We start from the raw sequence: 55,813 nt of genomic DNA on the forward strand, positions 1-55,813 counted from the left end.
CCCGGTATTCGGCGCTTGCCCGCATGTCGGTCAGCGGGGTGAAATCGCCGGCGTACGCGGCCATCGCCGCCTCGACCGTCGCTTCCGTCCAGGGCCTGCCCAGCAATGCCTTTTCGACGCCAAAGGCGCGCTTCGGCGTTGCCGCCATGCCGCCATAGGCGATGCGCACATCCGCCACCGTGCCATCCTCGGCGAGCTTCAGGAAAAACGCGCCCAGCGCTGCTGTGATGTCTTCGTCGCGGCGCTTGGTGATCTTGTAGACTGCAAATTTCGTCTCGCCGGCCGGCACCGGGACATGCACGGCCTCGACGAATTCGCCGGGCTGCCGGTCCTGTCGGCCATAAGCGATGAAGAAATCCTCCAGCGGGATCGTCCGCCGCTTGTCGCCGCGGCGCAGCGTCAGGCGGGCACCGAGTGCGATCAGCGGCGGCGGCGTGTCGCCGATCGGCGAACCGTTGGCGATATTGCCGCCGATGGTGCCCATGTTGCGCACCTGATCGCCGCCGATGCGATCGAACAGCGGGCCCAGCGCCGGGATGCGTTTCGCCAGCGTCGAGAAGGCCTCGCTATAGGTGACACCGGCGCCGATCGAGATGACGCCCTTGTCCTCGGAAATCCCGCACAGACCATCGAGATTGCCGATGAAAATCGCCGGCGCAATATCGCGCATGTGCTTGGTCACCCAAAGGCCGACATCGGTCGAACCCGCGACGATGGTGGCGCCCGGCTCCTTGATCAGCACGCTGGCCAGATCGTCGGCATCGGCCGGCACGATCAGCCGCTTGTTGCCGGAGCCGATCTCGATGCGCGAACCGTCCTTCATCGCTTCGAGCTTGGCCGTGACTGCCTTGCGCTCCACCGCCAACGGATCCTTTGCCGCCGTGCCGTAGCTGGAGATGGCACGTGCGGCGCGCATGATCGCCTCGTAGCCGGTGCAGCGGCAGAGATTGCCTTGCAGCGCCTTTTCTATTGGCGCGTCCGACGGCTCCGGCGACCGCATCCACAGCGCATAAAGCGACATGATGAAACCCGGCGTGCAGAAGCCGCATTGCGAGCCGTGAAAATCGACCATCGCCTGCTGCACGGGGTGCAGCTTTCCTGCGCCGCCGCGCAGATGCTCGACGGTCACGACATGCGTGCCGTCCAGCGAGCCAAGGAAGCGGATGCAGGCATTGACGCTTTCATAGACCAGTCTGCCGGCCGAGAGCCTGCCGACCAGCACCGTGCAGGCGCCGCAGTCGCCCTCGGCGCAGCCTTCCTTGGTGCCGCGCAGCGAGCGGTCGAGCCGCAGCCAGTCGAGCAGGGTCTGGTCGGGTGCAACCGTGCCGAGCGCGACGTCCTCGCCATTGAGGATGAAGCGGATTTCGTTGCGTGTCTTGATCCCGGCCATCTCAGCTTCCCCGGTAGGTCGAATAGCCGTACGGCGACAGAAGCAGCGGCACATGATAGTGCATCGGCTCGGCCATACCGAAGCGGATCGGCACATGGTCGAGGAAGGCCGGTTCCGCCAGTTTTGTCCCTTGCCCGCGCAGATAATCGCCGGCCGCAAAGACCAGCTCGTATTGGCCGGTGCGGAATTCCGCGCCGGCAAGCAGTGGAGCATCGCAGCGGCCGTCATCATTGGTGACAACCGTTTTCAGATGCGTCCGGGCCTGCCCGTCAAGATGATAGAGCTCGATCGACAGACCGGCCGCCGGTTTGCCGGCCGCTGTGTCGAGGACATGGGTCGTCAAGCGCCCGCCTTCGGCTTTCGACGTTTCCGCCACTGGCTGCTCCATTCCCTGAACGGTCGAACACTATTCATGAATTGTGCGCCAATTAAAGGCGATGCATAAGTCCCGGTCGAGCGGAGCGCGACAAAAACACTTTCAAAAATTTCGGGGGAATGCGCAGGCACTCCTTTCGACTATCCTGATCACAATTTCCGGCAGGAGCGAGAATGCGTTACGAACGAGACATGCGCGGCTACGGAGCCAATCCGCCGGATCCGAAATGGCCCGGCGGGGCGCATGTCGCGGTGCAGTTCGTCGTCAATTACGAAGAGGGCGGCGAGAATTGCGTCCTGCACGGCGACAAGGCTTCGGAGGCTTTCCTGTCGGAGATCGTCGGCGCCGCGCCCTGGCCCGGCCAGCGCCACTGGAATATGGAATCGATCTACGAATACGGCGCCCGAGCCGGCTTCTGGCGATTGCTGCGCCTGTTCAGCGAGGCACAGGTGCCGATCACCTGCTATGGCGTGGCCACGGCCCTGGCGCGTTCGCCCGACCAGGTTGCGGCGATGCAGGAGGCCGGGTGGGAGATCGCTTCGCACGGGCTGAAATGGATCGACTACCGCGACCATACCCCGGAAGACGAGCGTCGCGACATGGAGGCGGCGATCCGGCTGCATTATGAGGTCACAGGGGCGCGGCCGACCGGCTGGTACACCGGCCGCACCTCGATCAACACGGTGCGGCTGGCGGCGGAAGAGGGCGGCTTCGACTATGTGTCGGACACATATGACGACGAACTGCCCTACTGGTTCGAGCATGTGACACCGGACGGGTCGGCGAAGCCGCAGCTGATCATCCCCTACACGCTCGACGCCAACGACATGCGCTTTGCCACGCCGCAGGGCTTCAATTCGGGCGACCAGTTCTTTGCCTATCTCAGGGATAGTTTCGATACGCTCTATGCCGAGGGCAAGGCAGGGCGGCGGCGCATGATGAATATCGGCCTGCACTGCCGCCTGGTTGGGCGGCCGGGCCGGGTCGCGGCACTGAAGCGCTTCATCGACTACGTCAAATCGCACGACAAGGTCTGGCTGGCACGGCGCATCGACATTGCAAAACATTGGCAGGAGACGCATCCGTTCCGGTTGCCGGCGCTGCGCCCGTCGAAAATGGAATTCGAGGCCTTCGTCCACACATTCGGCGGCGTGTTCGAGCATTCGCCGTGGGTTGCCGAGCGCGCTTATGGGCTGGAGCTCGGCCCGGCCCATGACAGTGCCGGCGGCCTGCACAATGCGCTCTGCCGCGTGTTTCGCGCAGCAAGCGAGGCCGAGCGGCTTTCCGTGCTCAATGCCCACCCCGATCTTGCCGGAAAACTGGCGCAGGCCAGAAGGTTGACGGACGAATCGGCCAAGGAGCAAGCTTCGGCAGGGCTCGACGCGCTGACCGAGAAGGAGCGCGAGCTGTTCGCAAAACTCAATGCCGCCTACGTCACCAGTTTCGGTTTCCCCTTCATCATCGCGGTGAAAGGCAGGACCAAGGCGGAGATCCTGGCCGAGTTCGAAGCGCGTATCGGCAACAGCCACGACGTCGAATTCGAAACCGCCTGCAGACAGGTCGAGCGCATCGCGCTGCTTCGTCTCAAGGACATGCTTCCGCAATAGGCCTTGGCTGCCGCGATAGGCCCTGGCTTCCGCAACAGGCTTGAATTTATGGATATGATGAAAATGGCCGAGCGAACCTATTATGCGCCGCAAGGCGGACATCCCGGCCAGAGTGAATTGCTGACCGGCCGCGCTGTGTTCACACAGGCCTATGCCGTGATCCCCAAAGGCGTGATGCAGGACATCGTCACCAGCGCTTTGCCGTTCTGGGATGGGACACGGATCTGGGTGCTGTCTCGGCCGCTGTCGGGTTTTGCCGAGACGTTTTCGCAATACATCGTCGAGCTCGCGCCCGGCGGCGGCAGCGACCGCCCTGAGCTTGACGCCGCCGCCGAAGGTGCGCTGTTCGTGGTCGAAGGCGAGCTATGCGTTTCGCTTGCCGGCAAGAAACATAGCTTAAGGCCGGGCGGCTTTGCCTTCCTGCCGCCGGCGAGCGGATGGACGGTGCGCAATGAAAGCGGTGCCGCCGTCCGCTTCCACTGGATCCGCAAGACTTATGACGCAGTCGACGGCATCGACCAGCCGCAAGCGTTCTTCGCCAACGAACAGGACATCGCGCCGACGCCGATGCCGGGTACCGAAGGCCGATGGGCGACGACGCGCTTCGTCGATCCGGCCGACATGCGCCACGACATGCATGTCACCATCGTCACGCTCGAGCCTGGTGCGGTCATTCCCTTCGCCGAGACTCATGTGATGGAGCACGGGCTCTACGTGCTGGAAGGCAAGGCGGTCTACCGCCTCAACCAGGACTGGGTCGAGGTCGAGGCCGGCGACTATATGTGGCTGCGCGCCTTCTGCCCGCAGGCCTGCTATGCCGGCGGCCCCGGAAAATTCCGCTACCTGCTTTACAAGGACGTCAACCGGCATGCCAAGCTTGGCGGCGCCGGCGTCGCGAGGCGCGCGCCATGACCCGAATCGTCGCCCGGCCGCTGACCCGCGAGACCTTCGCCGAATTCGGCGACGTCATCGATATGGGCAGCGACAACCATTATCCGATCAATGGCGGCAAGGCCGAGCGCTACCACGACCTCGCCACCGCGGAAGCACGAGGGCCGAATGCGCGCGTGCTGATCTCCATGGTGCGTGGCACGCCCTATGAACTGCCGTTGAAGCTGACAATGGTGGAGCGCCATCCGTTCGGCAGCCAGGCCTTCATCCCGCTGTCACCACGGCCGTTCCTGGTCGTCGTCTGCCATGATGGCGAGGAAGGACCTGGCGAGCCGCACGCCTTCATCACCGCGCCCGGGCAAGGCGTCAACTACCCGCGCAATCTGTGGCACGGCGTGCTGACGCCGATCGGCGACGTCCAGGATTTTGTGGTCGTCGACCGCGGCGGCGACGGCTCCAATCTCGAAGAGTGTCATTTCTCGCATCCTTACGAAATCCATCTTCCCGACGGGAGCCGGTGATGACCGACAGTTCGCTGATCGATCGCCTGCTCGATGTCATCGAGCACGACATCGTGCCGAAGACCGTCGAAGGCGTCGCGCACGGCAACAAACTGTTCGGCGCGGCGATCCTGCGCAAGGACGACCGTTCGCTGGTGCTTGCCGAAACCAACAACGAGATCGAAAATCCGCTCTGGCACGGCGAGATGCACTGCCTGAAGCGCTTCTACGAAATGCCTAAGGCCGAACGCGTCGATACCAAGAACGCGATCTTTCTTGCCACGCACGAACCCTGCTCGCTCTGCCTGTCGGCGATCACCTGGACCGGCTTCGACAATTTCTACTATCTTTTCAGCCATGAGGATTCGCGCGACAGCTTCGACATCCCGCACGATCTGAAGATCCTGAAGGAGGTCTTCACCCTCGATCCCGGCGGCTACAATGCCGAGAATGCCTACTGGAGGAGCTTTTCGATCCGCAAATTGGTGCGATCGCTGCCTGAGACCGAACGCCTGCGACTGGAGACGCGGATCGGCAAAATCTCCGCACGCTACGACGAACTGTCCGGCGCCTACCAGGCTAGCAAGGCCGACAACGACATTCCGCTGAGTTGACGCGGATTGACCAGCCGAATTCGTTGGCTGGCCCACGACGCATCGGCAGCGGCTCCATCATGTGGCCGCATGAAAACCGTCACTGAATTCCCGCGCAAGGTCGTTGAATTTCCCGACATGGGGATCATCATGCCGGACGGCTGCCGGCTGTCGGCGCGGGTGTGGATGCCGGCCGATGCCGCCGACGATCCGGTGCCGGCAATCCTCGAACACCTGCCCTATCGCAAGCGCGACGGCACGATCTATCGTGATCAGCTGACGCATCCCTATTTTGCCGGCCATGGCTACGCCTCGATCCGCGTCGACATGCGCGGCAATGGCGATTCCGAAGGGCTGATGGACGACGAATATTCCGAGCAGGAATTGCAGGACGCTTGCGACGTCATCGCCTGGGCGGCGGACCAGCCCTGGTGCAACGGCAATGTCGGCATGATGGGCATTTCGTGGGGCGGCTTCAACTGCCTGCAGGTGGCGTCTAAGCAGCCGCCAGCGCTGAAGGCGGTCATCAGTCTCTGTTCGACGGTCGACCGCTATGCCGACGACATCCACTACAAGGGCGGCTGCCTGCTGATCGAGAATTTCGGCTGGGCCTCGACCATGCTGTCCTATTCGTCAAGGCCGCCGGATCCGTTGCTGGCCGGCGACAACAGATGGCGCGACCTGTGGCTGACCAGGCTGGAGAACCAGCCCTTTCTGGCACCGCTGTGGCTGAAGCACCAATATCGCGATGCCTATTGGAAGCGCGGCTCGATCTGCGAGGACTATTCCGCCATCCATGCCGCGGTGCTGTCGATCGGCGGCTGGCATGACGGCTATCGCAATACGATTTCCCATCTCGCCGCCAATATCGAGGCACCGGTCAAGGGCATCGTCGGCCCGTGGATCCACAAATACCCGCATTACGCCGCGCCCGAACCGCGCATCGGCTTCCTGCAGGAGGCCTTGCGCTGGTGGGACCGCTGGCTCAAGGACATCGACACCGGCGTCGAGGCCGACCCCGCCTACCGCGCCTATCTCATGGACAGCGTGCGTCCGGCGCGCTGGCATCCCGCGCGGCCGGGCCGCTGGGTCGCTGAATCGGAATGGCCGTCACCCAACATCCGGACGCAAGAGGTTGAGCTTATCGCTGAAGGCAATCACGCTATCGTCGCGTCGCCGCAAAACTGCGGCCTTGCCGGCGGCGAATATTTCCCCTTCACCTTCGGCCCGGAACTGCCGGGTGACCAGCGCTCCGACGACGCGCTGTCGGTGTGTTTCGACCAGCCGGTGCTGACCGAAGCGATCGACATTGTCGGTGCTCCCGAAGTTTTGGTCAGAGTCTCGTCGGACCGGCGCCAGGCGAACATCGCGGTTCGGCTGTGCGACGTCCACCCGGACGGAGCGTCGGAGCTGATCTCGTACGGCGTGCTTAACCTTACGCATCGCAACTCGCACGAATTTCCCGAAGCGCTGGTGCCCGGCGAAACCGTCAGCGCCCGGGTGGTGCTCGACCAATGCGCCTATCGGGCGCCGGCCGGCCACCGCTTGCGCGTTGCCATCTCCAACAGCTATTGGCCGATGATCTGGCCGTCGCCGGAGCCGGTCCGGCTCGAATTGTCGGCCGCGACATTGATGCTGCCGCTGCGCCCGCCGGCGACGGGCGATGAGGTCACCTTCCCCGCCCCCGAAGGCGCGACGCCCTGGGCAACGGAGACACTTCGGCCCGCCAATTCCGAACGTCATGTCGATCGCGACGAAAAGACCGGACTGATCACGCTTTCCATCGTCGACGATTTCGGCGAAGTGCGCGACCTGGAGCATGGCCTCACCCACGGGAGCATCGCCAGAGAGACATGGGCGATCCATCCCGACAATCCGCTGTCAGCGTCGGGCAAGACGCATTGGACCCAGACGCTGTCGCGAAATGAATGGTCGATGCGCACCGAAACGTTCGCCGAAATGCGCTCCGACGCGCAAAGCTTCATGGTTAGCGCCAGAATTGAAGCCTATGAAGGCGAGAAACTGGTCTTCGAGCGCAACTTCAAGGAGAAAATCCCGCGCGTACTGCTTTGAGCGCTTATAGCGATTGGTCCAATTGCGACGCACGATTTACGCCACGGCATGTCGCATTCGGTCTTGCTTACCGCTTTCCCTTACGGTCATTATTCTCCCGATCGAAATGAGAAAAAACGACCATAAGGTCGGACCAACAGAGTGAGGAACTTAACATGTCGAACGAACTGGAATATCTGAGCCGGCGCGTTGCGTCCGGCAAGCTGAGCCGTCGCGATTTTCTCGGCCGGGCAGCTGCGCTTGGCGTCACCGCAACCTTCGCCAATTCGCTGCTATCCAGCGCTTCCCGCGCGGCGGGTCCGGTCAAGGGCGGCACGCTGAAGGCCGGCCTGGTCGGTGGCGAGTCCACCAACAGTCTCGATCCGGCGCTGTTCATGACGCAGGTGCCGTTCGCCTTCGGCAAGATGTGGGGCGAACTGATCGTCGAACTGTCTCCTGAAGGCAAGCTCGAGAACCGCATTGCCGAGGAGATCGGCTCGTCGGACGACGCCAAGACCTGGACGCTGAAGATCCGCGATGGCGTCGAGTTCCACAACGGCAAGAAGGTGACCGCAGAGGACGTGGCCGCCACCCTCGAACGCCATTCGGACGAGAAGTCGAAGTCCGGCGCGCTCGGTTATATGAAAGGCATCGAGAGCATAAAGGCCAGCGGCAAGGAAGTGGTGCTGACGCTGAAGGAGCCGAATGCCGATCTTCCCTATCTGCTTAGCGACTATCACCTGATCATCCAGCCGAACGGCGGCAAGGATAAGGCCGATGCCGGTATCTCGGCGGGTCCTTACAAGGTCACCACCAACGAGCCCGGCGTGCGCCATGGCGGCGAGCGCTTCGCCAATTACTGGCAGGGCGACAAGATGGGCCATGCCGACCAGATCGAGATCATCGTCATCAACGACGCCACGGCGCGTACGGCGGCGCTGCAGGGCGGCCAGGTCCACATGATCAACCGCGTCGAGCCGAAGATCGTCGATCTGATCAAGCGTGTGCCCGGCGTCACCATCCGCAACCATTCGGGACCGGGCCACTACGTTTTCATCATGCACTGCGACACCGCGCCGTTCGACAACAACGACTTGCGCATGGCGTTGAAGCTGGCGATCGACCGCGAGGAAATGCTGAACAAGGTGCTGCGTGGCTATGGCTCGCTCGGCAACGACTTCCCGATCAATGCATCGTACCCGCTATTCACCGAGATCGAGCAGCGCAAATACGATCCCGACAAGGCCAAGTTCCACTACAAGAAGTCGGGCCATGACGGTGCCGTCCTGCTCCGGACGTCGGATGTCGCCTTCCCCGGTGCCGTCGATGCCGCACAGCTGTTCCAGCAAAGCGCGGCCAAGGCCGGCATCAAGCTGGAGATCAAGCGCGAACCGGGCGACGGCTACTGGTCGGAAGTCTGGAACAAGCAGCCGTTCTGCGCCTCCTACTGGGGTGGCCGGTCGACGCAGGACCAGATGTACTCTACCGCCTATCTGTCGACGGCCGACTGGAACGACACACGGTTCAAGCGTCCGGATTTCGACAAGATGGTGCTGGCGGCTCGCGCCGAGCTTGACGAGGCCAAGCGCAAGGCAATGTACCACGACATGGCTGTGATGGTGCGCGACGAGGGCGGCCTGATTCTGCCGATGTTCAATCAGTTCATCGACGCGACGGGCGCCAAGGTTGCCGGCTGGGTGGATGATCCGCATCAGGAGTTGATGAACGGATATGCTCTGGCGAAGTGCTGGCTCGAAGCCTGAGCCCGGCCTTGCGGATATGTCCTCACCCATCGTGAAACTGGTGGCCCAGCGCATTGCGCTGGGCATCATCCTTCTATTGGCCGTTTCGGTCCTGATCTTCGCCGGCACCCAGATCCTGCCCGGCGACGTCGCGCAAGCCATTCTCGGGCAGTCGGCAACACCGGAGTCGCTCGCCAATCTGCGCGAGCAGCTCGGCCTCAATGATCCCGCCTACATCCGTTATTTTCGCTGGCTCGGCGGCATCCTGACCGGTGATCTCGGCACGGCTATGTCGAGCGGTCAGGATATCGCAACCTCGATCAAGGGAAGGCTGTGGAACACGCTGTTCCTCGCCTTCTGGGCGGCGATCGTCGCGGTGCCGCTGGCGATCATCCTCGGGCTGATCGCGGTGCGTTACCGCAATGGCTGGGTCGACAAGCTGATCTCGGGACTGGCGCTGGCCTCGACGTCCTTCCCGGAATTCTTCGTCGGCTATGTGCTCGTCTTTTTCTTCGCAGTGCAACATCAATGGTTTCCCGCCATTTCCACCGTCTATGAGGGGATGCCGTTCGGCGAACGCATCCAGGCCATAGCACTGCCGGCGGCGGCGCTGACCCTGGTGGTGCTCGCCCATATGATGCGCATGACGCGCGCTGCGATCCTCAACGTCATGCAGTCGGCCTATGTCGAGACGGCGGAGCTCAAGGGGCTTTCGGCCTTCGCGGTTATCCGCAGGCATGCCTTCCCCAATGCGATTGCGCCGATCATCAACGTCGTCATGCTCAACCTTGCCTATCTGATCGTCGGCGTCGTCGTCGTCGAAGTGATCTTCGTCTATCCGGGTATGGGGCAATACTTGGTCGACCACGTCACCAAGCGTGACGTGCCTGTGGTGCAGGCGGTCGGGCTGATCTTCGCCGCCGTCTACATCAGCCTGAACATCATCGCGGACATTGCGGCAATCGTCGCCAATCCGCGCCTCAGACATCCGAAATGAGGGGGTCGGGTATGCTCGTCATCAAACGCATTCCCATCCCGGCGCTGGTCGGACTGGTGTTGACGGCGCTGTTTGTGTTGGCGGCGATCTTTGCGCCGTGGATCGCGCCGCACGGCAATGCCGAGATCGTCAGCGACGTCCCTTGGGAGCCAATGTCGGCGGCGCATTGGCTGGGCACCGACAATCTCGGCCGCGATCTGTTGTCGCGCATGATCTATGGCGCCCGCATCACTCTGTTCATCGCGGTGCTGGCGACGGCGCTGTCGTTCTCGCTCGGCGCCATCCTCGGCTTCTCGGCAGCGGTTTTCGGTGGCTGGTTCGACACGCTGCTGTCGCGTCTCGTCGATCTCCTAATGTCGATCCCGACGCTGATCATGGCCCTTGTCGTGCTGTCGGTGCTGCCATCCAATCTGGTGACGCTGATCCTGGTCATGGGCGTTCTCGACTCGACCCGCGTCTACCGCCTGTCGAGGGCGGTCGCCGTTGACATCAACGTCATGGATTACGTCGAGGCGGCCAAATTGCGCGGCGAAGGCAGCGGCTGGATCATCTTTCGCGAAATCCTGCCCAACGCGCTGTCGCCGCTGGTTTCGGAACTCGGCCTGCGCTTCATCTATGCCGTGCTGTTCCTGTCGACGCTGTCCTTCCTCGGTCTTGGCGTGCAGCCGCCGGACGCCGATTGGGGCGGCATGGTCAAGGAAAACAAGGATGGCATCGTCTTCGGCATAGGCGCCGCCCTCATTCCGGCGGCGGCGATCGCAGCGCTGGCAATTTCCGTCAATCTCGTCGCCGACTGGGTGCTCAACCGCACGACAAGCCTGAAGGGAGGACGCGGGTAATGGCCGACAAGCAACCGAAGCCCGGGCAACCGAAGCCCGGGCAACCGAAGTCCGGCGTGCTGCTCGACATCCGCAATCTGCGCATCGAGGCCACGGTATATCCGCCGGGCGAGGCGCCGAAGAACATCGTGCTGGTGCACGATGTCTCGCTGACGCTCGAAAAGGGCAAGGTGCTCGGATTGATCGGCGAGTCCGGCGCCGGCAAATCGACCATCGGCCTGTCGTCGATGGGTTACGGCCGCGGCGGCGTGCGCATCACCGGCGGCGAGGTCATCCTCAATGGCCGCGACATCCTGAAGGGCGGCAACGAAGGGTTCCGCAAATTGCGCGGCCGCGAGGTCTGCTATGTCGCGCAATCGGCGGCAGCGGCCTTCAATCCGGCGCACAGGCTGATGGACCAGGTGGTCGAGGCAGCACTCCTGCACGGTACGGCGACGCGGGCCGAAGCCGAAAAGCGCGCCGTGGCGCTGTTCAAGAAGCTCAGCCTGCCGAACCCCGAAAGCATCGGCGAGCGCTTCCCCCACCAGGTGTCGGGCGGTCAGCTGCAGCGCGTGATGACGGCAATGGCGCTGTGCTCGGAACCCGACCTGATCGTCTTCGACGAGCCGACCACGGCGCTCGACGTGACGACGCAGATCGACGTGTTAGCGGCGATCAAGGATGCCATCCGCGACACGCATGTGGCGGCACTCTACATCACCCATGACCTTGCCGTCGTCGCCCAGGTCTCGGACGAGATCATGGTGCTGCGCCACGGCCGGCTGGTCGAATGGGGCGGCACGCGCCAGATCATCAAGGAGCCGCGCCAGGAATACACCAACGCGCTGGTTTCGGTGCATGAGATCGAACATCAGGAGCAGAAGCCCGGCCCGAGCCCGTTCCTGTCGGTCAAGAACATCACCGCCACCTATGGCCGCAGCCACATCAAGGTGCTGAAGAACGTCTCGGTCGACATTTTCCCGGGCCAGACGCTGGCGGTGGTCGGCGAGTCCGGCTCCGGCAAATCGACGCTGGCGCGCGCCATCACCGGCCTCCTGCCGCCCGAACAAGGCACCGTCACCTTCGACGGACGGCCACTCGCCAACCGGCTTGCCGACCGGCCGAAGGAGGATCTGCGCCAGCTGCAGATGATCTACCAGATGGCCGATGTAGCGATGAATCCGCGCCAGACGGTCGGCACCATCATCGGCCGGCCGCTGGAATTCTATTTTGGGATGCGCGGGCGCGAGCGCGACAAACGGGTCGCCGAACTGCTCGACAAGATCGAAATGGGTAAAGGCTATGTCGACCGCTATCCGGCCGAGCTTTCGGGCGGCCAGAAGCAGCGCGTCTGCATCGCTCGTTCGCTCGCCGCCAAGCCGAAGCTCATCATCTGCGACGAGGTGACATCGGCGCTCGACCCGTTGGTCGCCCACGGCATACTGGAGCTGTTGCTCGAGCTGCAGAAAGAGGAAAACGTCGCTTATCTGTTCATCACTCATGATCTCGCAACAGTGAAGTCGATCGCCGATTCGATCGCGGTGATGTATCGCGGCGAGGTGGTGCGCTACGGCCCCAAGAGCAAGGTTCTGACGCCGCCGTTCGACGCCTACACAGACCTTTTGCTGTCGTCGGTGCCCGAAATGGAGATTGGCTGGTTAGAGAAAGCGATCAAGGGACGGCGCATGGCCAGCGCGGGGAACTAGCCGGCTGCCCCTTGTGCCCGACGATCCTGTCCGGGCGTGGATTGAACGGCAGGCCCGCCCTGACTTTTCCGATCAAGCCGCATGGAGGCGCCCTTGGCGCTCAACACAAAACTTCTGCTCATCATCCTAGACGGCGTGCCTTACCGGAACTGGCGACGGCTGATGGGCAATCTCGAAGGCTGGGTGCAATCCGGCGACGCGCGCGTGTGGAAGATGCGCTCCGTGCTGCCGTCGACCTCGGCATCCTGCTATGCCTCGATCCACACCGGCGTGCCGCCTCAAGTGCACGGCATCCTGTCCAACGAGAACCGGTTTCGCGTCGAACAGCCGGACATTTTTTCCGAAGTCAGTAGGGCCGGCGGCAAGACGGGTGCGGTCACCCATTCCTACTGGTCCGAGTTCTTCCGAGCCTATCCGTTCGACCTGGTTGAGGACATAGAGTTCGACCAGCCGGGCAGGCCGATCAGCCATGGCCGGTTCCACACCATGACCGGCTACAACGCCAGCAACCAGATGACGCCGAGCGACGTCGACCTGTTCGCGACGTTGACCCTGCTGACCAGGCGCTACGGCATCGACTACGGCATCCTGCACAGCTGCACGCTGGACTCGATCGGCCACCGGTTCGGCCATGACTGCCGCGAGATGGATCATGCCGTCTATGCAATAGACGCCATGCTCGCCGGCTTCCTGCCGCGCTGGCGGGAGGCCGGCTACGAGGTGATCGTCACAGCCGATCATGGCCAGACCGATCGCGGCCATCACGGTGGCCACGACGAAGAGATGCAGGATTTCGCACTTTATTACTTCGGATCCGGCGAAGGCCCGGAGGCCAATACGCTGCTCGATCAGCTGCAACTCGCGCCGACAGTGCTTGCGCGCCTCGGCGTGCCGGCGCCGGCGACGATGAAGGCAAAGCCGTTCCTGAGTTGAGCGCGCGCCCTCTTCTCCCTCTGGCGACGCTCCCGCTCTTCAGTTAGCCTCCGCAAATATACGGGCGGCTGCGGTGAACCTTTTTGGGCCGATCAGCGACAGAGCAGGCAGGAGCCAGGCGGCTCGACCGGCGATGACTGCCGCGGAGACCGATCGCGCGCTCGTCGAGCGGGTCGCGAAGGGCGACCGTGCCGCCGTGCGGCTCCTGTTCATGCGCCACCACGCGCGGGTCTACCGCTTCGCGGCACGCCAGACGGGATCGGAACTGATGGCCGACGATATTGCGAACGAGGTATTCCTTGAACTCTGGCGGCAGGCGCCGGCCTTCGAGGGCCGCTCGGAGGTCTCGACATGGCTGCTCGGCATAGCCCGCTTCAAGGCGCTGTCCCTGCTGCGCAAGAAGAAGGAAGACTGGATCGACGACGATGACGCGGCCCAGGTCGCCGACGGCGCCGACACGCCGGAAGTCGTGACGATGAAAGAAGACAAGGCCGCTGCCTCGCGACGCTTCATCGATGCCATACCGGAAGAGCACCGTACGGTGATCGACCTTGCCTATTATCACGGGCAATCGGTGAGCGAGATCGGCGAGGTACTCGGCATCCCGGTCGCCAGGTCAAGACCAGGATGTTCTTCGCCCGCAAGGAACTCGGCGAAGCCCTCAAGGCCGCCGGTTACGACAGGGGGTGGCCATGAGCGCCGCTGAAAAGATGTCGCGCCGCGACGAAATGGAAATGCTGCTGCCGTTTTATCTGAACGGCTCGCTGGAGGGCACCGAGCTCGAAGCCATCGAGGAATGGCTGGCAAGCGATCCGGCGGCGATGGCCGCACTAGGCGAGGCCGAGGCCGAATTCTCCGGCACCGCTGCCGCAAACGAGGCAATCCGCCCGCCTGCCGATGCGCTCAGCCGCTTTGCCAAGGCGCTCGATGCCGAGGCCGGCCCCGCCCGCGGGCCGGCGGCATCGTCCTGGCTGGCGCAGGCCTGGAGCCGCTTCATGGCGGTGCCCGCCGGCATCGCCTGGGCCGCGGCCGCGGTGCTGCTGGCCCTGGTCGTCACGCAATCCTTTGTGCAGACCGGCAACAAAGATGGCGATTTCGAGATTGCCGGATCGGACGACGATCTGGCCAAAATGCCGTTTGCCCTTGTGAAGTTCAAACCGGATGCGAAGCTGTCCGACATCGTCGCTTTTCTCGACAAGAACCAGTTGACGATCGCCGGCGGGCCCACCGCCGACGGCGTTTTCCGGCTCGGCGTTCCGGCCAAGACCGCCGCCGACTATCAGAAACTGCTTGGCCTTATTGCCGCCCAGCCTTTCACCGAAGCTGCCCTGGAGGGAAGGAAACCGGCTGATGGCGGCTAAGGCGGTCGTTCGATTGACGGCGACGATTACAATCTTCGCCACGTCTGCCGTCGCACAAACCAACGATCCTAACCTCACCCAGGCGGAGATCGACTGCCTGAACCGGGGACGTGCTGCCGACGCCGACTGCGCCAAGGCGGCTGCTCGGCAACACGCTGGTGCGCTTCGGCATTCCGGATGGCCGCCCGGTCGGCGTCATGCCGTTCTCCCGAAGCCGCTGCATAATGTTGGGCATCAGATATTGGGGGCAAAACTCAATCGGCCGGTTACCTCAAATGACCGATATGGGCTCGAACTCGGTCGCTCAGGGTAATTGAGTTTTGATCCCTAGGCCGGTGCGCCGGCGACCGATCCCCTGACCACCAGGTCGACCGGCCAGACCTCGCCGCGAGCGCCCTCCTCCAAGCCGGAAATCCGCGCCGCCAGCCGTTCGGCGATGCGTGCGCCGGCCAGGCGGATCGACGAACGCGTCGTCGACAGCGGCACCGAAAAATTTTCCGGCTTCAGCCAGGGAAAGACGTCGTCATGGGCGATCAGCGACAGGTCGCCCGGAATGGTCAGGCCGAGATCGCGCACCGCGCGCACCACGCCGAGCGCCATGATCAGGCTGGAGCAGGCGATCGCCGTCGGCGCGTCGCTTTGTTCCAGCAGACGCCTGGCGGCGCGATAGCCGTTCTCCTCGGTCATTGTCAGGGAACAGACATGCTGATCACGAAGCACCAGGCCGCTTGCCGCAAGCGCGCGCCGCACGCCGCGCTCGCGATGTATGGCGAAGGTTTCGCGATCGTCGCCATTGATAAGCGCCAGACGCCTGTGACCGAGCTGGACGAGAAGCCGCGCCGCCTCGTGGAAGGCGCCCTCATTGTCGATGTCGGTGAAGGGGTAGTCGAAATCGAAGCCTTCGCTGCGGCCATGGACGATGAAGGGAATGCCGAGGGTGTTGACGAGCGCCACCCGCCGGTCGGCCGGCCTCGGCGAGGAGATATAGACCGCGTCGACCTGCCGGTTGGCGACAATGCGGCGGTAGGTCGTCTCCTGGTCGTCGGCATCGGCCGGTGACAGCACCAGGTCGAGCTCGTGCGAACGCGCATAGTCGCCGAGGCCGGACAGGAACTCGACGAAATGCGGGTCGATATCGACGGTCGCTCCCGTCGGCAGCACATAGCCGATCATGCCGGTCTTGCCGGTCGCCAGCCGGCGGGCGCTCGGATTGGGGCGATAGCCATGACGCTTGGCGGCATCGACCACCCGCCGGCGCGTTTCCTCGTTGACTTCCGGGTAGCCGTTCAATGCGCGGCTCACCGTTGTCTGCGAAAGCGCCAGCATGTGGGAGAGCTGCTTGAGGTTCACCGGAGGCCTCCAAACCTCAAAGCGCTTTTAATCTGAAACGATCTGGCCCTACGAACCGCGTTGCCGAGCGCAGTGACCATACGCACGGTTCGGACCGGTTTGAAGCCGAATTTGCTGCTGCACCGCCAGAAAACTGTGCTGCAGCGCACTTTTGCCAGCACCCGGCCGGAAAAATTAAATCGATTAGCCTGGCTTCCTATTGACTCGCGGTCAATTCAGTGGCGAGATCAAAAATGACCAAAGCGCTTTGGAAGACTCCACGAAAGGTTGCAGTTCCTTTCCGACTGAGTCACAGTCCTGCGGCGCCGGCGGACGGAATGGAGGTTTCGTTCGGTGTTTGTCACCACTGGGAGGGAATACCGATGAAAAAAATGCTTCTGCTGGGCGCTGCGTTTGCCACGCTCGCCCTGGCCATGCCCGCGCAAGCCGAACTGAAATTCAAGCCGGGCGAAGATCCCCGTTTCAACTGGGCCAACTACGAAGAGCTCAAGAAGGTCGACCTCAAGGGCGAGACACTGACAATCTTCGGGCCGTGGCGCGGCGAGGACGAAGGGCTTATCCGCACCGTTCTCGATTATTTCTCCGAAGCCACCGGCGCCGAGATCAAGTATTCCTCGTCGGAGAATTACGAGCAGCAGATCGTCATCGACACGCAGGCTGGCAGCCCGCCCAACATCGCCGTGCTGCCGCAGCCGGGCCTGATCCAGGATCTGGCATCGAAGGGCCTATTGACGCCGCTCGGCGACGACACGGCCAACTGGGTCAAGGACAATTACGGCGCCGGCCAATCCTGGGTCGACCTCGGCACCTTCAAGGACAAGGACGGCAAGCCCGGCTTCTTCGCCTTTCCTTATAAGGCCGACGTGAAATCGCTGGTCTGGTACTCGCCGGACAATTTCGAGGAAGCCGGCTACAAGGTGCCGAAGACGCAGGAAGAGCTTGCCGAGCTCGAAAAGAAGATCATCGCCGACGGCGGCACGCCATGGTGCATCGGGCTTGGTTCGGGCGGCGCCACTGGCTGGCCGGCGACCGACTGGGTCGAAGACATCATGCTGCGCACCCAGACGCCCGAGACCTACGACAAATGGGTGAAGAACGAAATTCCGTTCAACGATCCGGCCGTGGTCAACGCCATCGACATTTTCGGCAAGATCGCGACCGACGACAAGATGGTCGAGGGTGGCGCCAAGGCGGTTGCGGCGACCGATTTCCGCGACAGCCCGAAGGGCCTCTTCTCGGTGCCGCCGAAATGCTATCTGCACCACCAGGCATCGTTCATCCCGACCTTCTTCCCGCAAGGCACCAAGATCGGCGAGGATGCCGACTTCTTCTATTACCCGCCCTACGCCTCCAAGCCCGAGCTCGGCACTCCGGTGCTCGGCGCCGGCACGCTGGCCATGATCACCAAAGATAGCAAGAGTGCCCGCGCCTTCATCGAATTCCTGAAGCTGCCGCTCGCTCATGAGATCTGGATGGCACAGGGCGGCTTCGTGACGCCGTTCAAGTCGGTCAACAAGGACGCCTATGCCAGCGACGCGCTGAAGAAGCAGGGCGAGATCCTGGCCAACGCCTCGACCTTCCGCTTCGATGGGTCCGACCTGATGCCGGGCAAGATCGGCGCCGGCGCGTTCTGGACCGGCATGATCGACCTGGTCGGTGGCAAGTCCGCCCAGGACGTCGCCACCGACATCCAGAAAAGCTGGGACGCGATCAAGTAAGCGGCCGGCTCGAGTCCCATGTGATGCGGTCCGGGCCTCAAACGGCCCGGACCTTCTTCGGTGCCTGGCGTCGCGTCGATTGTCGTGAGCACGACGCATTCCGGCATGACGCGCGCCCAGTGACCTGCTTTTCGGCTGGTCGCGCTCCAGACAACTGAATCGGCGCATGATCCCGTCGCCAAAGCCATTCTCGACTGGCGGATCCGTGCGCAGGGGGAGGGACCCATGGCGGCTCAGATTTTTTCGGCGATATTCGTCATCATCATCGGCGTGGGCGGCTGCGTCGCCTATTTCTGGGGTGCCAACAAGGCACTCGACACGATCTTTCCGGCACGCGGCGTTTCCGGCAAGGCGGCGATCGACAATCTGCGCTGGCAGGGGGTGATCCGGCCCTGGCTGTTCGTCGGCCCGGCGATGATCATCCTCACTATCTACCTGATCTACCCGGTCGTGGAGACGCTGAGGCTGTCGTTCCTCGATCGCGGCGGCGCCCATTTCGTCGGCCTGGCCAACTATCAATGGGCGTTCGGCGACCGTGAGTTCCGCAATTCGATCCTCAACAACATCATGTGGCTGGCGGTGGTGCCAGCCGCCTGCACCTTCCTCGGCCTGATCATCGCCGTGCTCACCGACAAGATCTGGTGGGGCACCATCGCCAAGAGCCTGATCTTCCTGCCGCTCGCCATCTCCTTCGTCGGCGCCAGCGTCATCTGGAAATTCATCTACGAGTATCGCGGCGAGGGCCAGACACAGATCGGCCTGCTCAACGCCATCATCCAGTATTTCGGCGGCCAGCCGCAGGTCTGGATATCGCTGCCGTTCTGGAACAACTTCTTCCTGATGGTCATCCTGATCTGGATCCAGACCGGCTTTGCCATGGTCATCCTGTCGTCGGCCTTGCGCGGCATTCCGGAAGAGACGCTGGAAGCCGCCGTGATCGACGGCGCCAACCCCTTCCAGATCTTCTGGAAGATCATGGTGCCGCAGATCTGGGGCACCATCGCCGTCGTCTGGACCACCATCACCATCCTGGTGCTGAAGGTTTTCGACATCGTGCTGACCATGACCAACGGCCAGTGGAACAGCCAGGTGCTGGCCAATCTGATGTTCGACTGGATGTTCCGCGGCGGCGGCGATTTCGGCCGCGGCGCCACCATCGCCATCATCATCATGATAGCGGTCATTCCGATCATGGTCTGGAACATCCGCCAGGCGAACAAAGAGACGGAGGGACATTGAGATGGCCGTGGCGACCGGAAAGTCCTTTGTCAGCCGTTTCGGCGTCCATATCGCCGTCTTCATCTTCGTTGCGATCTGGACGATCCCGACGCTCGGCATTCTGGTCTCGTCGCTGCGCGACAAGGACCAGATCATCGCTTCGGGCTGGTGGAACTCGTTCACCAGTTCCAGCCAGACGGAAGCCGGACGGCTGCCGCCCGCCTCGGCGCAGGTCGAGAAGGACGGCAAGTTCGTTCTGCAAGGCAATATCTTCGGCGACGGCCCTGCCCGCAACATCAGCGCCTTCGGCATCAAGTCGGCAGCGCCGACGCAATATCCCGCCGGCACGACAGCCGATCTCGGCGACGGCGTGACCCTGCAGCTCAATGCCGACGGCAGTTTCGTCATGACCTCGCCGAAGGCTTTCGAAGGCGAACGCGGCCAGCGCGTCTATTACGCCTCCTCGGCGCCGCCGAAATTCACCACCGATAATTACGACACGGTGCTGTTTTCGGAAGGCATCGGCCGCTCCTTCATGAACTCGCTGACCGTCACCATTCCGGCCACCGTCATCCCGATCCTGATCGCCGCGTTCGCAGCCTACGCGCTGGCCTGGATGCGCTTTCCTGGCCGGGCTCTGCTCATCGCCGTCATCATCGGCCTCCTGGTCGTGCCGCTGCAGATGTCGCTGATCCCGCTGCTGAAGCTCTACAACGGCGTCGGCAGCTTCTTCGGAGTGCCGTCGAAGACCTATCTCGGCATCTGGCTGGCGCATACCGGCTTCGGCCTGCCCTTCGCCATCTATCTGTTGAGGAGTTATATTGCCGGCCTGCCACGCGAGATCATGGAATCGGCGCGCATCGACGGCGCCAGCGATTTCGAGATCTTCGTCAAGATCGTGCTGCCATTGTCGTTCCCGGTGCTGGCCTCGTTCGCCATCTTCCAGTTTCTCTGGGTGTGGAACGATCTGCTGGTGGCAATGGTTTTCCTTGGTACCGAGGGCGACCAGATCGTGCTGACCGCCAAGCTCAATGCGTTGCTCGGCTCGCGCGGCGGCGACTGGGAGATCCTGACGACATCGGCCTTCGTTACCATCATCGTGCCGCTGATCGTGTTCTTCTCGCTGCAGCGCTATTTCGTCCGCGGGCTGCTTGCCGGCTCGGTGAAAGGAGGTTGAGATCATGCAATCCGCTTTGAAGGCCACTCCGAAGCCCGATCTTGCTATCGATCGCGACTGGTGGCGAGGTGCCGTGATCTACCAGATCTATCCGCGCAGCTATCAGGATTCGAACAGCGACGGCATCGGCGACCTCAGGGGCATCATCGGCCGGCTGCCCTACATCGCCTCGCTCGGCGTCGACGCCATCTGGATCTCGCCGTTCTTCAAATCGCCGATGAAGGACTTTGGCTACGACGTGTCGGATTATTGCGACGTCGATCCGATGTTCGGCACGCTCGCCGACTTCGACGCGCTCACCGCCGAGGCGCACCGGCTTGGCCTCAAGGTGATGATCGACGAGGTGCTCTCGCACACCGCCGACGTCCATCCCTGGTTCAAGGAGAGCCGCTCCAGCCGAAGCAATCCAAAAGCCGACTGGTATGTTTGGGCGGACGCCAAGCCGGACGGCACGCCGCCCAACAACTGGCTCTCGATCTTCGGCGGCTCGGCCTGGCAGTGGGACACCAGCCGCCAGCAATATTACCTGCATAATTTCCTGGCCGAGCAGCCCGACCTCAATTTCCACAGCCGCGCGGTCCAGGACGCGCTGCTCGATGTCACCCGCTTCTGGCTGGAGCGCGGCGTCGATGGTTTCCGCCTCGATACCATCAATTTCTACTTCCACAGCCAAGGCCTGGAAGACAATCCGCCGCTGCCGCCCGAGCAGCGCAACGACCAGACGGCGCCGGCCGTCAACCCCTACAACTACCAAGACCATCTCTACGACAAGAGCCGGCCTGAAAACCTCGGCTTCCTCGAACGCTTCCGCGCCTTGCTCGACGAATATCCGGCCACGGCCGCGGTTGGCGAAGTCGGCGATTCGCAGCGTGGGCTGGAAGTCGTGGCGGCCTATACGGCCGGCGGCAAGCGCGTCCATATGTGTTACTCCTTCGACTTCCTGGCGCCGGAGAAGATCAGCGCGGCAAAGGTGCGCTCGGTGCTGGAAACCTTCGGCAAGGTGGCCAGCGATGGCTGGTCGTGCTGGGCCTTCTCCAACCATGACGTGATGCGCCCTGCCTCGCGCTGGGCAGCCGGCGAGCCGGACCCGACCGCGTACCTCAGGGTCATCTCGGCGCTGCTGATGTCGTTGCGCGGCTCGGTCTGCATCTATCAGGGCGAGGAGCTCGGGCTCAGCGAGGCCGAACTCAGCTTCGAGGATCTGCAGGACCCGTACGGCATCCGCTTCTGGCCGGAATTCAAGGGCCGCGACGGCTGCCGCACGCCAATGGTTTGGGACGGCGCTGCCCGCAATGGCGGCTTCTCGACGGCAAAGCCCTGGCTGCCGGTGCCGGCCAAGCACCTTGCGCAAGCGGTCAATGTGCAGCAAGGCAACGACGGCTCGCTGCTCGAGCACTACCGGCGCTTCCTGGCTTTCCGCCGTGCTCATCCGGCACTGGCCAAGGGCGATATCGAGTTCATCGAAAGCGAGGGCGACACCGTCGCCTTCACACGCCGCGAAGGCAACGAGCAGATCGTCTGCGCCTTCAATCTCGGCGCAAAGCCGGCCGAGGTCGATCTTGACGGCCGCTCACTGCAGCCCTTGCCGGGACACGGGTTTTCGGGACAGACTGGCGCCGGCACTATCCGCCTCGGCGGCTACGGCGCCTGGTTCGGGCGTATCGACTGAATTCAAGGAAGAACTGGAGAGTACCATGGCCGATGTCACGCTAAGGCAAGTGAGGAAATCATATGGCAATCTCAACATTCTGCACGGCGTCGACCTCGACATAAAGTCGGGCGAATTCATCGTCTTCGTCGGTCCGTCTGGTTGCGGCAAGTCCACCTTGCTGCGCTGCATCGCCGGGCTGGAGGAGATCACCTCGGGCGAGCTCAAGATCGACGGCGAGATTGTCAACGACGTGCCGCCGTCAAAGCGCGGCATCGCGATGGTGTTCCAGTCCTATGCGCTCTATCCGCACATGACCGTCTACGACAACATGGCGTTCTCGATGAAGATCGGCAAGGAAAGCAAGGCCGAGATCGACAAGCGGGTGCGCCAGGCGGCCGAGATCCTGCAGCTGACCAAATATCTCGACCGCCTGCCCAAGGCGATGTCGGGCGGCCAGCGCCAGCGTGTCGCCATCGGCCGCGCCATCGTGCGCAATCCCAAGGTCTTCTTGTTCGACGAGCCGCTATCCAACCTCGATGCGGCGCTGCGCGTCGCCACTCGCATCGAGATCGCCAAGCTCAAGGAATCGATGCCGGCCACAACGATGATCTATGTCACCCACGACCAGGTCGAGGCCATGACGCTGGCCGACCGCATCGTGGTGCTGAAGGAAGGCCATATCGAACAGGTCGGCACGCCGATGGAGCTCTACAAGCGGCCCGGCAACCTGTTCGTCGCCCAGTTCATCGGCTCGCCGGCGATGAACATCCTGCCGGCGACGATCGACAGGACCGGCAACCCGACGGTCGTCAGCCATGTCGGCGGCCGCAAGGCAACGGTGCCGATCGCAACGCCTGCCTCGGCGAAAGGCGCTGCGGTGAGCTTCGGGGTGCGGCCGGAGGATCTGATGATCGCAGCCGGCGCCGACTATTTGTTCGAAGGGACGGTCGACTATGTCGAGCAACTCGGCGAGGTCCAACTCGTCTATGTCGACATCGGCCGCGCCGACCTGCCGCTGGTGACCAAGCTGCCGGGCAATGTCGAGGTCAAGCGCGGGGCGTCGATGCGGCTGACGGCGGATGCCGGCGACCTGCATATTTTCGACGCGGACGGACACTCCTTCGCGCTCCATGAAGCAGAAGCAAAGGCGGCTTGAGGCAGGCGTTTTTCCGCCACGCAAAAGACAAGAGCGGCGGGCCTGGCCCGCCGCTCTTATCTGGAATTCCGGTTCGGCTGTTAGTTGTTGCCGAAGAGGTTGCGGTCGGCGCCCTGAGGCGCGGACTTGGGCACATCGCCAGACGAATTCAGCAACTTGTAGATCGGCGAGTTGCTGTCACGCACCGAATACGTCTGCGTCTTGTCGACATTGACGGTCGACTGCTTATTGATGTCGCTCCCGCCAACATTGTCGTTTTGGGCATAGGCGCCGCCGGCGGCAATCAAGAGAGCGGCGGCAGTAAGAACAATCTTTTTCATTTGGATACTCCTGGATTTCGGATCAAAGCGGCGGGCATGCCCGCCCGCCTTGATGGTGGGATCGGCTGTTAGTTGTTGCCGAAGAGGTTGCGATCGGCGCCCTGGCCGACCGGCTGCTTTTCAGCCTGATCCGACTTCTTGAGGGAGGCCGTGTACGAGCTGTCGACCGCGACAGCCGGCTGGTTGGCTCCGTTGGAACCATAATTGTCGCTGCCGGCGAAAGCGCTGCCGGTGATGGCCAAAACGGCGACGGCGGCAAGAAAGATCTTTTTCATTTCAATACTCCTGAATTTTTTCAGATCCCGGGCGGCGGATATGCCCGCCGCCCTGATGCTGGGATCGGCTGTTAGTTGTTGCCGAAGAGGTTCCGGTCGGCGCCCTGGACAGGCTGCTTGTCAGCATCAGCCGGCTTCTGAATGGAAGCCGTGTACGAGCTGTCGCCCGAGGCGGCAGGCTGGTTCGCACCATTGGAACCATAATTGTCGCTGCCGGCGAAGGCGCTGCCGGTGATGGCCAAAACGGCGACGGCGGCAAGAGCGATCTTTTTCATTTTTAGTACTCCAGTATCTTAGTCTCAGTCCGTCTAGCGGCGTGTCTTGGGAGGAGTTCGCGTCGTTCGGACCGCCCCGATGTGGGAAAGCCAATGGCCAGTTTCCAATCACGAAGTTGTTTGGTGTGGACCAAGAATCTACACCTTGAAATTGTGCCACGGACTCCCTCCGCCACATTTTTACCGTTTAATGTCAACAAGATAGCCCATCGCCTCGGTCTGACTGCAAGGGGAGTTGGAAGGCAGCGTTCACAGCGTCCTGCACGCATTGTCAACAGAAACGAACCGTTCGGTTCGATTTTTTAAACCGATAAAAGTCGCAGCCGGGGTTGTTTGTCGAATCGTTAACCATTTCAGCCAAGCGCGGCCTCGCCGTTCTGCCGGTTTTCGGCCCGTTTAGGCCGGCCGGCAAAGGCAGCAACCGGGCAAGCAGAACCGGGTCAGACCCCGTAGCGTTCGGTGCGGATGAGAGCCGCAGGCACCCCGGCATCGATCAGTGCCTCGGCGGCGGCCGTCACGAATGCGTTCGAGCCGCAGACAAAGGCCAGCTTCGGCGGCGCGGGCAACCTGGTCATGGCTTGCACCATCATCGCGGCGTCGACCCGCCGCGCATAATCCGCCGGACGGCGGGCCGGCTCGCGCGTCAGCGTCAGCACCAGGTCGAAGCCATCCCGGCGCTCGGCGAGGTCGATCAGCTCATCGCGAAAGATCACCTCGTCCCAGACCCGCGCCGAAACCACCAGGGCGGCGGCAACCAGCGACCCCCGCATCGCCCGGTGACGGACCATCGACATCAACGGCACCACGCCCGACCCACCGCCGACGAGCAGGAGCGGTCCGCCATCGCCGTCGGACCAGACGAAATGGCCGCCGAGCGGCCCGCGCAATTCGAACTCGTCGCCCACCGCCGCGATCTCGTGAAAGAACGGCGAGACCTCCCCGTCCTCGAGTTTTTCAATCGCCAGCTCGATGGTCTCGCCGGTCTCCGGTGCCGAGGCGATGGAGTAGGAGCGCCGCGCCTGATAACCGTCAGGCGCCGTCAGCCTGACATCTACATGCTGTCCGGCACGGTAGGCGAAGGGCCGCGACGGCTGCAGGAAAAAGCTGGTGACGCGCGGCGTGCGCTTTTGGATGCGGGTGATGGTCACTATCTGCCAGGGCGACTGCGCCGCCGGTGCGTCGCTCATGGATCGTTCGTGTAGCGCTGCTCGCGCCACGGGTCGCCATAGATATGATAGCCTCGCAACTCCCAGAAACCCGGCTCGTCACGCTCGGTGAACTGCAGCCCGTTCAGCCATTTGGCCGATTTCCAGAAATAGAGATGCGGAACGAGCAGCCGCGCCGGGCCGCCATGGTCGGGGGTGATCGGCTTGCCCTCGTAAAGCAGCGCCACCATCGCCTTGCCGCCGGTGAGATCCTTCGTCGGCACGTTGGTGGAATAGCCGTCGAAACCCAACGCCAGCGTGAAGGCGGTGGGCGGCTCGATGCCGGCGTCGGCAAGGATGTCGTCGACCAGCACGCCCTGCCACGCCGTGTCGAACTTGGTCCATGCGGTGACGCAATGGATGTCGCGCGTCATCTTGGTCAGGGGCAGCGCGTTGAACTCGGCCCAGTTCCACTTCTTGATCGGCCGCGGCCCGTGCTTAAGCGTGAACGACCAATCCTCGGTGCGCACATGCGGCGTCGGGCCGGCCGACAGGACCGGGAAACCGTGCTCGAGATATTGCCCCGGCGGGATACGTGCACCCGTATCCGTCGGCGGCTTTCGTCCGGAAGAGAAGCCTCGGGTAGCCATCAAGAATATCCGTTTGCGCAAGGTCCAATCGACCTTTGTCAGTTTTCTCGAAGACGCGCGCGCGGGCAACCGAAATCTTGGCTCGGCCGGCAATGCCCCTCCATCGATCTTGGCAGCGCGGCGCCTGCCTCAGCCACTGGCGAAGGGGACGGCGACAAACATCTGGGCGTCGCCGCGCTGGACAAGCAGCAGCACCGATTTCTTGCCGGATTTGGCAGCCTGCACGATCGCCTGGTTAGCCTGCCTGGCGCTTCTCACCGGATGCTGGTCGACGGCGACGATGATATCGCCGGGCTGGATGCCGGAAGCCGATGCCGCCTTGTTCGGGTCGACGCGCTCGACCAGTGCGCCGTGCTGGTTGCCTGCCAGGTTCATTGCCTGGCGTACATCCGGGGTGACATCCATCAGGCGGAGACCGAGCGCCGGTGCACGGAGGCCCTGCTCCGTCGACGGCTGACCTTGATCGCCGGTCACCGATCCCGTTGCCATGTCGTCTTCGTTGCGCCCGATCTCGACCGAGATCTGCAGGCTTTGGCCCTTGCGCCAGACATTGAGGGTTTCCCTTGTGCCGGGCGCAACGTCGGCGACGGCGCGCGACAGGTCCCTTGGGTCCTTTATGTCGCGATCGGCGAAGCTGGTGATGACGTCGCCGGTCTCGATGCCGGCCTTGGCGGCCGGCGATCCGTCGCTGACCTGCGCGACGAGCACGCCGGCGGGGTGATCGAGGCCGATGGCGGTCGCCATATCAGGCGTCACCGGCTGGATCTGGACGCCGAGGTAGCCGTACTGGATGGAGCCGCCCTTCATCAGCTTGGCGACGACCTTTTGCGCCTGGTCCGAGGGGATGGCGAAGCCGACGCCGACGCTGCCGCCATTCGGCGAAAAGATCGCCGTGTTGATGCCGACGACATTGCCGTTCACATCCGTCAGCGGGCCGCCGGAATTGCCCCGGTTGATCGGTGCGTCGATCTGGATGAAGTCGTCAAACGGCCCGCTGTGCAGGTCGCGGCCGCGCGCCGAGACGATGCCGGCCGTGACCGTGGTGCCAAGGCCGAACGGATTGCCGAAGGCGAGCACCTGGTCACCCGGCATGAGCTTGTCGGAATCACCCCATCTGACGGTCGGCAAGGGCTTGCCGGCTTTGACCTTGAGCACGGCAAGATCGTTCTTGGCGTCATGGCCGATCAATTTGGCGGGAAGCTCGGTGCCGTCGTCGAGCGTCACCTTGATCGATTGGGCGCCATCGACAACGTGATTGTTGGTGACGATGGTGCCGTCGCTGGCGACGATGAAGCCTGAACCGAGCGCCTCGGTGCGCGGCGCCTGTTCCGGCGGTGTTTTGGGAGCGGGCAATCCCTGGTCACCGAAGAAATGGCGGAAATAGTCGTCGAAAGGGGAGGTTCCGCCAAAGGGAGAGGCGTCGCTCATGGTGTCGGGCTGTTGTACTTTCATGACCGTCGTGATTGTCACCACCGCCGGCTTATCGGCCGCCACGACCGGCGCGAACGAGCCGCTCGGCGCCGTCATGCCGGTGACGGGAGGGGTGACCGTTGCCGCCAGGACATCATTCAGCCTGGGAGCGAGAGGCAGGGCGAAAGGGCTGACGATCAACGCTGCGCCCAGCAGAGCGGCGACGCGATGTCTGCGAAGGGTCTGAATTGGTGACATGGCCGTTGTCCGGGCGAGAGATTGGTGAAGCGCCCTAACGTTCCGTCACCGGAACAATTCATCGGCGCGTCGGTCGTCGGCCTTGCCTGTCTCGCCTGTCAGGCAGCCGACCGGATCGACAGCCCCGCATCTAGGGCGCCGATCATGGTTTCCAGATAATGTTACGAAGATTTAATTTTCGGCTGGCAACCGCCGTGCCGGGCTGGCGCCGAAACCCGAAAACAAAAACCCGCCTTGCGGCGGGTCGTTGGGGCAAATCAGCACCATACCCAAATTACTAGCATAGCTGCCGGCACAAAGCAAGAACAAAATAGCTACCCAAGCCAAATAGCTTCAGGCCCCCCTCACTGCCCCGCCAAGGCTTCTATGCCGCTGTCCCGTCCGTTCGCCTGAGATACGCCGAGGCGATCTCGCGCATCCGCCTGCCGTCGAAGCTCGGTCCATGGCCGCCATGACCGATCCGGATCGGCAGGTCGAGCAGTCGCTGCATGGTGCGGCGGTAGGCGGCACGATCGGAATCCGGCAGGTCGTCGATCAGTGTGGCGTCATAGATGGCGTCGCCGGCGAAGAACAGGCCGTCTGCCTCATCGAACAGCGCGATCGAATCCGGAGAGTGGCCGGGCAGGTGCAGGACGCGGAATTGCCGGTCGCCGAGGTCGATCCTATCGCCCTCGTCCAGGGTCCGGTCCAGCGGCGCCGGTGGAATCCTGTAATCGGCCGCTTTCCAGCCCTTTGCCGGCAGTCTGGAGACGGCGCCTTCCAGATCATGGAACATGTAGGCGTAGGTCACCGCTTCGTCCATGCTGTCGAACTGCGTGGCGCTGTGGCGCGGACCTGCCCGCAACGGAAACTCGTGCAGCGAGCCGACATGATCGAGATGGATATGCGTGGCGACGACGAGCAGCGGCTTGCCGGCCGGCGTGTCGATCTGCGGCGCCAGCGGGCAGATCCCCATGCCGGTGTCGACCAGCAGGTCGACATCGCGGCCGCGCACATGCCAGATGTTGGCGCGCATGAAATCATGCACGAAGGGCTCGGTCAGCATCATCGTCTTGGCGTCGACGATGGTTTTGCTGAACCAGCTGTCCATCAGATCAAGGCCGGCATCAGACGAACGGCTTGCCGACCTTGTACTTTCGCGGAACCAGCCGCTTCAGATAGGCCATGCCCGCATCGGACAGCCGGTTGACGTCGGGCAGCATGAAATCATCCGGCATATGGCGCGTCTTGCCGGCGACGTTCTTCAGCGGCACCTTCTTCAGTACGGTTTTTTTGCCGTCATATTGCAGCGCCACCGAACCGCCGCCCTCGTCGGCCACGGTGACGGCGAAGGCACCGGCATCGAAGGCCTCCTGCGCGTCCACCGCGCTGATGGCGCCGACATAGCCGCGCGGCATATAGCCGAGCGCATCGACGCGCGCCCGCTTGCCCGGCAATCCTTCGGCGAGCGCGCGCTCCAAGGCTGCCGGCAGGTCGCTGCCCGACAGCTTGACGTTGCCGTGCTGGTCGCGCTCCAGCCTTTCCGGCGGCACCAGGCTTTCGACCAGCGCCTTGCCGTCGGCGGTGCTGACGCCTTCGGAGACGGCAACGATGCAGCGCTTGTGGCGGTCGAGCGTGGCGCGCACGTCGTCGATGAAACCGGCCGCCGAGAACGGCCGCTCCGGCACGTAGACGAGATGCGGGCCGCTGTCCTGGTCGAGCTGCCAGGCCGCGGATGCGGCCGTCAGGAAACCGGCATGCCGCCCCATGACGATGCCGACATAAATGCCCGGCAAAGCGCGGAAATCGAGATCGACCGAAAGAAACGCGCCGGCGACGAACTCGGCCGCCGACATGAAGCCGGGCGTATGGTCGTTCTCCTCGAGATCGTTGTCGATGGTTTTCGGCGCGTGAACGAAGGCGATCTTGCCGCCGGCGGCGTCGGTGAGGATCTGCTGCGTGCCCGAGGTGTCGTTGCCGCCGATATAGATGAAGGCATCGGCGCCGGCTTTCTTCAAGCCGCTGAGGATGAGGTCGCAATAGGCGGCATCCGGCTTGTCGCGCGTCGAACCGAGCGCGGCGCTCGGTGTCGCCGCGATCAGCCGCAGGCGGTCCTCGGGGATGGCGGAAAGATCGACGTAATTGCCGTCACGAATTCCGCGCACGCCGTGGATGGAACCAAGCACCTTGGCGCCGGGATGCCGCTTGCGGATTTCGAGCGCAGCACCCACCACGGTCTGGTTGATGACGGCGGTCGGGCCGCCGCCTTGCGCGATGACAAAAGTTCCGGCCATTGTTCACGTCTCCCGGGCGATGAAATCGCAGGCACTTTCGCCTGTCTTGCGGCATCGCGCAACGGCAGAGTGATCGCTGAAGGCGAAGCCGCCGTTCAGACGACGACGACCGGGTTTTTCTTGGAGACGCGGCTGTAGAGATCGATGATGTCCTGGTTGATCAGGCGCACGCAGCCCGACGACATCGCCTGGCCGATGCTCCACCATTCGGGCGAGCCGTGGATGCGATAACCGGTGTCGCTGCCGTTCTGATAGATGTAGAGGGCACGCGCGCCGAGCGGATTGTCGAGGCCGCCCGGCTGTCCGCCTTGCCACTTCACTAGTTCCGGCCTGCGGGCGATCATCTCGGGCGGCGGGGTCCAGACCGGCCATTCCTTGCCGTACTGGATGTTGGCGCGGCCGGACCAGCGGAATCCGTCCTTGCCTATACCGACGCCGTAACGGATCGCCTCGCCGCCGGGCTGCACCAGATAGAGCAGCCGTTCCTGCGAGTGAACGACGATGGTGCCGGGCTGCTCGCCGGTCGGATCGACGACGATCTGGCGGCGAAACTCCGGCTTGATCTTGAGATAGGGCACCTCCGGCACGTTGAAGCCACCGTCGGTAAGCGAAGCGTACATCACGTCGGGGCTGGTGATGTTCTTGTCGACGCTGATGCTCGGACGGACGGGCCGGATCGAGCCGGTGGTGACGTCGTCGAGCTGGAGCGACGGCAGATCCAGCGTCTGGCTGCAGCCTGTGACGCCGAGCAGCGCTAGCGCGCCGGCGCCGGACAGCACCGTGCGGCGGGAAAGCTGTAGTTCGGTTTCGATTGCGTCGCCATTATGCGGCAGCGACAGACCGTGCGGCAACTCACGCATTTACCCAAACCCTACGCTGTCGGCGGGAAACACGGTCCGGCCGGATAGCAGGCATTTTCACCAATCATGGTTGAAAAAGCGTGAAGGCCAGCCGCCTGGCGTTAACGAGGGGCTTTTTCGATTCTTGCCTCTTTACATCTGCGCGAGGTCAAGGATTTATCCTCTTCTTTGAGCTCAAGGAGAAGAAAATGTCCTTCGAAAACTGGGCCGCGTTTGCCGCTGCCTCGGCGGTCCTTCTGGTCATTCCTGGCCCGACCATCCTGCTGGTGGTTTCCTATGCACTTGGCCAAGGCTGGCGCACCGCGCTGCCGATGGCAGTCGGCGTGGCGCTCGGCGACTTCACCGCGATGACACTGTCGATGCTGGGCATCGGCGCGCTGCTGGCGGCGTCGGCCACCGTATTTGCGGTGCTGAAGGTGATCGGCGCCGGCTATCTGATCTATCTCGGTATCAAGCTGTTTCGCGCCGGCGGCGCGCTCCGGGCCGAACCGCGCACCGATGCGGTGTCATCGGCGAAAATGGCGGCGCATGCCTGGCTGGTTACTGCGCTCAATCCGAAAAGCATCACCTTCTTCGTCGCCTTCCTGCCGCAGTTCCTCGACCGGCACGCGGATTTCTGGACACAGATGCTGATCTTCGAGACGACCTTCCTGACGCTCGCCTTCGCCAACGCCGTCGGTTATGCGCTGATCGCCGCAAGGGCGCGCAACGTCGTGCGCAATCCAAAGGCGATCCGCATCTTCAACCGCACCGGCGGCACGCTGCTGGTCGGCGCAGGCATCGCCACGGTGGCGATGCGATCGGGCAACTGAGGACACGCCATGGCGGTCAGGGATGCATTCGGCCTGACACTGTCTGGCGCGACGGAGGCCGGGTTTTCGTCCTACAGCCAGGCCGTGCGCGAATTGCAGTGCTTCATCGGCGATCCGGTCGGCTCCATTGACCGGGCAATCGCCGACGATCCCGGCTTCGTCATGGCGCAGGTGTTCAAGGGTTATCTCTTTGGCCTCGCCACCGAGCGTGAGGCGACGGCGGTGGCCAAGGCATGTCACGAGGCGGCGCTGCCGCTTGCCGCGACGACACGTGAGCAGGCGCATGTCGCCGCCCTTGGCCACCTTGCGGAGGGACGCTGGCACGAGGCCGCCCGCGTGCTGGAGGATATCGCCATCGAGTTTCCGCTCGATGCGCTGGCGCTGCAGACCGGGCACCAGATCGACTTCTTCACCGGCAACGCGCGCATGCTGCGCGACCGCATCGGCCGCGCGCTGCCGTCCTGGCAGAGCGGCATGCCGGGCTATCACGCCATACTCGGTATGCAGGCCTTTGGCCTGGAGGAAATGGGCGATTACGCGCGCGCCGAAAAACTTGGCCGTACGGCGGTCGATCTCCAGCCGCGCGACGGCTGGGCCCAGCATGCGGTGGCCCATGTCATGGAGATGCAGAGCCGGCAAAAGGACGGCATTCTGTGGATGCGCGCCAATCCCGAAGCGTGGACGCGGGAAAGTTTCCTGCAGGTGCACAATTGGTGGCACCTGGCGCTGTTCCACTACGATCTCGGCGAAATCGACGAGGTGCTGGCGCTCTATGACGGGCCGATCTATGGCGAGCGCTCGACGCTGACGCTCAACATGGTCGATGCCTCGGCGATCCTGTGGCGGCTGCATCTCGGCGGCGTCGATGTCGGCAGCCGCTGGGCGGCGCTCGCCGCCAACTGGTTGCCCAAGGCCAGCGCCGGCCATTATGCCTTCAACGACGCCCACGCAATGATGGCGTTTGTCGGTGCCGGCCTCGACGCGCCGGCCAGCGGCTTGCTCGAGGCGCAGCGCGAGGCGATGCGCGGCAAAGACGACAACGCCGCTTTCACCCGGGATGTCGGCCATCCCCTGACGCTCGCCATCAAGGCATTCGGCGAGGGCAATTATGCCGGGACGATACGCCTGATCCGGCCGATCCGGGCGATCGCCCATCGCTTCGGCGGCAGCCACGCCCAACGCGACGTCATCGACCTGACGCTGATCGAGGCGGCATTGCGTTCCGGTGATGGCGCGCTGGCAAGGGCGCTGGCGGCGGAACGCGCGCTGGCACGGCCGGACAGCCCGTTGTCGGCACTGTTTTCACGGCGCGCAATCGCTCTCGCCGCGAATTGACCAAGATCAAATCTTGCCTTAAAAACTGCCCCGGCCAGATTTTTTCGAGTGTCGAAAAAATCTTCGCGTGTTGACTGGAGCGTTTTTCCGGCAGCACGATTGCCGGGATATCTTCGCCGTCCGTGTCGCAGGACTGGGCTGGGGAGCAACAAAGACCGTCGCCGCCAGGCCTGACGGACATGGGAGGAAGCATGTATCTCGGCCTCGATCTCGGCACGTCGGGCGTCAAGGCGCTGCTGATCGATGCAAGTCAGGGCATCGTCGGTTCCGGCCATGCGCCGCTCGATGTGTCGCGCCCGCATCCCGGCTGGTCCGAGCAGAACCCGGCCGACTGGATTCGCGCCTGCGAAGCGGCGATCGCCGAGCTGCGGTCCACGCATGCGAAGGAGCTCGCGGCGGTGAAAGGCATCGGCCTTTCCGGCCATATGCATGGCGCCACCCTGCTCGATGCCGCCGACCAGGTGCTGCGCCCCTGCATCCTGTGGAACGACACACGCAGCCACGCCGAGGCGGCTGCACTCGATGCCGACCCGCGCTTTCGCAAGCTGACCGGCAACATCGTCTTTCCCGGCTTCACCGCGCCAAAGCTCGCCTGGGTGAAAAACAACGAACCGGCTGTTTTTGCCAAGGTGGCAAAGGTCCTGCTGCCGAAGGACTTTTTGCGGCTCTGGCTCGCCGGCGACCATATCTCGGAAATGTCGGATTCGGCTGGCACGTCGTGGCTCGACGTCGGCAAACGCGACTGGTCCTCCGAACTGCTCGCAGCGACGTCGCTCGATGAAAGGCAGATGCCGTCATTGGTCGAAGGCACGGCCAAGGCCGGTGCCTTGCGCGGCGAACTGGCTGCGAAATGGGGCATGCAGACGGGCATCCCGATCGCCGGCGGCGCCGGCGACAACGCGGCCTCGGCCTGCGGCATGGGCACGGTCGGCGCCGGCCAGGCTTTCGTCTCGCTCGGCACGTCGGGCGTGCTTTTTGCCGCCAACGCGTCCTATCTGCCCAATCCGGAAAGTGCGGTGCACACATTCTGCCACGCACTGCCCGGCACCTGGCACCAGATGGGCGTCATCCTGTCGGCAACCGATTCACTCAACTGGCTGTCGGCAATTGCGGGAAAAGGCGCCGTCGAGTTGACCGCCGAACTCGGCGATGCGCTGCAGGCGCCGACCGGTGTCTCCTTCCTGCCGTACCTGTCAGGCGAGCGGACGCCTCACAATGATTCCGTCATTCGGGGCGCCTTTACCGGGCTTGCCCACGAGTCCGGCCGCGCGGCGCTGACCCAGGCCGTGCTCGAAGGCGTCGCCTTCGCCTTCCGCGACAGCCTCGAAGCCCTGGCCAAAGCCGGCACGACGCTGACCCGGGTGACGGCGATCGGCGGCGGCTCGCGTTCGCGCTACTGGCTGAAGGCCGTCGCCACAGCGCTTGGCCTGCCAGTCGATATTCCAGCCGACGGCGATTTCGGCGCCGCCTTTGGCGCCGCCCGGCTTGGCCTGATCGCGGCGACCGGCGCCGATCCGCGCGCCGTGTGCACGGCGCCGGCGACGGACGCCACGGTCGAGCCGGTCGCCGCCCTCGGCGGTGCCTATGCAGATGCCTATCAGCGCTACCGCCAGCTTTACCCGGCGATCAGGAGCGCCACGGCGTGAGCGGTTTCCCACCCTCGCCGTGGCCTGCCGAGAAGGCCTCACTGTGCCGGCACCTTGTCGAGAAAGCCGGTGACGCTTTTCAGCCGGCCATTTTCGATGACGCCGATATCGGTGCCTTCGATGACGGACTCGACGCCTTCCGGCCCGAGATTCCAGGAGAAACGGATGGTATCGGCGAAGCCGTCCGGCTTGCCTTTCAGCGAGAACCTGAAGCCGGCAAAGCGCTGCTGCACGCCTTCGATCAGCGCAGCGATGCCGTCATGGCCGTCGCCCTGCATGATCGGATCGCGGTAGCCGACGTCCTCGGTGAAGGTCGCCTCGAGCAAGGCTTTCCTGCGTGCGGCGTCGCTCTCGTTCCAGGCGGCGATGTAGTTTTCGGCAATGGTGTTGAGGTCGGTCATGGTCTGTCTCCTTCGTTGGGTGGCTTTGACATGAGCCTTTTCGACCAGCGCCAGCGCGAAACCAATTACGCCTGAGGTAATCAGGCCGAACCATGCGAGAGGAAAAGAACATGAGCAGCGGTTTTTTCGGCGACATCCAACAGATCAAATACGAGGGACCGGATTCGACCAATCCGCTGGCCTACCGGTTCTACAATCCCGACGAGATTGTCGCCGGCAAGCGGCTCGAAGACCATCTGCGCTTTGCCGTCGCCTATTGGCATTCCTTTGCCTGGCCGGGCGGCGATCCGTTCGGCGGCCAGACATTTGACCGGCCGTGGTTTCCGAAGGCCGGCAGCACCGACACGATGGAGTTGGCCAAGCTCAAGGCCGACGTCGCCTTCGAGATGTTTTCGTTGCTGGGCGCGCCTTATTTCTGCTTCCACGATGCCGACGTGCGGCCGGAGGGCCGGGACTTTTCCGAAAGTGCGGCGCGGCTCGACGAGATCGCCGATTATTTCTCGGAAAAGATGAAGCAGACCGGCGTCAAGCTGTTGTGGGGCACGGCCAACCTGTTCTCCAACCGCCGCTTCATGTCGGGCGCCGCCACCAATCCCGATCCGGACGTCTTTGCCTATTCGGCGGCGACGGTGAAACACTGTATCGACGTCACCAAGCGTCTGAACGGCGAGAACTACGTGCTGTGGGGCGGCCGCGAGGGCTATGAGACGCTGCTCAACACCGACCTTGCCCGCGAGCAGGAACAGGCCGGCCGTTTCCTCAATCTGGTCGTCGATTACAAGCACAGGATCGGCTTCGAAGGCACCATCCTGATTGAGCCGAAGCCTCAGGAGCCAACCAAGCACCAGTATGATTACGACGTCGCCACCGTCTATGGCTTCCTCAAGCGTTTCGGACTGGAGAATGAGGTCAAGCTCAACATCGAGCAGGGCCACGCCATCCTGGCCGGCCATTCGTTCGAGCATGAACTGGCGCTGGCCAATGCGCTGGGAATCTTCGGCTCGATCGACATGAACCGCAACGACTACCAGTCGGGCTGGGACACCGACCAGTTCCCCAACAATGTGCCGGAGATGGCTCTCGCCTACTATCAGGTGCTGCAGGCCGGCGGCTTCAAGACCGGCGGCACCAATTTCGACGCCAAGCTCAGGCGCCAGTCGCTCGATCCGCAGGATCTGCTGATCGGCCATATCGGCGGCATGGATTGCTGCGCTCGCGGCCTCAAGGCGGCAGCGCGCATGGTCGAGGACAAGGCGCTGTCCGGCCCGCTCGCCGAGCGCTATGCCGGCTGGGATTCGGCCGAAGCCAAGGCGATGCTTGCCGGCAAGCGCACGCTGGAGGAAATTGCCGAGCGCGTCGTCAAGGAGAAGATCAAGCCGCAGCCCAGATCCGGTCGTCAGGAACTACTCGAAAACGTCGTCAACCGGTACGTCTGAGGCATACCATCCCGCGGCCGCATTGTTCAGCGGCCGCGGGATAAAGACGACTTTCCGCGGGGCTGACACCGACAAGGTTTGCCCGTGCGAAACTTTCGGTCTGCTTGCTGACCGGGCCTGGCATTTGCCTTAGCCGTGATCGAGGCCTCTCAGGTAGGCGCAGAACATGTCGGCCATGGCGTCGGCGTAGGCTTCGATCTCCGCGGGGGTTCGGGGCAACTCCGAGAACTGCTTCCCCACCGTGCTGAGCGTCGTCATGACCAGGTCGCCGGCCAATTCGCGAGTCGCTTGCGCGGCGTTGGGCAACGCCTTCTGCATGAAGAGCTGGATGGTGCGGTCTCCGGACGCCCTTGCCGCCTGCGCCTCAGGCGCGTCGCGGTAAAGCGGTGCGGCGTCGTCGAGCGCCACACGCACCGCGGCCTCGTCACACTCCGAGCGGAGGAAGGCGTGGACCAAGGCGCGCAGCCGTTCAAATGGCGGTTTCCCGACATCCTCGAGGATGTCGCGCAGCAAATCGGTCGTCTGCCGCCATTCGTCGCTCTGGAGCCGGAACAGGATCGCCGCCTTGTTCGGAAAATACTGATACAGCGATCCGACACTGACACCGGCCTTCTCGGCCACCCGCGCCGTGGTGAAGCGCTGCGCGCCTTCCCTCGCCAAAACCTGAACAGCAGCCTGCAAAATCGCAGCAACGAGCTCTGCCGAGCGGGCCTGCTTGGGCTGTTTTCGCGAGGAAATCCGCGGACTGCGGTGATCGCTCATTGAGAGGCGCGCCAATGCGATTAGTAAATGCGAATGATTAGTCGTATTTTGAGTGCCGCGCAAGAACGCATTCAATTCTGACTGGAGACCAACATGACTACACTGTCGACAACGCCGCTCGCGCCCCTGCTGGATCGCCTGTTCGAGGAAGCCGCTGCCGCAACGAGCCCTGCGGTGGCGGAGCTCTCCGCCGAAGATCGGATGCGCCTGGTTCGAAGCAAGACCGAATACCTCGATTTCTATGGGCGGCTAAAGGACCTCTGGCTTCCCGTTTCGCGAGAGACCGGCACGCTGCTCTACATGCTGGCACGGGGCAGCAGCGCAAGGACGATCGTTGAATTTGGAACCTCGTTCGGCATCTCGACCCTGCACCTTGCCGCAGCCTTGCGGGACAATGGCGGTGGCCGCCTCATCACCAGCGAGTTCGAGCCATCCAAGGTGGCGCGCGCCAGGAACAATCTGACGGCAGGCGGTCTCATCGACCTGGTGGAAATCCGAGAAGGAGATGCGGTGCAAACATTAAGCGTCGATCTTCCCGAAACCGTCGACCTGCTTCTGCTCGACGGCGCCAAAGCGCTCTATCCAGAGATCTTGAGTCTGGTCGAAAGCCGCCTCAGGCCGGGCGCCTTCGTCGTTGCCGACAACGCCGATCTTTGCCCCGAATACCTCGAGCGGGTGCGCTCGACCGGAGGCGGCTACATGTCCACGTCGTTCAGCGAGGATGTCGAGCTGTCGATGCGGCTTGGCTGAAGCACTGCCTGACCTACTGGTACGATCGTGCCCAAGATGGGCGGCGGCGGACAAAACTTTGCCCGGCGCCGCCCATCAATCGCCTCGCTCTTGCCTTCAAACAGCCGTCACGAACCTCCTATAGTGTGGTTCGTGGCGGGAACGGAAAGAAGGAGGCGAAACGATATGCAGCACGAACGCGAAATCGACGCCCTGCTCTCATCTGGCGAGGCCGGATCGATCATCGACCGGCTGATGGCGCTGCCGCACCCGAAGCAAGGTGCGCTGAGTGCGAACGAATGGGATCGCGCGGTCGCCAGCCGCTTCGAGACCCATCTTGCGAGACAAATGCGCTCGCAGATCGACGGCAACAGCGACCGCCTGGACGCTGCCTGATCTACCTTTGTCTATGCATGCCGTTGTCCCAAAACCGCTACGGACTTTTGGGCGACATGCATTATCCCTGACGCAACCTGACCGGCGCTTCGCCGAACGCTCTTGAAAACGCTCTGGAAAATGCCGCGGCGGACGAAAAGCCCGTTCGCCCGGCAATATCGGCCATAGCCACGCGCGTGTCGACCACCAGCCGGCGCGCGGCGCCGAGGCGCAGCCTGAGATAATAGGCGCCGGGCGTTTCGCCGATCGACTTGCGAAAGATACTTTCCAGCGTTCGTGCCGTCACCCCGGCGCGCTTGGCCACCGCGGCTATGGTCAGCGGCTGGTCGATATGCGCTTCCATCAGCCGGATGGCTTGCGCCAACCTGGGATCGTAGCCGTCGAGACGGCCGAGCGAGACCAGCGGCTGCGCGTCGGTCGCGGCGCGCGCCTGGTCGTAGATGAAGACGCTCGCGACATCGAGCGCCACGGCCATGCCGAGCCGCGTGCGAATCAGATGCAGCATCAGGTCGAAGGTCGGCGAGGCGCCGCCGGAGGTGAACACCGGGCCGTCGATGACGTAGCGATCGGGGCGCACGTCGACGCCGGGAAAGGCCGACGAGAAATCCTCCATGTCCTCCCAGTGGGTGGTGGCGCTGCGCCCTTCCAGCAAGCCCGCGCGCGCCACCAGCCACGTACCCGCCTCGACGCCGCCGCAGGCGCGTGCCGCGCGCGCCGCCCGGCGCAGTCCGGACAGCAGGGCCGATGTGGCATAGTTCTGCGTGCCGAATCCGGCGACGACGACCAGCATGTCGGTTGTGTCAGCCGCATCGAAGCGGCCGCTGACCGCCACCGGCAGGCCGCATGTGGTAACCGGCGCCTCGCCCGTCACCGAGACCAGCCTGAAATCGAACAGCGTCTCACCGGCAATGCGGTTTGCGGCGCGCAATGGATCGACGGCTGAGGCGACGCACATGATCGATGAGCCGGAGAATACCAGCAGCGTTACCTCGAGCGGCAAACGCTCGGCCTGAAAGATCGTCGGTTTTTCGTTTTTGGTCACACGATCTTCGTAAAACGCAAAACAGTTTCCGGCAAGTCAGGCATTCTTGCCCTACGTCCTATTGGGAGAGAGTCCGATGCCGTTAGCGATGAACCGTGAGGTCTTCATTACCTGTGCCGTGACCGGGTCCGGCAGTTCGCAGGATCGCAGCCCGCATGTGCCGCGTTCGCCCAAGCAGATCGCCGATTCGGCCATCGAGGCGGCAAAGGCAGGTGCGGCGATCGTCCACTGTCATGTGCGCGATCCCGAAACCGGCAAGCCCAGGCGCGACGTACACCTTTATCGTGAAGTAACGGAGCGCATCCGCGCGGCGGATGTCGATGTGGTTTTGAACCTGACCGCCGGCATGGGCGGCGACATGGTGTTCGGCCCGCCGGAAAACCCGCTGCCGCTGAACGAAAAAGCCACCGACATGGGCGGTGCCAGCAACCGCATGGAGCACGTCCGCCAGTGCTTGCCGGAAATCTGCACGCTCGACTGCGGCACGATGAATTTCGCCGAGGCCGACTATGTCATGACCAATACGCCCGGCATGCTGCGTGCCATGGGCGGCATGATGACGGCGCTCGGCGTCAAGCCGGAGATCGAGGCTTTTGACACCGGGCATCTGTGGTTCGCCAAGCAATTGGTCGAGGAAGAAGTGCTGAAGCCGGACGCCTTGGTGCAATTATGCATGGGTGTGCCGTGGGGGGCGCCGGACGACCTCAACACCTTCATGGCGATGGTCAACAATGTGCCGTCGACCTGGAACTGGTCGGCTTTTGCCATCGGCCGCAACCAGATGGCCTACGTCGCTGCCGCGGTGCTCGCCGGCGGCAATGTCCGCGTCGGGCTGGAGGACAATCTCTGGCTCGACAAGGGCGTGCTGGCGACCAATGCGCAATTGGTCGAGCGGGCGGTCAGCATCGTGTCGAATATGGGTGCCAGGGTCATCGGCCCGGACGAAGTCCGCAAGAAGCTCAACCTGACGAAGCGCGCACCGCTTTGAACAGGGAATCGGTTGGGAGGAGCCGCCGATGAAGACCGTGAAATTCACCGCCATGAAGGACGGCGACCGCGAGGATTACGCCTTCCTCACCGAGCACGAGATCGACTACGCGGCAAAGACCGGCGAACGGCTGCTCGACGCGCTCGTCCAGCTTGATGCGGGTCTCTCGGGCTACAAGATCACCCGGCTCGGCCATTCGCTGCAAGCGGCAACGCGGGCCTGGCGCGACGGCGCCGACACCGACTGGATTGCCTGCGCCTTGCTGCACGACATCGGCGACATCTACGCGCCCTATAATCATGACGAATATGCGGCGTCGATCCTGAAACCCTTCGTTCGCGAGCAATGCACCTGGGTGGTGGAAAAGCACGGCGACTTCCAGCGCCTCTATTACGCCCATCACCTCGGCGGCAATCCGCACGCCCGCGACCGTTTCGCCGGGCACATCTACTTCGACGATTGCGATGAGTTTTGCGAACGATGGGATCAGTCGAGCTTCGATCCCGACTACGAGACATTGCCGATCGATTTCTTCCGGCCCTTCGTGCTCGAAGTGTTCGCGCGCAAGGCCTATGACGCGTCCGTGATCCGTGCCGGCGAACGCGTCGCCCTCACCGACCCCGCAACAGCCAGCACAAGAACCGGAGCTTCCGCATGAGCATCATCAACAAGGCGGCAGCCATCGGCGGCGGCGTGATCGGCGCCGGTTGGGTCGCGCGGCTGCTGCTCAACGGCATCGACGTATCGATCTTCGATCCCGACCCCGAGGCATCACGCAAGGTCGGCGAGGTGATGAAGGGAGCGCGACGCGCCTACAAGCAGATGCTGCCCGGCGGCTTGCCGAAAGAGGGCAAGCTCACCTTCGCCAAGACGATCGCCGAGGCGGTGGCCGATGCCGATTTAATCCAGGAAAGCGTGCCGGAGCGGCTCGACCTGAAGCACCGCGTGCTGGCCGAAATCGACCTTTATGCGCCGGCCAACGCAATTGTCGGCTCCTCCACTTCCGGCATCAAGCCGACCGACATGCAGGTGGCGATGAAGAAGCATCCGGAGCGGCTGGTCGTCGGCCATCCGTTCAACCCCGTCTATCTGCTGCCGCTGGTCGAGATCGTCGGCGGCGAACAGACCTTTCCCGAGGCGATCGACGTCGCCAAGGAGATGTATGCCTCGATCGGCATGAAGCCGGTGGTGATCCGCAAGGAGATCGAAGCCTTCGTCGGCGACCGCCTGCTCGAAGCGGCATGGCGCGAGGCGCTGTGGCTGGTCAAGGACGGCATCTGCACGGTCGAGGAGCTCGACGACATCATGCGCTATGGCTTCGGCCTGCGCTGGGCGCAGATGGGCATGTTCCAGGTCTATCGCGTCGCCGGCGGCGAGGCCGGCATGCGGCACTTCATGGCGCAGTTCGGCCCGTGCCTGAAATGGCCCTGGACCAAGCTGATGGACGTGCCGGAGTTCAACGACGAGCTGGTCGAGCTGATCGCGACCCAGTCGGACGACCAGGCGCACGGTCTGTCGATCCGCGATCTCGAAAAGATCCGGGACGACAATCTGGTCGCCATCATGGAGGCACTGTCGAAGCAGAACAAAGGCAAAGGCTGGGGTGCCGGCGCCTTGCATAGGGACTACACCAGGCAGTTGGCCAAGCTTGCGGCAAAGAAGCCCAGCGCCTCCAGGGCGGCCGAAAAGGCCAAGGCTGAAAAGCCGAAGAAAAAGAAGAGAGGCTGAGACCATGGATTTTGGTCTTTCGGAGGAGCAGAAGCTCATCGTCGAGACGACGCGGGCCTTCGTCGAGAACGAGCTTTACCCGCATGAGCGCGAGGTTGAACGCACCGGCGTGCTGCGCCGCGAGCTGATCGAGGAGATCAAGGCCAAGGCGATCGAAGCCGGCCTCTATGCCGCCAACATGCCAACGGAAGTCGGCGGCGCCGGGCTCGATACAGTGACCTGGCTGCTCTATGAAAAGGAACTCGGCCGCGCCAATTACGCGCTGCACTGGACCTGCGTGGCGCGGCCTTCGAACATCCTTCTCGCCGGCACGCCGGAGCAGCGCGAAAAATATCTGTTTCCCTGCATTCGCGGCGAGAAATGGGATTGCCTGGCAATGACCGAGCCGGGCGCCGGCTCCGATCTGCGCGGCATGAAGGCAACCGCCGTGCAAGACGGCGACGACTGGGTGCTGAACGGCACCAAGCATTTCATCAGCCATGCGGACCTCGCCGATTTCGCCATCGTCTTCATGGCCTCGGGTGAGGAAGAGTCTTCGCGTGGAAAACGCAAGAAGATCACCGCCTTTTTCGTCGACAAGGGCACCAAGGGTTTCACCGTGCGCGACGGCTACCGCAACGTCTCACATCGCGGCTACACCAATGCCATCCTCGAATTCGACGATTGCCGGTTGCCGGCCAGTCAGGTTCTGGGCGAGGTCCACAAAGGCTTCGACGTCGCCAATTCATGGCTTGGCGCGACGCGCCTGCAGGTCGGCGCCACCTGCCTCGGCCGCGCCGAGCGGGCGCTTGGCCACGCCGTCGAATACGCCGCGCAGCGCCAGCAGTTCGGCCAGCCGATCGGCAAATTCCAGGGCGTGTCGTTCAAGCTCGCCGACATGGCGACCGAGCTGAAGGCCGCCGACCTGATGGTGTTCGAAGCCGGCTGGAAGTACGATCAGGGTACCGTCACCGACCAGGACATGGCCATGGCCAAGCTGAAGGCCACCGAGATGCTTGCCTTCGTCGCCGACGAGGCGATCCAGATCCATGGCGGCATGGGGCTGATGGACGACCTGCCACTGGAACGCATCTGGCGCGACGCCCGCGTCGAGCGCATCTGGGAAGGCACTTCGGAAATCCAGCGACACATCATCTCGCGCGCGCTGCTGCGCCCGTTCGGGGGCTAGAGCGTGACCCCAAAAAGTGAAATCCGGTCTTTGGAAAAGATCATGCTCAGACGAAAAGATGACAATGCACAGGCTTGAACGTCTTTTGCGGCCGAAATCGATCGCTGTCTTCGGTGGTGCGCAGGCGGCGGCCGTCGTCGCGCAATCGATCAAAATGGGCTTTGCCGGCGAGATCTGGCCGGTGCATCCGACCAAGGACGAGGTCGCCGGCCGCAAGGCCTATCGCTCGGTGGCCGAATTGCCCAGTGCGCCGGATGCCGCTTTCGTCGGCGTCAACCGGCACTTGACCATCGAAGTGGTCAAGGCGCTGGCGGAGCGCGGCGCCGGCGGTGCGGTCTGCTTCGCCGCCGGCTTTCTCGAAACCGAGGCCTATGACGAAGACGGCGAGCGGCTGCAGGCCGAACTGGTCGAGGCGGCCGGCCAAATGCCGATCATCGGGCCGAACTGCTATGGGCTGATCAATTACGCCGACGGCGCGCTTTTGTGGCCCGACCAGCATGGCGGCATCAGGCTGCCGGAAGGCGGTCGCGGCGTTGCCATCATCACCCAGTCGTCGAACATCGCCATCAACATGACGATGCAGAAACGCGGCCTGCCGATCGCCTTCCTGATGACCGCCGGCAACCAGGCGCAGACCGGGCTTTCCGAAATGGCGCTCGGCCTGATCGAGGACGACCGCGTCACCGCGCTCGGCCTGCATATCGAGGCCTTCGATTCGGTAGCCGGCTTCGAAAGGCTGGCGGCACGGGCACGCGAGCTGAAGAAGCCTGTTATCGCCATGAAGGTCGGCCGCTCCGAGCAGGCGCGGCAGGCGACCGTCTCGCATACCGCGTCGCTGGCCGGCTCGGACGCGGCGTCCGGCGCTTTCCTGAGGCGGCTCGGCATCGCCCGGATCGATTCAATTCCCGCCTTCATCGAGGCGCTCAAGCTATTGCACGTCACTGGCCCCCTGCCCGGCTACCGGCTGTCATCGATGAGCTGCTCGGGCGGCGAGGCGTCGGTCATGGCCGACAGCGCCGAAGGCCGCTGGGTGACGTTTCCGCCACTCACCCCCGAGCACCGCGCGCGGGTCAAATCGACGCTCGGGCCGCTGGTCGCGGTGGCCAACCCGCTCGACTATCACACCTTCATCTGGAACAACGAACCGGCGATGACCGCCGCCTTCACCGCCATGGTGTCTGGCGGCTTCGACCTCAATATGCTGGTGCTCGACTTTCCGCGTCCCGACCGCTGCTCGGACACGGACTGGTGGGCGACGCTGCGCGCCTTCGAATCGGCGCTGAAGACCAACAGCGCGCAGGGCGCGATCGTCTCCTCGTTGCCGGAAAACCTGCCCGAGGAATACACTGCCGGCCTGATGGCGCGGGGCATGGTGCCGCTGTTCGGCATTTCCGAGGCCATGGACGCCGCCCAGGCGGCAGCCTTCATCGGCTGGGCGTGGCGCGAGCCGCAGGCGCAGCCGATCGACACTTCCGCGTCCGGCGCGCCGGCCGGCGACCATGTCACGCCGGACGAGGCCGAGGCGAAGGCGCGGCTCATCGAGGCCGGGCTCCCCGTGCCGAAGGGCGAGCGCGCCGGCAATGCGGTCGAAGCTGTGATCTCCTCGATGGCGCTCGGCTTCCCGGTGGCGCTGAAGGCTCTTGGCGTCATCCACAAGTCCGAGCTCGACGCGGTCCGGCTCAACCTCAGGGATGCCGAATCGGTCAGCACCGCCGCCCATGATCTCGGCCCGCTCGGCACCGGCCTTTATGTCGAGCGCATGGTGCGCGACGGCGTCGCCGAGCTGCTGGTCGGCTTCACTCGCGACCCGATGTTCGGCGCGGTGATGACGCTCGGCACCGGCGGCGTGCTGGTCGAGCTGTTGCGCGACAGCGTCACACTGATGCTGCCGGCGACCCGTGATGACATCGAGGCCGCTTTGCGCGGGTTGAAGCTGTTCCCGCTGCTCGACGGTTATCGCGGTCGGCCGAAGGCCGATGTCGCAGCTGCAATCGATGCGATATCGGGCATTGCTGCTTTCGTGCAGCAAAATGCCGGCGAGATCGAGGAGCTCGACATCAATCCTCTGATCGTCTGCACCGAGAGCAAGGGCGCCTGGATCGCCGACGCGCTGCTGGTGCTGGGAGAGAACAAAAATGTCTGACGTCATCACCACCCGCCGCGAGGGCACGATCCTCGAAGTCATGCTCGACCGGCCCAAGGCCAATGCCATCGACCTGAAGACGTCGCGGCTGATGGGCGAGACGTTCAAGGGGTTTCGCGACGATCCCGACCTGCGCGTCGCCATCGTCAAGACCGCCGGCGACAAGTTTTTCAGCGCCGGCTGGGACCTTAAGGCAGCGGCTGGCGGCGATGCCGTCGACGGCGACTATGGCGTCGGTGGCTTCGGCGGGCTGCAGGAATTGCGCGACCTCAACAAGCCGGTGATCGCCTGCGTCAACGGCATGGCGGTCGGCGGCGGCTTCGAGCTGGCGCTGTCCTGCGACCTCATCTACGCGTCGGACCACTCCTCCTTCGCGCTGCCCGAAATCCGCGCCGGCACGCTGGCCGATGCGGCAACGATCAAGCTGCCGAAGCGCATCCCTTATCACGTCGCCATGGACCTTTTGTTCACGGGCCGCTGGATGGATGTCGCCGAGGCGCATCGCTGGGGCCTGGTCAACGAGGTGCTGCCCAAGGAAAGACTGGAGGACCGCGTCTGGGAGATCGCCCGGCTGCTCGCCAGCGGCCCGCCGCTGGTCTTCGCCGCGATCAAGGAAACGGCCCGGGTCGCAGAATCGCTGACCTTCCAGGATGCCATGAACCGGGTGACGCGCCGGCAACTGCCGACGGTTGACGCGCTCTACGGCTCGGAGGACAATCTCGAGGGTTTTCGCGCCTTTGCCGAAAAGCGCGATCCGGTGTGGAAGGGCAGATAGTGAGTGTCCCTGGAACGACGGCGTTCCGTCCCAGAGGAGGGTGTTCAGGCGGATTCGTCACTATCCGTTCCGTTCCCATGACTAACTACAAGAAACTCATCGACGCCGAGACCTGGGCGTTCATCGAGCGGACCAATTCGTATTATCCGCCGGATACGATCGACTACACGATCGCCGAGCAGCGCGCGATCTACGACCGGATGTGCCGCGAATTCTCTGCCGGCTATCCGGATGGCGTGACGGCTGAAACCACCGCCATTGCCGCGCCAGCGCACGACGTCCCGATCCGCATTTATCGCAGCGCGGCGCCGAACGCCTCTGCGATGGTGCTCTATGTCCATGGCGGCGGCTACATCCTCGGCGGGCTCGACAGCCACGACGATGTCTGCGCCGAGCTTTGCGCCCGCACCGGCTATGAGGTGGTCTCGGTCGACTACCGGCTGGCGCCGGAACATCTGCACCCGGCCGCCTTCGACGATGCGATGGGCGCCTTCGAATGGGCCACCGCCACTTACGAATGCCCCGTCCTGCTCTGCGGCGACAGCGCCGGCGGCAATCTCGCCTGTGCCGTCAGTCATGCGACGCGTGGCCACGTGACAAAGCCGGTCGGCCAGGTGCTGATCTATCCTGGCCTTGGTGGCGATCGTTCACTCGGTTCCTATGTCACGCATGCCGAAGCGCCAATGCTGACGATGCGCGACCTGGAGTTCTATAAAAACATCCGGACTGGCGGAGTGGACGCTACAGGCGACATCACTTTGTCTCCGCTCGCCGACGCCGATTTCGCCTATCTGCCGCCTACCGTCGTGATCACCGCCGAATGCGACCCGTTGTCGTCGGACGGCGAAGCCTATCGCGACCGCGTCGTTGCCGCAGGCGGACGTGCCTGGTGGCTCGAGGAGCCGGGGCTGGTGCACGGCTATCTCAGAGCCAGGCACACGGCCGGCCGCGCCCGCTCGAGCTTTACCCGGATTGTCGATGCCGTGACGGTACTTGGGAAGGGCGAATGGATCTGGTGAGGGCTGTCCTCCTCACCGCGAAGGGCCTTTATCGGCCGCTATAGCTCTACTTGCGGCGGCGTCGGCCGGAGACCCGCCTCAACCAAGGTCCCAAATGAAAGGCGCTCATCAGCAGGTACATCGGGACCATGCCGCCCAGCGGCGACGCATCTTGCCCGGTCGAGCACATCATATCCGGCGCTCCGCCAAGAAACGTCAGCAGCGCCATGGTTGCGAAGGCCGGCGCGGCCGCAAAGGACAGCCAATCGGCTGCGCCAAGGCCGGCCGGGCTCGCATCGGCGGTGGATCCGCCTGCATGAATCTCGCTCATGGCCATAGTCCTGCATAACGAGCGGGATGCGTCGAATGAACGTGCATCCCGCTCCTCCAATTGTCCTAGCCGCATTTCCGCGACGCCAAACGTTCTATTCGGTGCGGTTCCGGAACGCGGCCTCTCCGGCGTCCGACACCTCGACCCACTTGTTGTCGGGAACGGTTTCGGCGCCATAATTGTCGTGCCAGTTCCACCACTTGTACGTCGGCGTCTGCGGATAGCCTTCGGGCGAATCCTCCCAAACCTCCTGGCGGCCGAGCGGCGACAGGTCGAGATAGCTCCATACGGTCCCCATCGCCTCGTCGCCGCGGTTGTTGATGAAGTAGGTACGGAACACGCGATCGCCATCGCGGATGAACACGTTATGGCCGTGCCACTCGTCAACGCCGAAATCGGCATCGAAGCTGTCGGTGATGGTGTACCAGGGCATCTTCCAGTCCATCCGCGCCTTCAGCCGCGCAATGTCGGCCTGCGGTGCGCGCGAGGCGTAGGCAAGCGTGGTGTCGCGGGCGTTCAGATGGGCAAGATTGCCGACCTGGTCTGCCCCCAGCGAGCAGCCGCGGCAAGCGTGATCGGGCCAGCCGAATACGCCGGGCTCGAAGAAAGCGCGGTAGACGATCAGCTGACGGCGGCCCTCGAACAGGTCGAGCAGGCTCACCTTTCCGTTGGGGCCCTCGAACGTATAGGCCTTCTCCACCGCCATCCACGGCATCCGCCGACGCTCGGCGGCCAAGGCGTCGCGAGCCCGGGTCACGGTTTTCTCCTTCACGAGCAACTGCTGGCGCGCGGCCTCCCACGCATCAGGCGAAACGACCGGTGGTGTCTTCATCGCGAGCCGCGTCGTCTGCTCGCCTGTGCCATTCTGATGTGCCGTCATTGTGCATCTCCCTTGCTGGTCTGTTGTCGCACCATTCCCGGCGCGACGTGTTGCTGATCGGTCATGAGCCAGGATAGGGGCGATAGCGGATTGGCGAGAGTGACAAGTGTGACGCGATTCCGACGGGTTCGCTGATCACGGCCAATTTCGCCGCCCCGTGACGCCTCTGCTCATTCGTGCCCGGACTGCTGAATGGGCCGTGCGCCAGCCAGGTAGCGATCATTGTCAAACGGTTCGGCCTGGTTGCTGTCCGGGCTCCACAGCTGCCGGTGGGTTCGTGTGAGATCGCCGAGATAGACATGCAGCGCACCGGATCGCGCGCTGCCCGTATTCGCAACCGCATGCACGGTATTTGACGCCATGTGCACGACGGCAGGCGCTGCGATGTCCTGCCTTTCGGGAACATCGAGTTCGCTGCCGGCAACGGGATAGATGAAGTTCGTCTCGCTGCCCTTGTAGATGCCGATCAAGGCATCCATCAGGTGGTTGTGGGGCGGGTACTGCAGGCCGGGCGACAACGTGATGTGATAGATCGTCAGGTTCGGGCTGGCATGCAAAAGAACCTCGTCGTCGTCTTCTTCGTGAGCGAGTGTTCCCGATGCGTGAAAACGGTTGATGTAATCGCCCAGGACCGTCCTTACCGCTTCGAGGGGATCTGGCCCCTTCGCGGCATTGACGATATCATCGGCAACAGCGTAGAGAGGCGAGTTGGCGGGTAAAGGCATATCAGTTATCCTCCCTGAGATGCTCAGATTTTCAACCTGAGGTGCTCACGCTAGCGAATGTCGATGCCAGCGTCAACCGGACAGCCAAACGGACAAAATATGAAAACGACGAAGTTGACCGCCGAACCGGCAAGGCCGGCCACGGTCGAGGCGACAGCACTGTCAGCCGCCGACGTCCTTCGCAGGGAACAGGCATATGAGCAGCTGAGGAACGACATCATTGCCTGCGTGCTGCGCCCGGGCGAAGCGCTGACCGAAAAACAGATCGGCGATCGATACCAGATCAAAAAGGCAACCATCCGCGCGGCGTTGGCCCGTCTGATGCAGGAAGGTCTGGTCAGGAGCGAGCCGCGCCGCGGCTACGTCGTTGCAACGCTCAGCCTGCGGGACGTCAACGAGATCTTCGATGTCCGCAGCTTGATCGAACCGGAAGTGTTCAGGGTGGCGGCATCGAACATTACCGAGCGCGGGCTGGAGGACATCGGGCTGGCAGCGAAAAAAGTGCTGAAGCCGGAGACGTTGCGTAGTCATGTTGCATTCCTGGCGGCGGATCGTGCGTTTCGTCTGGCCCTTGCGGGGCTCTCGGGAAATTTACGACTGGCGCATCTACTGGACCAGATACTCGACCAGTCGGCGCGGGTTCTCCACCTTGGGTTCAAATCCCGCGACTTCACCCAGTTGATCATCGCCCAGCAAAAGGAACTGGTTCTTGCCTGCGAGGCAGGCGACGTTTCCGGCATCGTCAAACTTGCCCGTTCGCAGTGCCTGTTTCTCAAGAAGCAGGTGCTCGAGGCTTTGCTTGCCGGTTCCAAGCTTCGGGACGTCAATTTGCAGCCCTTCGCCTAGAGCGGTTCTCCTGGAACCGGTAACCGGCTCTAACTATCTGTTTTGCCGCATTTATGCGGGCGCCGAATGATTCCATTTGGCTGCAAAATGCTCAGAGGGAAAGTTGGCCGTTCGGTGCGACCGCCACCTTGGCGCAACGGCGCCGGCGGGGCTTGTTCACCCCACCGAGGAAGATGCCGCCGAGCGACCAGAATGCCTGGCCGCCAAGCGACTGCTCCGGCTCCTGCTCGACGGCCTTTGCCGGCCGCAGTCAGTTCGGCGGCCGCGACAAAGCCGGCAAGGCCGGCGCCGACGATGATCACATCCGCATCGTCGGGCATCTATTTGGCCAAGATCTCGTCCAAAAAACCGGCCCGTTGCAGGATCACGGCCGGCCTAGACTGCCTCCCAGCCTTCCTTCTCGCCGGCGCGGAAGATGGCATCGATGACCTTCTGGTTGAGCACCGATTCTTCCAGGGTGAAGACACGATCCTTGCCACCCTGTGCCGCGCGCGCGAAGGCCTCGACTTCCAGCCGGTACTGTTGCGTGCCGGGAAAGCGGAAGACCTGCGCCTCGCTGTGGTTCTGGTTGTGCAGTTCGACGCGGTGATGGTCGTAGAGTCCGGCGTTAAACGGTGAGAACACCTCGATGAAGCCCTTCTCGCCGTGAAAGACCATCACCTGGCGTGCCGCCATCTGTGTCGACAGGTAAAACGACAACTCGAAGTCGCCGAAATCGGCGCGGATCGAGGAATAGATGTCGGTGCCGAATGTCTTGTCGCGCTCGATCGTCGCCTGGACGCGCAGTGGCTCCTTGCCGGTCGAAAAGCGCGTCGATACCGTCGGATAGACGCCGATGTCGGGCAGCGCGCCGCCGCCGAGATCGAGCTTGTTGCGCATGTTGTTGGGGTCGACATTGTAATAGGAGAACGCGCCCTGGACATGGCGCAGCCCGCCGATGGCGCCGTTGGCGATCAGCTCGCGCACCTTGATCCATTGCGGATGGTAGACGACCATGAAGGCTTCGCAGACCAGCACCTTCCTGGCATCGCGCAGCTTGATCAGTGGCGGAATGTCCTTGGCGTCGAGCGCCAGCGGCTTTTCGACCAGAACATGCTTGCCGGCCTCGATCGCCTTGGCTGTCCATTCGACATGCTGCGAGGTCGGCAGCGGAATGTAGACGCCGTCGATGTCGCTGGAGGCGAGCAGTTCCTCATAGGAGCCGAAAGCGTGGCGCGCGCCGAAGCGTTCGCCCAGCGCCCGGGCTTTCGACAGATCGCGGCTGGCGATCGCCGACAGCACGCCGTTCTCCGCCTCGACGATTGCCGGCAAAAGCTGCTCGCGGCCGATTTTGGCCGTCGACAAAACACCCCATCGGAACATCAGATTTCTCCTCTCGATTGCAGGCCTGGAGGTTTGCCTGAAATCGACGGAAAAGCCAATGCAGGAGCATGGTTCCTCGCCCCACGAAGTGGGGAGAGGAACCCAGGTCCTGCAGTGACGGTGAAACCGCAGGGAGAACCGCTCAACCTCTTCTACCCGTCAGCGTCATGTCGAATTCGACGACGTTGGAATAAATCGGCGTGCCGACATCCATGCCATAGCGCGACCGCAACACCTTGCCTGTGACGTGGAACTTTATCGTGCCCGCCTTGAGGCCGCCGAGCTCGGCCGTGAACTTTTCCTGAAAGGTCTTGCCGCGCGCCGTCAGCCGGCCGGTGACAAGGGCCGACGTGTCGCCGGTGCGTTTGACGCTGGTCGAACGGAACTGGATCTCCGGATTGTTGGTCGCGTCGAAAACCGCGTCCGAGCGGAGAAAGGCATCGATGCGACTTTGGCCGGTACCGACGCTTTCGGGGAAGATGGTGAAATTGACCTGGGACCGGCCGACATCGCTGTTGTCGATAAGGATATTGCCCTTGAAGCGGGAGAAGGCACCGTCGAGCCCGCCGCCGCCGAGCTTGGCGATGGAGAAGTGGATGCTGGAACTCCCTGGGCTGATCGCGTAGCTGCCGGCCGCCTCGCCAAGGGCAACGGCGGCGAAAACAGGCATGGCAAAACAAGCGGCGGCTGCCGCAAATCCGAAGATGCGCGCGTACATGGAAATGGTCCTCTTGGCAGGCAACGCTTTCTTGCGTCCTCGCCCCATGAACGAATGAGCCGCCCGCTCTATTCCGTCTCGCGATGTGACGAAGCCGTGATCATGCGCGTCAGCACGGTATCCCTCAGCCAGAAATGATGACGCAGCGCAGCGGCGATATGCAAAGCGACAAGTCCGATGCCGGCATAAGCGAGATACCAGTGCGTCGCTGCCCAGAAGCTTTCTGCCATGTCCGATTCACCAAGCGGCAGATTGGGCATGACGAACAGATTGAACGGCACGCTCGGGATCTCCAGCACCGAGACCGAGACCAGTGCCCAGCCGGACAGCGGCAGAGCGAGCTGAAAAGCATAAAGCGCAAGATGGACAAGCGGCGCCATGCGGCGCTCGAAAGGGCCGACTGAGCGCGGCAGCGGCGGGGCCGGTCTGCCAAGGCGCCAGGCGATGCGCAGGATGACCAGCCCAAGCAGCAGGAAACCGAAGGATTTATGCAGCTGAATCAGCTCGAAGGCGGTGCGCTGGCTGGACAGCCGCACCATGACGAAGCCGAGCACGAACTGGCCGATAAAGAGCGCCGCGATCAGCCAGTGAAGGATGATCGCTGTCCAGCCGTAGCCGGTCGGCTGGTGTTTGGGTAGTGCTGACATGGTCTGTGAACGAATGCCAGGTCGGCTTTCTTCCATCCCGGAAAGGCGGTTTCCACTTATGTTTGGAGACGACCAATTGCCGGTGCCAACGGCCGTAAGACGAGCATTCACGCCGAAATAGATTGCCCTCCGCTGTTTCGACGGTGCCACTATGTACTCACTTTGAAGAAATCGACAAAGGCCCTGAGCGCCGGCCGCATCTGGCGTCGGCTCGGATAATAGACGAAAAAACCATCGAAGGGCGGGCACCAGTCCTCCAGCACGCGAACGAGCTTGCCGGCGGCGAGCGGGTCGTGGACATAGTCCTCGAACACGAAGGCGAGCCCGGCGCCGTCAACCGCAGCATTGGCAATCAGATGGTCCTCGTCGAGGATCAATGGCCCTTGCACCGGGATTTCGATCTCCTCGCCGTTTTTCCCGAATTCCCAGCGATAGATGATGCCGCTGGAGAAGCGGAGGCGGATGCAGCGGTGAGCGGCGAGATCGCGCGGATGCTGCGGCTTGGGCCTGGTCTCGAAGTAGGATGGCGTGCCGACCACCGCGCCGCGAAGGTTCGGCCCGATGCGCACTGCGATCATGTCGCGCTGCAGGCTCTCGCCCAGCCGCACACCGGCATCGAAGCCGCCCTCGACCACATCGGTGAAGCGGTCGTCGATGACGATCTCCAGCACGATGTCGGGATAGGCAGCCGCAAAGGCGCCGAGCCTTGGCGTCAGCGCCAGGTGGGCGGCGGTGCGCGGCACGGTCAGCCTGAGATTGCCCGCCGGCCGGTCGCGCGCCTCGATCGCCGATTCCAGCGCCAGGTCGATTTCCGACAGCGCCGGCCTGAGGCGCTCGAGCAGTTGCGCGCCCTCCTCGGTCGGAGCGACGCTGCGCGTGCTGCGCGCCAGAAGGCGCACGCCGAGACGCGCTTCCAGGCTGGACACCGCGTGGCTGACCGCCGACGGCGCGATTGCCAGCTCCTTGGCGGCGCCGCGAAAACTGCCGCATTGGGCGACCGTTGCCAGCACGGCAAGCTGTGAAAGATGTGTTCGCTTCATTGATCTATTTTTGGGAACAGCTCGTGCACATAAGAGGCGATTATCGAACGCTGCGCAAGACGGTATCTCCGTGGCATCACAACCATCACAACAAGGAGACACGTGATGCAAACCCGCAAGCTCGGCAATGAACTCGACGTCTACCCAGTCGGCCTCGGCTGCATGGGGATGAGCTTTGCCTATGGTGGCCAGCCGGAGGCGGAGGCGATTGCCACGCTGCGCCACGCCGTCGAGATCGGGGTCAATTTCTTCGACACCGCCGAGGTCTATGGCCCCTACGAGAACGAGATCCTGGTCGGCAAGGCGCTGAAGCCGGTGCGTGATCGTGTGACGATCGCGACCAAATTCGGCTTCAAGATCCTCGAAGAAGGCAGCGGCACCGAGCGCATGGCCGGCGTCGACAGCCGCCCGGAGCATGTCAAGGCGGTGGCCGAAGCGTCGTTGAAGCGGCTGGATACCGAGATCATCGATCTCTACTACCAGCACCGCGTCGACCCCAGCGTGCCGATCGAGGATACGGTCGGCGCCATGGCCGAGCTGGTGCGCGAGGGCAAGGTGCGGACGCTCGGCCTGTCGGAGGCGAGTGCGGCGACCATCCGCCGGGCGCATGCCGTGCATCCGATCGCCGCGGTGCAGAGCGAATATTCGTTGTGGAGCCGCGATCCGGAGGAGGAGGTGTTTGCCGTCTGCCGCGAGCTCGGCATCGGCTTTGTCCCCTATAGCCCGCTCGGCCGCGGCCTGCTCACCGCCACGATCGCCAAGCCCGATGTTCTCGGCGCCGACGACTGGCGCCGGGGGTTGCCGCGCTTCCAGGCCGACGCCATGGCGGCCAATGCGGCGGTCGTCGCCGTGCTGGAAAAGATGGCCGCCGAGAAGGACGTGGCGCCGGCGCAGCTGGCGCTCGCCTGGGTGCTGCATCAGGGCGACTTCATTGTGCCGATCCCCGGTGCCCGCAAGATCCGACATCTCGAACAGAATACGGCGGCAGCCGATATCGTGCTGACCCCGGCCGAAGTGGCAGCCATCGGCGACGCCCTGTCGCCGGAAAAGGTGATGGGCAAGCGCTATACCGAGGAGCTGCTGGCCGTGGTCGACGGGTGAACGGCAATCGACAGTGCAATCGAAACGGGGCGTTTCGGCACCCCGTTTCGAGTGCCGCAGCGGTGCAAATAATTGGGAGAAATTGGCGCGACCTCCGTCCTGCCGGACATCTCCCCCTCAAGGAGGGAAATTGGACGTCACCTCGGCTTTCGCCAATCACCGGCGCCGGAAGGGCGGGCAGGGCGATGGAACTGCCAATCTTCCCCTTGCGGGGAAATGCCCGGCAGAGGGGGGTGCCTCGCGCCAACATTCTACCAAGGCACGACAGTAATCTCCGGCCAGCACTCCTGTGCCCGCCTGCCCTTCATTTCATGGGTCCGCTGATTATCCAGCACCCTGTTCGGCGTGATGCGGAACGAAAAAATGTCGTCGAGCCCGAACGGCGCCACCAGATCGAGGCGCCCCTCGGCATCGTAGCGCACGCCGACTGCATGCGTCTTCGACGCAAAATAGCTGACCGATTCGCTAGCGCTCATATAACGCGGGCATTCCTGCCCGAACTTGCTCGGATACCACAGATGCACCCGCGCCTGATTGCGAACCTCGACCGGCACCGTCAGCCCTTCGAAATGCGCTGCTGCACAACGAATGACCAAATCCTCGGCCTCGTAGGACAGATCGTTCTCATCGAAATAGAACAGGTCGACATCTTTGATGCCGTACCCCGAAGGCTTTCCGGTCAGATGGTTCCAAACGCTGTTGTAGAGCGCACCGGAGACGACCAGCCAGTCCGGCAGGCCTAGCCCCCGTACCCGCGACAGCGTCTCGCCGATCAGCGGATCGGCCGAGACGATATCGAGAAAGACTGGACGCTGTTCCTCGAAGGGCAGCCCCGAATAGCGCAAATGGTCCATCGCCCTTTGGACGGCGATTCGCCAGGCTCTCGCAACCCCTCAGCCGCGCAGCACGCCGCCGGTCTGCTTGTGCACGTTCTCGACGATGCGCTTGGCCAGCGCCTCGAAATCCTCATCGGTCAGCGTCTTTTCGACGGGCTGGATCGACACCTCGATGGCGATCGATTTCTTCGCCGCGCCGAGGGCGGCACCCTCGAAAACATCGAACACCGAGACGCCGGAAATCAGCTTCCTGTCTGCGGCAAGAG

Annotated in this window: 55 protein-coding genes and 2 pseudogenes (2 of these 57 only partly in view); 32 read left to right on the top strand and 25 right to left on the bottom strand. The window is 63.3% G+C overall.

Annotated elements, in window-relative coordinates; all coding sequences use genetic code 11:
• Both xdhA and uraH read right to left on the bottom strand, forming a co-directional pair.
• Positions 1–1,390, bottom strand: the 5' portion of a protein-coding gene (gene xdhA / locus NKJ84_RS07130; RefSeq protein ID WP_352505905.1) for a xanthine dehydrogenase small subunit. The gene continues 92 nt to the left of window position 1, outside the view; the window shows 1,390 of its 1,482 coding nt (coding positions 1–1,390); the start codon lies at positions 1,388–1,390; its stop codon lies beyond the left edge, outside the window.
• 1 nt (position 1,391) lies between these two features.
• Positions 1,392–1,766, bottom strand: coding sequence for a hydroxyisourate hydrolase (gene uraH, locus NKJ84_RS07135; protein WP_352505907.1), 375 nt, complete (start codon positions 1,764–1,766; stop codon positions 1,392–1,394).
• Between the two features lie 173 nt (positions 1,767–1,939).
• Here uraH and puuE point away from each other — a divergent pair, with 173 nt between their 5' ends.
• The 12 genes and pseudogenes from puuE (at position 1,940) to NKJ84_RS07195 (ending at position 14,966) form a co-directional block, all read left to right on the top strand.
• The gene (puuE, locus tag NKJ84_RS07140) at positions 1,940–3,373 is read left to right on the top strand and encodes an allantoinase PuuE (protein WP_352505908.1); all 1,434 of its coding nucleotides are present in this window, start codon (positions 1,940–1,942) and stop codon (positions 3,371–3,373) included.
• A 63-nt stretch (positions 3,374–3,436) separates the two neighbouring features.
• A complete protein-coding gene (locus NKJ84_RS07145; protein WP_502896203.1) occupies positions 3,437–4,285 on the top strand; it encodes a bifunctional allantoicase/(S)-ureidoglycine aminohydrolase in 849 nt (282 codons plus the stop codon).
• Entirely contained in the window at positions 4,282–4,785 is a 504-nt protein-coding gene (locus NKJ84_RS07150) for an ureidoglycolate lyase (protein WP_352505910.1), read from the top strand. Before NKJ84_RS07145 ends, NKJ84_RS07150 begins: the two co-directional genes overlap by 4 nt.
• Complete coding sequence (locus NKJ84_RS07155) at positions 4,785–5,378, top strand: nucleoside deaminase (protein ID WP_352505911.1); 594 nt, start codon at positions 4,785–4,787, stop codon at positions 5,376–5,378. The genes NKJ84_RS07150 and NKJ84_RS07155 overlap by 1 nt, the downstream gene beginning before the upstream one ends.
• 69 nt (positions 5,379–5,447) lie before the next feature.
• On the top strand, positions 5,448–7,430 hold the full coding sequence (locus tag NKJ84_RS07160) for a CocE/NonD family hydrolase (protein ID WP_352505912.1): 1,983 nt from the start codon (positions 5,448–5,450) through the stop codon (positions 7,428–7,430).
• 155 nt (positions 7,431–7,585) lie between these two features.
• Positions 7,586–9,172 carry an ABC transporter substrate-binding protein gene (locus tag NKJ84_RS07165; protein WP_254816007.1) on the top strand — a complete coding sequence of 529 codons (1,587 nt, stop codon included), beginning with the start codon at positions 7,586–7,588 and terminating at the stop codon, positions 9,170–9,172.
• Between the two features lie 16 nt (positions 9,173–9,188).
• Positions 9,189–10,148 carry an ABC transporter permease gene (locus NKJ84_RS07170; protein ID WP_352505913.1) on the top strand — a complete coding sequence of 320 codons (960 nt, stop codon included), beginning with the start codon at positions 9,189–9,191 and terminating at the stop codon, positions 10,146–10,148.
• Between the two features lie 11 nt (positions 10,149–10,159).
• Positions 10,160–10,987, top strand: coding sequence for an ABC transporter permease (locus NKJ84_RS07175; protein WP_254816006.1), 828 nt, complete (start codon positions 10,160–10,162; stop codon positions 10,985–10,987).
• On the top strand, positions 10,987–12,672 hold the full coding sequence (locus NKJ84_RS07180; protein ID WP_352505914.1) for an ABC transporter ATP-binding protein: 1,686 nt from the start codon (positions 10,987–10,989) through the stop codon (positions 12,670–12,672). Before NKJ84_RS07175 ends, NKJ84_RS07180 begins: the two co-directional genes overlap by 1 nt.
• A gap of 93 nt (positions 12,673–12,765) precedes the next feature.
• Positions 12,766–13,605, top strand: a complete 840-nt coding sequence (locus tag NKJ84_RS07185; protein ID WP_352505915.1) for an alkaline phosphatase family protein — start codon at positions 12,766–12,768, stop codon at positions 13,603–13,605.
• A gap of 133 nt (positions 13,606–13,738) precedes the next feature.
• Positions 13,739–14,301, top strand: a pseudogene (locus tag NKJ84_RS07190) (sigma-70 family RNA polymerase sigma factor).
• Positions 14,298–14,966, top strand: a complete 669-nt coding sequence (locus tag NKJ84_RS07195) for an anti-sigma factor (RefSeq protein ID WP_352505916.1) — start codon at positions 14,298–14,300, stop codon at positions 14,964–14,966. Before NKJ84_RS07190 ends, NKJ84_RS07195 begins: the two are co-directional and overlap by 4 nt.
• A 327-nt stretch (positions 14,967–15,293) precedes the next feature.
• On the opposite strand, the gene NKJ84_RS07200 is transcribed toward NKJ84_RS07195, so the two are convergent.
• A complete protein-coding gene (locus tag NKJ84_RS07200) occupies positions 15,294–16,316 on the bottom strand; it encodes a substrate-binding domain-containing protein (RefSeq protein WP_352480048.1) in 1,023 nt (340 codons plus the stop codon).
• Positions 16,317–16,678: 362 nt separating this feature from the next.
• On the opposite strand from NKJ84_RS07200, the gene NKJ84_RS07205 reads away from it, so the two are divergent.
• From NKJ84_RS07205 to NKJ84_RS07225, 5 genes are all read left to right on the top strand, one after another.
• Positions 16,679–18,034, top strand: a complete 1,356-nt coding sequence (locus NKJ84_RS07205) for an ABC transporter substrate-binding protein (RefSeq protein WP_352452249.1) — start codon at positions 16,679–16,681, stop codon at positions 18,032–18,034.
• A 225-nt stretch (positions 18,035–18,259) separates the two neighbouring features.
• Positions 18,260–19,273 carry a carbohydrate ABC transporter permease gene (locus tag NKJ84_RS07210; RefSeq protein ID WP_352505917.1) on the top strand — a complete coding sequence of 338 codons (1,014 nt, stop codon included), beginning with the start codon at positions 18,260–18,262 and terminating at the stop codon, positions 19,271–19,273.
• A gap of 1 nt (position 19,274) precedes the next feature.
• Positions 19,275–20,429 (top strand): carbohydrate ABC transporter permease, encoded by a 1,155-nt coding sequence (locus NKJ84_RS07215; protein WP_352505918.1) that lies wholly within the window; start codon positions 19,275–19,277, stop codon positions 20,427–20,429.
• A 4-nt stretch (positions 20,430–20,433) separates the two neighbouring features.
• A complete protein-coding gene (gene bglA, locus NKJ84_RS07220; protein WP_352505919.1) occupies positions 20,434–22,098 on the top strand; it encodes a beta-galactosidase BglA in 1,665 nt (554 codons plus the stop codon).
• A gap of 25 nt (positions 22,099–22,123) precedes the next feature.
• A complete protein-coding gene (locus NKJ84_RS07225; RefSeq protein ID WP_352480043.1) occupies positions 22,124–23,236 on the top strand; it encodes an ABC transporter ATP-binding protein in 1,113 nt (370 codons plus the stop codon).
• Positions 23,237–23,316: 80 nt separating this feature from the next.
• Here NKJ84_RS07225 and NKJ84_RS07230 read toward each other — a convergent pair whose 3' ends face one another.
• From NKJ84_RS07230 to NKJ84_RS07270, 9 genes are all read right to left on the bottom strand, one after another.
• On the bottom strand, positions 23,317–23,556 hold the full coding sequence (locus NKJ84_RS07230; RefSeq protein WP_254815996.1) for a DUF680 domain-containing protein: 240 nt from the start codon (positions 23,554–23,556) through the stop codon (positions 23,317–23,319).
• A 68-nt stretch (positions 23,557–23,624) separates the two neighbouring features.
• Entirely contained in the window at positions 23,625–23,831 is a 207-nt protein-coding gene (locus NKJ84_RS07235) for a DUF680 domain-containing protein (RefSeq protein WP_254815995.1), read from the bottom strand.
• Positions 23,832–23,902: 71 nt separating this feature from the next.
• Positions 23,903–24,106, bottom strand: a complete 204-nt coding sequence (locus NKJ84_RS07240) for a DUF680 domain-containing protein (RefSeq protein WP_352480241.1) — start codon at positions 24,104–24,106, stop codon at positions 23,903–23,905.
• A gap of 440 nt (positions 24,107–24,546) precedes the next feature.
• Positions 24,547–25,293, bottom strand: coding sequence for an FAD-binding oxidoreductase (locus tag NKJ84_RS07245; protein ID WP_352480240.1), 747 nt, complete (start codon positions 25,291–25,293; stop codon positions 24,547–24,549).
• Positions 25,290–25,901, bottom strand: coding sequence for a molybdopterin-dependent oxidoreductase (locus NKJ84_RS07250; RefSeq protein WP_352505920.1), 612 nt, complete (start codon positions 25,899–25,901; stop codon positions 25,290–25,292). Before NKJ84_RS07250 ends, NKJ84_RS07245 begins: the two co-directional genes overlap by 4 nt.
• A gap of 129 nt (positions 25,902–26,030) precedes the next feature.
• A complete protein-coding gene (locus NKJ84_RS07255) occupies positions 26,031–27,569 on the bottom strand; it encodes a DegQ family serine endoprotease (protein WP_352505921.1) in 1,539 nt (512 codons plus the stop codon).
• Between the two features lie 364 nt (positions 27,570–27,933).
• Positions 27,934–28,659, bottom strand: coding sequence for an MBL fold metallo-hydrolase (locus NKJ84_RS07260; protein WP_352505922.1), 726 nt, complete (start codon positions 28,657–28,659; stop codon positions 27,934–27,936).
• 16 nt (positions 28,660–28,675) lie between these two features.
• Complete coding sequence (locus tag NKJ84_RS07265; RefSeq protein ID WP_352505923.1) at positions 28,676–29,842, bottom strand: diphosphate--fructose-6-phosphate 1-phosphotransferase; 1,167 nt, start codon at positions 29,840–29,842, stop codon at positions 28,676–28,678.
• Positions 29,843–29,937: 95 nt separating this feature from the next.
• A complete protein-coding gene (locus NKJ84_RS07270; RefSeq protein WP_352505924.1) occupies positions 29,938–30,702 on the bottom strand; it encodes a L,D-transpeptidase in 765 nt (254 codons plus the stop codon).
• Between the two features lie 188 nt (positions 30,703–30,890).
• Here NKJ84_RS07270 and NKJ84_RS07275 point away from each other — a divergent pair, with 188 nt between their 5' ends.
• The 3 genes from NKJ84_RS07275 (at position 30,891) to xylB (ending at position 34,495) form a co-directional block, all read left to right on the top strand.
• On the top strand, positions 30,891–31,514 hold the full coding sequence (locus NKJ84_RS07275; RefSeq protein ID WP_352505925.1) for a LysE family translocator: 624 nt from the start codon (positions 30,891–30,893) through the stop codon (positions 31,512–31,514).
• Positions 31,515–31,523: 9 nt separating this feature from the next.
• Positions 31,524–32,849, top strand: a complete 1,326-nt coding sequence (locus NKJ84_RS07280) for a tetratricopeptide repeat protein (RefSeq protein WP_352505926.1) — start codon at positions 31,524–31,526, stop codon at positions 32,847–32,849.
• Positions 32,850–33,040: 191 nt separating this feature from the next.
• On the top strand, positions 33,041–34,495 hold the full coding sequence (gene xylB, locus NKJ84_RS07285; RefSeq protein ID WP_352505927.1) for a xylulokinase: 1,455 nt from the start codon (positions 33,041–33,043) through the stop codon (positions 34,493–34,495).
• 38 nt (positions 34,496–34,533) lie between these two features.
• On the opposite strand, the gene NKJ84_RS07290 is transcribed toward xylB, so the two are convergent.
• Positions 34,534–34,896: a nuclear transport factor 2 family protein gene (locus NKJ84_RS07290; protein ID WP_352505928.1), complete on the bottom strand. Its 363-nt coding sequence runs from the start codon at positions 34,894–34,896 to the stop codon at positions 34,534–34,536.
• Positions 34,897–35,006: 110 nt separating this feature from the next.
• Between NKJ84_RS07290 and xylA the strand changes: the two genes are divergently transcribed.
• Positions 35,007–36,332 carry a xylose isomerase gene (gene xylA / locus NKJ84_RS07295; protein WP_352505929.1) on the top strand — a complete coding sequence of 442 codons (1,326 nt, stop codon included), beginning with the start codon at positions 35,007–35,009 and terminating at the stop codon, positions 36,330–36,332.
• Positions 36,333–36,461: 129 nt separating this feature from the next.
• Here the strand turns inward: xylA and NKJ84_RS07300 are convergent, their stop codons facing one another.
• Positions 36,462–37,094 (bottom strand): TetR/AcrR family transcriptional regulator, encoded by a 633-nt coding sequence (locus tag NKJ84_RS07300; RefSeq protein WP_352505930.1) that lies wholly within the window; start codon positions 37,092–37,094, stop codon positions 36,462–36,464.
• 93 nt (positions 37,095–37,187) lie between these two features.
• Between NKJ84_RS07300 and NKJ84_RS07305 the strand changes: the two genes are divergently transcribed.
• Both NKJ84_RS07305 and NKJ84_RS07310 read left to right on the top strand, forming a co-directional pair.
• Complete coding sequence (locus NKJ84_RS07305; RefSeq protein WP_352505932.1) at positions 37,188–37,844, top strand: O-methyltransferase; 657 nt, start codon at positions 37,188–37,190, stop codon at positions 37,842–37,844.
• A gap of 165 nt (positions 37,845–38,009) precedes the next feature.
• Positions 38,010–38,219: a hypothetical protein gene (locus tag NKJ84_RS07310; RefSeq protein ID WP_352505933.1), complete on the top strand. Its 210-nt coding sequence runs from the start codon at positions 38,010–38,012 to the stop codon at positions 38,217–38,219.
• 61 nt (positions 38,220–38,280) lie between these two features.
• Here NKJ84_RS07310 and NKJ84_RS07315 read toward each other — a convergent pair whose 3' ends face one another.
• Positions 38,281–39,261: a GlxA family transcriptional regulator gene (locus tag NKJ84_RS07315; protein WP_352505934.1), complete on the bottom strand. Its 981-nt coding sequence runs from the start codon at positions 39,259–39,261 to the stop codon at positions 38,281–38,283.
• Between the two features lie 76 nt (positions 39,262–39,337).
• Between NKJ84_RS07315 and bcoG the strand changes: the two genes are divergently transcribed.
• The 7 genes from bcoG (at position 39,338) to NKJ84_RS07350 (ending at position 47,082) form a co-directional block, all read left to right on the top strand.
• Positions 39,338–40,249 (top strand): 3-dehydrocarnitine:acetyl-CoA trimethylamine transferase BcoG, encoded by a 912-nt coding sequence (bcoG, locus tag NKJ84_RS07320; RefSeq protein ID WP_352505935.1) that lies wholly within the window; start codon positions 39,338–39,340, stop codon positions 40,247–40,249.
• Positions 40,250–40,277: 28 nt separating this feature from the next.
• Positions 40,278–40,907, top strand: a complete 630-nt coding sequence (locus tag NKJ84_RS07325; RefSeq protein WP_352505936.1) for an HD domain-containing protein — start codon at positions 40,278–40,280, stop codon at positions 40,905–40,907.
• Entirely contained in the window at positions 40,904–41,977 is a 1,074-nt protein-coding gene (locus NKJ84_RS07330; RefSeq protein ID WP_352505937.1) for a 3-hydroxyacyl-CoA dehydrogenase NAD-binding domain-containing protein, read from the top strand. Before NKJ84_RS07325 ends, NKJ84_RS07330 begins: the two co-directional genes overlap by 4 nt.
• A 4-nt stretch (positions 41,978–41,981) precedes the next feature.
• Positions 41,982–43,145 (top strand): acyl-CoA dehydrogenase family protein, encoded by a 1,164-nt coding sequence (locus tag NKJ84_RS07335; RefSeq protein ID WP_352505938.1) that lies wholly within the window; start codon positions 41,982–41,984, stop codon positions 43,143–43,145.
• Between the two features lie 64 nt (positions 43,146–43,209).
• A complete protein-coding gene (locus NKJ84_RS07340; protein WP_352505939.1) occupies positions 43,210–45,288 on the top strand; it encodes an acetate--CoA ligase family protein in 2,079 nt (692 codons plus the stop codon).
• Positions 45,281–46,063, top strand: a complete 783-nt coding sequence (locus NKJ84_RS07345) for a carnitinyl-CoA dehydratase (RefSeq protein WP_352505940.1) — start codon at positions 45,281–45,283, stop codon at positions 46,061–46,063. Before NKJ84_RS07340 ends, NKJ84_RS07345 begins: the two co-directional genes overlap by 8 nt.
• 77 nt (positions 46,064–46,140) lie before the next feature.
• Positions 46,141–47,082, top strand: a complete 942-nt coding sequence (locus NKJ84_RS07350) for an alpha/beta hydrolase (RefSeq protein ID WP_352505941.1) — start codon at positions 46,141–46,143, stop codon at positions 47,080–47,082.
• Positions 47,083–47,128: 46 nt separating this feature from the next.
• Here the strand turns inward: NKJ84_RS07350 and NKJ84_RS07355 are convergent, their stop codons facing one another.
• The 3 genes from NKJ84_RS07355 to NKJ84_RS07365 all read right to left on the bottom strand — a co-directional run bounded on the left by NKJ84_RS07355 (position 47,129) and on the right by NKJ84_RS07365 (position 48,997).
• Positions 47,129–47,392: a hypothetical protein gene (locus NKJ84_RS07355; RefSeq protein ID WP_352505942.1), complete on the bottom strand. Its 264-nt coding sequence runs from the start codon at positions 47,390–47,392 to the stop codon at positions 47,129–47,131.
• A 94-nt stretch (positions 47,393–47,486) separates the two neighbouring features.
• Positions 47,487–48,272, bottom strand: a complete 786-nt coding sequence (locus NKJ84_RS07360; RefSeq protein WP_352505943.1) for a DUF899 domain-containing protein — start codon at positions 48,270–48,272, stop codon at positions 47,487–47,489.
• A 170-nt stretch (positions 48,273–48,442) separates the two neighbouring features.
• Positions 48,443–48,997, bottom strand: coding sequence for an autotransporter (locus NKJ84_RS07365; protein ID WP_352505944.1), 555 nt, complete (start codon positions 48,995–48,997; stop codon positions 48,443–48,445).
• A 99-nt stretch (positions 48,998–49,096) separates the two neighbouring features.
• On the opposite strand from NKJ84_RS07365, the gene NKJ84_RS07370 reads away from it, so the two are divergent.
• Complete coding sequence (locus tag NKJ84_RS07370; RefSeq protein WP_352505945.1) at positions 49,097–49,843, top strand: GntR family transcriptional regulator; 747 nt, start codon at positions 49,097–49,099, stop codon at positions 49,841–49,843.
• A gap of 136 nt (positions 49,844–49,979) precedes the next feature.
• On the opposite strand, the pseudogene NKJ84_RS07375 reads toward NKJ84_RS07370, so the two are convergent.
• The 5 genes and pseudogenes from NKJ84_RS07375 to NKJ84_RS07395 form a co-directional block, all read right to left on the bottom strand.
• Positions 49,980–50,163 (bottom strand): annotated as a pseudogene (locus tag NKJ84_RS07375) (FAD-binding protein); the annotation flags it as partial.
• Between the two features lie 55 nt (positions 50,164–50,218).
• Positions 50,219–51,205 (bottom strand): Gfo/Idh/MocA family protein, encoded by a 987-nt coding sequence (locus tag NKJ84_RS07380; RefSeq protein ID WP_352505946.1) that lies wholly within the window; start codon positions 51,203–51,205, stop codon positions 50,219–50,221.
• A 142-nt stretch (positions 51,206–51,347) separates the two neighbouring features.
• Positions 51,348–51,923 (bottom strand): YceI family protein, encoded by a 576-nt coding sequence (locus NKJ84_RS07385; RefSeq protein ID WP_352505947.1) that lies wholly within the window; start codon positions 51,921–51,923, stop codon positions 51,348–51,350.
• Between the two features lie 68 nt (positions 51,924–51,991).
• Positions 51,992–52,570, bottom strand: a complete 579-nt coding sequence (locus NKJ84_RS07390) for a cytochrome b (protein ID WP_352505948.1) — start codon at positions 52,568–52,570, stop codon at positions 51,992–51,994.
• A 149-nt stretch (positions 52,571–52,719) separates the two neighbouring features.
• Positions 52,720–53,610 carry a LysR family transcriptional regulator gene (locus NKJ84_RS07395; protein ID WP_352505949.1) on the bottom strand — a complete coding sequence of 297 codons (891 nt, stop codon included), beginning with the start codon at positions 53,608–53,610 and terminating at the stop codon, positions 52,720–52,722.
• Between the two features lie 105 nt (positions 53,611–53,715).
• Between NKJ84_RS07395 and NKJ84_RS07400 the strand changes: the two genes are divergently transcribed.
• On the top strand, positions 53,716–54,711 hold the full coding sequence (locus NKJ84_RS07400) for an aldo/keto reductase (RefSeq protein WP_352505950.1): 996 nt from the start codon (positions 53,716–53,718) through the stop codon (positions 54,709–54,711).
• 251 nt (positions 54,712–54,962) lie between these two features.
• Here NKJ84_RS07400 and NKJ84_RS07405 read toward each other — a convergent pair whose 3' ends face one another.
• A complete protein-coding gene (locus NKJ84_RS07405) occupies positions 54,963–55,565 on the bottom strand; it encodes a nucleotidyltransferase family protein (RefSeq protein ID WP_352505951.1) in 603 nt (200 codons plus the stop codon).
• Between the two features lie 39 nt (positions 55,566–55,604).
• A protein-coding gene (gene pheT, locus NKJ84_RS07410; RefSeq protein ID WP_352505952.1) for a phenylalanine--tRNA ligase subunit beta crosses the window boundary here: on the bottom strand, positions 55,605–55,813 show its final stretch. It continues 2,200 nt past the right edge of the window; only the last 209 of its 2,409 coding nucleotides appear in the window; its start codon lies beyond the right edge, outside the window; its stop codon occupies positions 55,605–55,607.

The organism is Mesorhizobium sp. M0048 (genome assembly GCF_040323405.1).
Classification (GTDB): Bacteria; Pseudomonadota; Alphaproteobacteria; order Rhizobiales; family Rhizobiaceae; genus Mesorhizobium.

What these genes read in the sequence shown, in the direction of transcription:
- puuE (WP_352505908.1), top strand. Translation starts at nt 1,940, where the DNA reads ATGCGTTACGAACGAGACATGCGCGGCTACGGAGCCAATCCGCCGGAT.
- NKJ84_RS07145 (WP_502896203.1), top strand. Translation starts at nt 3,437, where the DNA reads ATGGCCGAGCGAACCTATTATGCGCCGCAAGGCGGACATCCCGGCCAG.
- NKJ84_RS07150 (WP_352505910.1), top strand. Translation starts at nt 4,282, where the DNA reads ATGACCCGAATCGTCGCCCGGCCGCTGACCCGCGAGACCTTCGCCGAA.
- NKJ84_RS07155 (WP_352505911.1), top strand. Translation starts at nt 4,785, where the DNA reads ATGACCGACAGTTCGCTGATCGATCGCCTGCTCGATGTCATCGAGCAC.
- NKJ84_RS07160 (WP_352505912.1), top strand. Translation starts at nt 5,448, where the DNA reads ATGAAAACCGTCACTGAATTCCCGCGCAAGGTCGTTGAATTTCCCGAC.
- NKJ84_RS07165 (WP_254816007.1), top strand. Translation starts at nt 7,586, where the DNA reads ATGTCGAACGAACTGGAATATCTGAGCCGGCGCGTTGCGTCCGGCAAG.
- NKJ84_RS07170 (WP_352505913.1), top strand. Translation starts at nt 9,189, where the DNA reads ATGTCCTCACCCATCGTGAAACTGGTGGCCCAGCGCATTGCGCTGGGC.
- NKJ84_RS07175 (WP_254816006.1), top strand. Translation starts at nt 10,160, where the DNA reads ATGCTCGTCATCAAACGCATTCCCATCCCGGCGCTGGTCGGACTGGTG.
- NKJ84_RS07180 (WP_352505914.1), top strand. Translation starts at nt 10,987, where the DNA reads ATGGCCGACAAGCAACCGAAGCCCGGGCAACCGAAGCCCGGGCAACCG.
- NKJ84_RS07195 (WP_352505916.1), top strand. Translation starts at nt 14,298, where the DNA reads ATGAGCGCCGCTGAAAAGATGTCGCGCCGCGACGAAATGGAAATGCTG.
- NKJ84_RS07205 (WP_352452249.1), top strand. Translation starts at nt 16,679, where the DNA reads ATGAAAAAAATGCTTCTGCTGGGCGCTGCGTTTGCCACGCTCGCCCTG.
- NKJ84_RS07210 (WP_352505917.1), top strand. Translation starts at nt 18,260, where the DNA reads ATGGCGGCTCAGATTTTTTCGGCGATATTCGTCATCATCATCGGCGTG.
- NKJ84_RS07215 (WP_352505918.1), top strand. Translation starts at nt 19,275, where the DNA reads ATGGCCGTGGCGACCGGAAAGTCCTTTGTCAGCCGTTTCGGCGTCCAT.
- bglA (WP_352505919.1), top strand. Translation starts at nt 20,434, where the DNA reads ATGCAATCCGCTTTGAAGGCCACTCCGAAGCCCGATCTTGCTATCGAT.
- NKJ84_RS07225 (WP_352480043.1), top strand. Translation starts at nt 22,124, where the DNA reads ATGGCCGATGTCACGCTAAGGCAAGTGAGGAAATCATATGGCAATCTC.
- NKJ84_RS07230 (WP_254815996.1), bottom strand. Translation starts at nt 23,556, where the DNA reads ATGAAAAAGATTGTTCTTACTGCCGCCGCTCTCTTGATTGCCGCCGGC.
- NKJ84_RS07235 (WP_254815995.1), bottom strand. Translation starts at nt 23,831, where the DNA reads ATGAAAAAGATCTTTCTTGCCGCCGTCGCCGTTTTGGCCATCACCGGC.
- NKJ84_RS07240 (WP_352480241.1), bottom strand. Translation starts at nt 24,106, where the DNA reads ATGAAAAAGATCGCTCTTGCCGCCGTCGCCGTTTTGGCCATCACCGGC.
- NKJ84_RS07245 (WP_352480240.1), bottom strand. Translation starts at nt 25,293, where the DNA reads ATGAGCGACGCACCGGCGGCGCAGTCGCCCTGGCAGATAGTGACCATC.
- NKJ84_RS07250 (WP_352505920.1), bottom strand. Translation starts at nt 25,901, where the DNA reads ATGGCTACCCGAGGCTTCTCTTCCGGACGAAAGCCGCCGACGGATACG.
- NKJ84_RS07255 (WP_352505921.1), bottom strand. Translation starts at nt 27,569, where the DNA reads ATGTCACCAATTCAGACCCTTCGCAGACATCGCGTCGCCGCTCTGCTG.
- NKJ84_RS07260 (WP_352505922.1), bottom strand. Translation starts at nt 28,659, where the DNA reads ATGGACAGCTGGTTCAGCAAAACCATCGTCGACGCCAAGACGATGATG.
- NKJ84_RS07265 (WP_352505923.1), bottom strand. Translation starts at nt 29,842, where the DNA reads ATGGCCGGAACTTTTGTCATCGCGCAAGGCGGCGGCCCGACCGCCGTC.
- NKJ84_RS07270 (WP_352505924.1), bottom strand. Translation starts at nt 30,702, where the DNA reads ATGCGTGAGTTGCCGCACGGTCTGTCGCTGCCGCATAATGGCGACGCA.
- NKJ84_RS07275 (WP_352505925.1), top strand. Translation starts at nt 30,891, where the DNA reads ATGTCCTTCGAAAACTGGGCCGCGTTTGCCGCTGCCTCGGCGGTCCTT.
- NKJ84_RS07280 (WP_352505926.1), top strand. Translation starts at nt 31,524, where the DNA reads ATGGCGGTCAGGGATGCATTCGGCCTGACACTGTCTGGCGCGACGGAG.
- xylB (WP_352505927.1), top strand. Translation starts at nt 33,041, where the DNA reads ATGTATCTCGGCCTCGATCTCGGCACGTCGGGCGTCAAGGCGCTGCTG.
- NKJ84_RS07290 (WP_352505928.1), bottom strand. Translation starts at nt 34,896, where the DNA reads ATGACCGACCTCAACACCATTGCCGAAAACTACATCGCCGCCTGGAAC.
- xylA (WP_352505929.1), top strand. Translation starts at nt 35,007, where the DNA reads ATGAGCAGCGGTTTTTTCGGCGACATCCAACAGATCAAATACGAGGGA.
- NKJ84_RS07300 (WP_352505930.1), bottom strand. Translation starts at nt 37,094, where the DNA reads ATGAGCGATCACCGCAGTCCGCGGATTTCCTCGCGAAAACAGCCCAAG.
- NKJ84_RS07305 (WP_352505932.1), top strand. Translation starts at nt 37,188, where the DNA reads ATGACTACACTGTCGACAACGCCGCTCGCGCCCCTGCTGGATCGCCTG.
- NKJ84_RS07310 (WP_352505933.1), top strand. Translation starts at nt 38,010, where the DNA reads ATGCAGCACGAACGCGAAATCGACGCCCTGCTCTCATCTGGCGAGGCC.
- bcoG (WP_352505935.1), top strand. Translation starts at nt 39,338, where the DNA reads ATGCCGTTAGCGATGAACCGTGAGGTCTTCATTACCTGTGCCGTGACC.
- NKJ84_RS07325 (WP_352505936.1), top strand. Translation starts at nt 40,278, where the DNA reads ATGAAGACCGTGAAATTCACCGCCATGAAGGACGGCGACCGCGAGGAT.
- NKJ84_RS07330 (WP_352505937.1), top strand. Translation starts at nt 40,904, where the DNA reads ATGAGCATCATCAACAAGGCGGCAGCCATCGGCGGCGGCGTGATCGGC.
- NKJ84_RS07335 (WP_352505938.1), top strand. Translation starts at nt 41,982, where the DNA reads ATGGATTTTGGTCTTTCGGAGGAGCAGAAGCTCATCGTCGAGACGACG.
- NKJ84_RS07340 (WP_352505939.1), top strand. Translation starts at nt 43,210, where the DNA reads ATGCACAGGCTTGAACGTCTTTTGCGGCCGAAATCGATCGCTGTCTTC.
- NKJ84_RS07345 (WP_352505940.1), top strand. Translation starts at nt 45,281, where the DNA reads ATGTCTGACGTCATCACCACCCGCCGCGAGGGCACGATCCTCGAAGTC.
- NKJ84_RS07350 (WP_352505941.1), top strand. Translation starts at nt 46,141, where the DNA reads ATGACTAACTACAAGAAACTCATCGACGCCGAGACCTGGGCGTTCATC.
- NKJ84_RS07355 (WP_352505942.1), bottom strand. Translation starts at nt 47,392, where the DNA reads ATGAGCGAGATTCATGCAGGCGGATCCACCGCCGATGCGAGCCCGGCC.
- NKJ84_RS07360 (WP_352505943.1), bottom strand. Translation starts at nt 48,272, where the DNA reads ATGACGGCACATCAGAATGGCACAGGCGAGCAGACGACGCGGCTCGCG.
- NKJ84_RS07365 (WP_352505944.1), bottom strand. Translation starts at nt 48,997, where the DNA reads ATGCCTTTACCCGCCAACTCGCCTCTCTACGCTGTTGCCGATGATATC.
- NKJ84_RS07370 (WP_352505945.1), top strand. Translation starts at nt 49,097, where the DNA reads ATGAAAACGACGAAGTTGACCGCCGAACCGGCAAGGCCGGCCACGGTC.
- NKJ84_RS07380 (WP_352505946.1), bottom strand. Translation starts at nt 51,205, where the DNA reads ATGTTCCGATGGGGTGTTTTGTCGACGGCCAAAATCGGCCGCGAGCAG.
- NKJ84_RS07385 (WP_352505947.1), bottom strand. Translation starts at nt 51,923, where the DNA reads ATGTACGCGCGCATCTTCGGATTTGCGGCAGCCGCCGCTTGTTTTGCC.
- NKJ84_RS07390 (WP_352505948.1), bottom strand. Translation starts at nt 52,570, where the DNA reads ATGTCAGCACTACCCAAACACCAGCCGACCGGCTACGGCTGGACAGCG.
- NKJ84_RS07395 (WP_352505949.1), bottom strand. Translation starts at nt 53,610, where the DNA reads ATGAAGCGAACACATCTTTCACAGCTTGCCGTGCTGGCAACGGTCGCC.
- NKJ84_RS07400 (WP_352505950.1), top strand. Translation starts at nt 53,716, where the DNA reads ATGCAAACCCGCAAGCTCGGCAATGAACTCGACGTCTACCCAGTCGGC.
- NKJ84_RS07405 (WP_352505951.1), bottom strand. Translation starts at nt 55,565, where the DNA reads ATGGACCATTTGCGCTATTCGGGGCTGCCCTTCGAGGAACAGCGTCCA.